This window comes from Acidobacteriota bacterium, assembly GCA_012729555.1.
Lineage (GTDB): Bacteria > Acidobacteriota > UBA6911 > UBA6911 > UBA6911 > UBA6911.
In genome coordinates this window covers 1-56,309 of the sequence record JAAYCX010000019.1, presented here as the reverse complement: position 1 = coordinate 56,309, position 56,309 = coordinate 1, and the positions used below count along the sequence as shown (strand labels likewise).

The 56,309-nt window shown below is 66.8% G+C and carries 54 protein-coding genes (1 of these 54 running past the window's edge); 34 read left to right on the top strand and 20 right to left on the bottom strand.

Annotation, left to right across the window (positions count from 1 at the left end; genetic code table 11):
- The 4 genes in view from GXY47_05485 to GXY47_05470 are tightly spaced (at most 59 nt apart) and all read left to right on the top strand, a layout consistent with a single transcriptional unit that may run on beyond the window.
- Positions 1 to 581, top strand: the 3' portion of a protein-coding gene (locus GXY47_05485) for a 2-dehydropantoate 2-reductase (GenBank protein ID NLV30591.1). It extends 394 nt beyond the left edge of the window; 581 of the gene's 975 nt are visible here — the last part of the coding sequence; its start codon lies off the left edge, out of view; its stop codon occupies positions 579 to 581.
- Between the two features lie 50 nt (positions 582 to 631).
- A complete protein-coding gene (locus tag GXY47_05480; GenBank protein ID NLV30590.1) occupies positions 632 to 1,834 on the top strand; it encodes a 2-hydroxyacyl-CoA dehydratase in 1,203 nt (400 codons plus the stop codon).
- Entirely contained in the window at positions 1,831 to 2,610 is a 780-nt protein-coding gene (locus tag GXY47_05475; GenBank protein NLV30589.1) for an ATPase, read from the top strand. Before GXY47_05480 ends, GXY47_05475 begins: the two co-directional genes overlap by 4 nt.
- Positions 2,611 to 2,669: 59 nt before the next feature.
- Entirely contained in the window at positions 2,670 to 4,724 is a 2,055-nt protein-coding gene (locus GXY47_05470) for an acetate--CoA ligase family protein (GenBank protein NLV30588.1), read from the top strand.
- Positions 4,725 to 4,824: 100 nt separating this feature from the next.
- Here the strand turns inward: GXY47_05470 and GXY47_05465 are convergent, their stop codons facing one another.
- Positions 4,825 to 5,826, bottom strand: a complete 1,002-nt coding sequence (locus tag GXY47_05465; GenBank protein NLV30587.1) for a twin-arginine translocation pathway signal — start codon at positions 5,824 to 5,826, stop codon at positions 4,825 to 4,827.
- Between the two features lie 13 nt (positions 5,827 to 5,839).
- The gene (locus tag GXY47_05460; GenBank protein ID NLV30586.1) at positions 5,840 to 7,279 is read right to left on the bottom strand and encodes an adenosylhomocysteinase; all 1,440 of its coding nucleotides are present in this window, start codon (positions 7,277 to 7,279) and stop codon (positions 5,840 to 5,842) included.
- Between the two features lie 107 nt (positions 7,280 to 7,386).
- Between GXY47_05460 and GXY47_05455 the strand changes: the two genes are divergently transcribed.
- A complete protein-coding gene (locus GXY47_05455; GenBank protein NLV30585.1) occupies positions 7,387 to 8,316 on the top strand; it encodes a metalloregulator ArsR/SmtB family transcription factor in 930 nt (309 codons plus the stop codon).
- Here GXY47_05455 and GXY47_05450 read toward each other — a convergent pair.
- Positions 8,249 to 9,334, bottom strand: coding sequence for a squalene/phytoene synthase family protein (locus tag GXY47_05450; GenBank protein ID NLV30584.1), 1,086 nt, complete (start codon positions 9,332 to 9,334; stop codon positions 8,249 to 8,251). The two genes, GXY47_05455 and GXY47_05450, sit on opposite strands and share 68 nt — an antisense overlap.
- Before the next feature lie 135 nt (positions 9,335 to 9,469).
- Between GXY47_05450 and GXY47_05445 the strand changes: the two genes are divergently transcribed.
- A complete protein-coding gene (locus tag GXY47_05445) occupies positions 9,470 to 11,737 on the top strand; it encodes an RNA-binding transcriptional accessory protein (protein NLV30583.1) in 2,268 nt (755 codons plus the stop codon).
- A gap of 6 nt (positions 11,738 to 11,743) precedes the next feature.
- Here GXY47_05445 and GXY47_05440 read toward each other — a convergent pair whose 3' ends face one another.
- The 8 genes from GXY47_05440 to GXY47_05405 all read right to left on the bottom strand — a co-directional run bounded on the left by GXY47_05440 (position 11,744) and on the right by GXY47_05405 (position 18,925).
- Positions 11,744 to 12,745, bottom strand: a complete 1,002-nt coding sequence (locus GXY47_05440; protein ID NLV30582.1) for a patatin-like phospholipase family protein — start codon at positions 12,743 to 12,745, stop codon at positions 11,744 to 11,746.
- 14 nt (positions 12,746 to 12,759) lie between these two features.
- Positions 12,760 to 13,224: a ribonuclease HI gene (gene rnhA / locus GXY47_05435; GenBank protein ID NLV30581.1), complete on the bottom strand. Its 465-nt coding sequence runs from the start codon at positions 13,222 to 13,224 to the stop codon at positions 12,760 to 12,762.
- Positions 13,225 to 13,322: 98 nt separating this feature from the next.
- Entirely contained in the window at positions 13,323 to 14,174 is an 852-nt protein-coding gene (locus tag GXY47_05430) for a succinate dehydrogenase iron-sulfur subunit (protein NLV30580.1), read from the bottom strand.
- A 2-nt stretch (positions 14,175 to 14,176) separates the two neighbouring features.
- Positions 14,177 to 14,548, bottom strand: a complete 372-nt coding sequence (locus GXY47_05425) for a hypothetical protein (protein NLV30579.1) — start codon at positions 14,546 to 14,548, stop codon at positions 14,177 to 14,179.
- Between the two features lie 9 nt (positions 14,549 to 14,557).
- Positions 14,558 to 14,992: a succinate dehydrogenase, cytochrome b556 subunit gene (gene sdhC / locus GXY47_05420; GenBank protein ID NLV30578.1), complete on the bottom strand. Its 435-nt coding sequence runs from the start codon at positions 14,990 to 14,992 to the stop codon at positions 14,558 to 14,560.
- 24 nt (positions 14,993 to 15,016) lie between these two features.
- A complete protein-coding gene (locus GXY47_05415; GenBank protein NLV30577.1) occupies positions 15,017 to 16,735 on the bottom strand; it encodes a succinate dehydrogenase/fumarate reductase flavoprotein subunit in 1,719 nt (572 codons plus the stop codon).
- 153 nt (positions 16,736 to 16,888) lie between these two features.
- Complete coding sequence (locus GXY47_05410; protein NLV30576.1) at positions 16,889 to 18,127, bottom strand: pyridoxal phosphate-dependent aminotransferase; 1,239 nt, start codon at positions 18,125 to 18,127, stop codon at positions 16,889 to 16,891.
- Between the two features lie 84 nt (positions 18,128 to 18,211).
- A complete protein-coding gene (locus GXY47_05405) occupies positions 18,212 to 18,925 on the bottom strand; it encodes a hypothetical protein (protein NLV30575.1) in 714 nt (237 codons plus the stop codon).
- A 106-nt stretch (positions 18,926 to 19,031) separates the two neighbouring features.
- Here GXY47_05405 and dusB point away from each other — a divergent pair, with 106 nt between their 5' ends.
- The gene (gene dusB, locus GXY47_05400) at positions 19,032 to 20,108 is read left to right on the top strand and encodes a tRNA dihydrouridine synthase DusB (GenBank protein NLV30574.1); all 1,077 of its coding nucleotides are present in this window, start codon (positions 19,032 to 19,034) and stop codon (positions 20,106 to 20,108) included.
- On the opposite strand, the gene tatC is transcribed toward dusB, so the two are convergent.
- Positions 20,010 to 20,801, bottom strand: coding sequence for a twin-arginine translocase subunit TatC (gene tatC / locus GXY47_05395; protein NLV30573.1), 792 nt, complete (start codon positions 20,799 to 20,801; stop codon positions 20,010 to 20,012). The genes dusB and tatC overlap by 99 nt on opposite strands.
- Positions 20,794 to 21,123, bottom strand: a complete 330-nt coding sequence (locus GXY47_05390) for a twin-arginine translocase subunit TatB (protein ID NLV30572.1) — start codon at positions 21,121 to 21,123, stop codon at positions 20,794 to 20,796. Before GXY47_05390 ends, tatC begins: the two co-directional genes overlap by 8 nt.
- Before the next feature lie 170 nt (positions 21,124 to 21,293).
- Here GXY47_05390 and GXY47_05385 point away from each other — a divergent pair, with 170 nt between their 5' ends.
- The 18 genes from GXY47_05385 to GXY47_05300 all read left to right on the top strand — a co-directional run bounded on the left by GXY47_05385 (position 21,294) and on the right by GXY47_05300 (position 39,144).
- Positions 21,294 to 22,943: a S41 family peptidase gene (locus GXY47_05385; GenBank protein NLV30571.1), complete on the top strand. Its 1,650-nt coding sequence runs from the start codon at positions 21,294 to 21,296 to the stop codon at positions 22,941 to 22,943.
- A 13-nt stretch (positions 22,944 to 22,956) separates the two neighbouring features.
- Positions 22,957 to 24,531 (top strand): LysM peptidoglycan-binding domain-containing protein, encoded by a 1,575-nt coding sequence (locus GXY47_05380; protein ID NLV30570.1) that lies wholly within the window; start codon positions 22,957 to 22,959, stop codon positions 24,529 to 24,531.
- 118 nt (positions 24,532 to 24,649) lie between these two features.
- Complete coding sequence (locus GXY47_05375) at positions 24,650 to 25,894, top strand: FtsX-like permease family protein (protein ID NLV30569.1); 1,245 nt, start codon at positions 24,650 to 24,652, stop codon at positions 25,892 to 25,894.
- Between the two features lie 18 nt (positions 25,895 to 25,912).
- A complete protein-coding gene (locus GXY47_05370; GenBank protein ID NLV30568.1) occupies positions 25,913 to 27,148 on the top strand; it encodes an FtsX-like permease family protein in 1,236 nt (411 codons plus the stop codon).
- A 135-nt stretch (positions 27,149 to 27,283) separates the two neighbouring features.
- A complete protein-coding gene (locus GXY47_05365; protein ID NLV30567.1) occupies positions 27,284 to 28,993 on the top strand; it encodes a radical SAM protein in 1,710 nt (569 codons plus the stop codon).
- Positions 28,994 to 29,082: 89 nt separating this feature from the next.
- Positions 29,083 to 29,247 carry a hypothetical protein gene (locus GXY47_05360; protein ID NLV30566.1) on the top strand — a complete coding sequence of 55 codons (165 nt, stop codon included), beginning with the start codon at positions 29,083 to 29,085 and terminating at the stop codon, positions 29,245 to 29,247.
- Positions 29,244 to 29,903 (top strand): lysophospholipid acyltransferase family protein, encoded by a 660-nt coding sequence (locus GXY47_05355; protein ID NLV30565.1) that lies wholly within the window; start codon positions 29,244 to 29,246, stop codon positions 29,901 to 29,903. The genes GXY47_05360 and GXY47_05355 overlap by 4 nt, the downstream gene beginning before the upstream one ends.
- Before the next feature lie 118 nt (positions 29,904 to 30,021).
- On the top strand, positions 30,022 to 30,162 hold the full coding sequence (gene rpmH / locus GXY47_05350) for a 50S ribosomal protein L34 (protein ID NLV30564.1): 141 nt from the start codon (positions 30,022 to 30,024) through the stop codon (positions 30,160 to 30,162).
- Complete coding sequence (gene rnpA, locus GXY47_05345) at positions 30,155 to 30,529, top strand: ribonuclease P protein component (GenBank protein ID NLV30563.1); 375 nt, start codon at positions 30,155 to 30,157, stop codon at positions 30,527 to 30,529. The genes rpmH and rnpA overlap by 8 nt, the downstream gene beginning before the upstream one ends.
- Positions 30,526 to 30,774 (top strand): membrane protein insertion efficiency factor YidD, encoded by a 249-nt coding sequence (gene yidD, locus GXY47_05340; protein NLV30562.1) that lies wholly within the window; start codon positions 30,526 to 30,528, stop codon positions 30,772 to 30,774. Before rnpA ends, yidD begins: the two co-directional genes overlap by 4 nt.
- 46 nt (positions 30,775 to 30,820) lie before the next feature.
- Positions 30,821 to 32,548: a membrane protein insertase YidC gene (yidC, locus tag GXY47_05335; protein ID NLV30561.1), complete on the top strand. Its 1,728-nt coding sequence runs from the start codon at positions 30,821 to 30,823 to the stop codon at positions 32,546 to 32,548.
- On the top strand, positions 32,508 to 32,996 hold the full coding sequence (locus GXY47_05330; GenBank protein ID NLV30560.1) for a hypothetical protein: 489 nt from the start codon (positions 32,508 to 32,510) through the stop codon (positions 32,994 to 32,996). The genes yidC and GXY47_05330 overlap by 41 nt, the downstream gene beginning before the upstream one ends.
- A gap of 66 nt (positions 32,997 to 33,062) precedes the next feature.
- Complete coding sequence (gene mnmE / locus GXY47_05325; protein NLV30559.1) at positions 33,063 to 34,442, top strand: tRNA uridine-5-carboxymethylaminomethyl(34) synthesis GTPase MnmE; 1,380 nt, start codon at positions 33,063 to 33,065, stop codon at positions 34,440 to 34,442.
- Between the two features lie 16 nt (positions 34,443 to 34,458).
- Entirely contained in the window at positions 34,459 to 36,378 is a 1,920-nt protein-coding gene (gene mnmG, locus GXY47_05320) for a tRNA uridine-5-carboxymethylaminomethyl(34) synthesis enzyme MnmG (GenBank protein NLV30558.1), read from the top strand.
- Positions 36,371 to 37,030 carry a hypothetical protein gene (locus GXY47_05315; GenBank protein NLV30557.1) on the top strand — a complete coding sequence of 220 codons (660 nt, stop codon included), beginning with the start codon at positions 36,371 to 36,373 and terminating at the stop codon, positions 37,028 to 37,030. Before mnmG ends, GXY47_05315 begins: the two co-directional genes overlap by 8 nt.
- A gap of 132 nt (positions 37,031 to 37,162) precedes the next feature.
- A complete protein-coding gene (locus GXY47_05310; GenBank protein ID NLV30556.1) occupies positions 37,163 to 37,939 on the top strand; it encodes a ParA family protein in 777 nt (258 codons plus the stop codon).
- Positions 37,917 to 38,804, top strand: a complete 888-nt coding sequence (locus GXY47_05305; protein NLV30555.1) for a ParB/RepB/Spo0J family partition protein — start codon at positions 37,917 to 37,919, stop codon at positions 38,802 to 38,804. Before GXY47_05310 ends, GXY47_05305 begins: the two co-directional genes overlap by 23 nt.
- On the top strand, positions 38,773 to 39,144 hold the full coding sequence (locus tag GXY47_05300; GenBank protein NLV30554.1) for a polymer-forming cytoskeletal protein: 372 nt from the start codon (positions 38,773 to 38,775) through the stop codon (positions 39,142 to 39,144). The genes GXY47_05305 and GXY47_05300 overlap by 32 nt, the downstream gene beginning before the upstream one ends.
- Here the strand turns inward: GXY47_05300 and GXY47_05295 are convergent.
- Positions 39,141 to 39,413, bottom strand: coding sequence for a hypothetical protein (locus GXY47_05295; GenBank protein NLV30553.1), 273 nt, complete (start codon positions 39,411 to 39,413; stop codon positions 39,141 to 39,143). The genes GXY47_05300 and GXY47_05295 overlap by 4 nt on opposite strands.
- A gap of 206 nt (positions 39,414 to 39,619) precedes the next feature.
- Between GXY47_05295 and GXY47_05290 the strand changes: the two genes are divergently transcribed.
- Both GXY47_05290 and GXY47_05285 read left to right on the top strand, forming a co-directional pair.
- Positions 39,620 to 41,038, top strand: coding sequence for an efflux RND transporter periplasmic adaptor subunit (locus tag GXY47_05290; protein ID NLV30552.1), 1,419 nt, complete (start codon positions 39,620 to 39,622; stop codon positions 41,036 to 41,038).
- A 70-nt stretch (positions 41,039 to 41,108) separates the two neighbouring features.
- Positions 41,109 to 41,789 (top strand): ABC transporter ATP-binding protein, encoded by a 681-nt coding sequence (locus GXY47_05285; GenBank protein NLV30551.1) that lies wholly within the window; start codon positions 41,109 to 41,111, stop codon positions 41,787 to 41,789.
- Positions 41,790 to 41,865: 76 nt separating this feature from the next.
- Here the strand turns inward: GXY47_05285 and eno are convergent, their stop codons facing one another.
- Positions 41,866 to 43,143: a phosphopyruvate hydratase gene (eno, locus tag GXY47_05280; protein NLV30550.1), complete on the bottom strand. Its 1,278-nt coding sequence runs from the start codon at positions 43,141 to 43,143 to the stop codon at positions 41,866 to 41,868.
- A gap of 404 nt (positions 43,144 to 43,547) precedes the next feature.
- Between eno and GXY47_05275 the strand changes: the two genes are divergently transcribed.
- The 5 genes from GXY47_05275 to GXY47_05255 all read left to right on the top strand — a co-directional run bounded on the left by GXY47_05275 (position 43,548) and on the right by GXY47_05255 (position 48,756).
- The gene (locus tag GXY47_05275) at positions 43,548 to 43,886 is read left to right on the top strand and encodes a type II toxin-antitoxin system RelE/ParE family toxin (GenBank protein ID NLV30549.1); all 339 of its coding nucleotides are present in this window, start codon (positions 43,548 to 43,550) and stop codon (positions 43,884 to 43,886) included.
- Positions 43,867 to 44,178, top strand: coding sequence for an XRE family transcriptional regulator (locus tag GXY47_05270; GenBank protein NLV30548.1), 312 nt, complete (start codon positions 43,867 to 43,869; stop codon positions 44,176 to 44,178). The genes GXY47_05275 and GXY47_05270 overlap by 20 nt, the downstream gene beginning before the upstream one ends.
- 350 nt (positions 44,179 to 44,528) lie before the next feature.
- Positions 44,529 to 46,160, top strand: a complete 1,632-nt coding sequence (locus GXY47_05265) for an ATP-binding cassette domain-containing protein (GenBank protein NLV30547.1) — start codon at positions 44,529 to 44,531, stop codon at positions 46,158 to 46,160.
- 321 nt (positions 46,161 to 46,481) lie between these two features.
- The gene (locus GXY47_05260; protein NLV30546.1) at positions 46,482 to 47,414 is read left to right on the top strand and encodes a glycosyltransferase family 2 protein; all 933 of its coding nucleotides are present in this window, start codon (positions 46,482 to 46,484) and stop codon (positions 47,412 to 47,414) included.
- A gap of 25 nt (positions 47,415 to 47,439) precedes the next feature.
- The gene (locus GXY47_05255) at positions 47,440 to 48,756 is read left to right on the top strand and encodes an NAD(P)-dependent oxidoreductase (GenBank protein NLV30545.1); all 1,317 of its coding nucleotides are present in this window, start codon (positions 47,440 to 47,442) and stop codon (positions 48,754 to 48,756) included.
- Here the strand turns inward: GXY47_05255 and GXY47_05250 are convergent.
- The gene (locus GXY47_05250; GenBank protein NLV30544.1) at positions 48,743 to 49,081 is read right to left on the bottom strand and encodes a DUF5615 family PIN-like protein; all 339 of its coding nucleotides are present in this window, start codon (positions 49,079 to 49,081) and stop codon (positions 48,743 to 48,745) included. The genes GXY47_05255 and GXY47_05250 overlap by 14 nt on opposite strands.
- Positions 49,078 to 49,302 (bottom strand): DUF433 domain-containing protein, encoded by a 225-nt coding sequence (locus GXY47_05245; protein NLV30543.1) that lies wholly within the window; start codon positions 49,300 to 49,302, stop codon positions 49,078 to 49,080. Before GXY47_05245 ends, GXY47_05250 begins: the two co-directional genes overlap by 4 nt.
- Before the next feature lie 138 nt (positions 49,303 to 49,440).
- Between GXY47_05245 and GXY47_05240 the strand changes: the two genes are divergently transcribed.
- Together GXY47_05240 and GXY47_05235 are read left to right on the top strand one after the other, a co-directional pair.
- Positions 49,441 to 49,779, top strand: a complete 339-nt coding sequence (locus GXY47_05240; GenBank protein ID NLV30542.1) for an STAS domain-containing protein — start codon at positions 49,441 to 49,443, stop codon at positions 49,777 to 49,779.
- 14 nt (positions 49,780 to 49,793) lie between these two features.
- Complete coding sequence (locus tag GXY47_05235) at positions 49,794 to 50,846, top strand: hypothetical protein (protein ID NLV30541.1); 1,053 nt, start codon at positions 49,794 to 49,796, stop codon at positions 50,844 to 50,846.
- A 22-nt stretch (positions 50,847 to 50,868) separates the two neighbouring features.
- Here GXY47_05235 and GXY47_05230 read toward each other — a convergent pair whose 3' ends face one another.
- The 3 genes from GXY47_05230 to GXY47_05220 are packed head-to-tail and all read right to left on the bottom strand — an operon-like array spanning position 50,869 to position 56,070.
- Complete coding sequence (locus tag GXY47_05230; protein ID NLV30540.1) at positions 50,869 to 51,834, bottom strand: tetratricopeptide repeat protein; 966 nt, start codon at positions 51,832 to 51,834, stop codon at positions 50,869 to 50,871.
- 52 nt (positions 51,835 to 51,886) lie between these two features.
- A complete protein-coding gene (locus GXY47_05225) occupies positions 51,887 to 53,272 on the bottom strand; it encodes a sigma-54-dependent Fis family transcriptional regulator (GenBank protein NLV30539.1) in 1,386 nt (461 codons plus the stop codon).
- Positions 53,272 to 56,070 carry a PAS domain-containing protein gene (locus tag GXY47_05220; GenBank protein NLV30538.1) on the bottom strand — a complete coding sequence of 933 codons (2,799 nt, stop codon included), beginning with the start codon at positions 56,068 to 56,070 and terminating at the stop codon, positions 53,272 to 53,274. The genes GXY47_05225 and GXY47_05220 overlap by 1 nt, the downstream gene beginning before the upstream one ends.
- Between the last annotated feature and the right edge of the window lie 239 nt (positions 56,071 to 56,309).

Below are 56,309 nucleotides of genomic sequence, written 5' to 3'. Positions count from 1 at the left end.
ATTACGCGGGGGTGCTCCCGGCGCCCGGCGAAATCAGGGAGAGCTTTTCGAACCCCCCCAACTACCTGGGGTGGCTCGACCCGGCCGCCGAGGCCGCCTGCCGGGACGCGGCGGCACTGCTGACCTCCTCCGGCCTCCAGACCGAGGCGACGGGGGAGATCCAGCGGCACGCCTGGCGCAAGACCGTCTTCAACACCTGCATCATGGCGGTGTCGGCCGTGACCGGGCTCGACATGCAGGAGATCATGCGGTTCGGCCCGACGGAGCGGCTGGCGGACGGGCTGCTCGAGGAGTCGATCGCGGTCGCCGCCGCCCGCGGCTTCGACTTCGGCCCCGGCTTCGCGGAGCAGGTGCGGGAGTTTCACCGCCACATCGGGCCTCACCGGCCGTCGATGCTGGCCGACATCGAGAAGGGCCGCAGGACCGAGAACGAGTTCCTGGTCCGGCGGATCGCCGAATACGGGGACCTCGAGGGGGTCCCCGTCCCCCTGCACCGCACCCTGGCGGCCGTGATCGAGGGGCTGGAGCTGCGGGGGCGGCGCCAACGGGAACCACATTCCACGACAGGAGTCAGCGAGTGAAAAGCGATCGACCCAAACAGAATTTCAAGAAGATACACGCCTCGGGCAGGATGAAGGAGATCATGGAAGCCCATTTCCGGGAGCTGGACGAGGCGGCCAGAACCAAAAAGCAGAAGGTCGCCTGGTGCACCAGCGTGGGCCCCGCGGAGCTGCTGAAGGGGATGGGGTTCCAGGTCTTCTACCCGGAAAACCACGGCGCCATGCTGGGCGCCACCCGCATGGCCACCGACCTCATCCCGCTGGCCAACGCGATCGGCTATTCGCCCGACATCTGTTCCTACCTGACGGCCGACATCGGGTCGTACCTCAAGGGGGAGAGCCCGATCTCCAAGGCCTACCCCGGCATCGATGGGCCGCCGCGGCCCGACGTCCTGGTCTTCAACACCAACCAGTGCCGCGACGTGCAGGACTGGTTCAACTTCTACGGGCGCGAATTCAAGGTTCCCGTCATCGGCATCCAGACGCACCGGGGGGTGGGGGAGGTCACCCGCGCCCACATCGACTCGATCGCGGACCAGCTGAAGGCCATGGTCCCCAAGCTCGAGGAGGTCAGCGGGAAGAAGCTGGACATGGAGGAGTTCAAGCGCGTCGTGGGCCTGTCGCGCCAGTGCACCGACCTCTGGAAGGAGGTCCTCGAGATCGCCGCCCACAAGCCCTCCCCCCTGACCTTCTTCGACGGCACCGTGCAGATGGGGCCCGCGGTCGTCATGCGCGGGGAGCAGCGGGCGGTCGACTACTACAAGCTCCTGCTCGCGGAGCTCAAGCAGCGGATCGAGGAGGGGGTGGCGGCGGTGGACGGCGAGAAATACCGCATCTACTGGGAGGGGATGCCGATCTGGGGGAAGCTGCGCGAGCTCTCCACCCAGTTCGCCGAGCTCCAGGCCTGCGTCCTCGCCTCCACCTACTGCAGCAGCTGGGTGTTCCCCGCGCTCGATGCGGACGAGCCGTTCGAAAGCATGGCCCGGGCCTACATCGAGCTCTTCATCGTGCGCGACGAGGATTACAAGGAGGAGTACTTCGCCCGGCAGATCCGCCATTACGGCATTGACGGCATGATCTTTCACGACGCCAAGACGTGCCCCAACAACTCCAACGACCGTTACGGGATGGTCGAACGGATCTCCAGGAGGTTCGACATGCCGACCCTCGTCATCCACGGCGACCTGAACGACCTCCGGTGCTATTCGGAGGAACAGGCCCGCACCAACATCGAGGCGTATATCGAGCAGCTGGCGGAGAAGAGGGGACAGTGACAGCGGAGGCCGTCTACGGGGGGGTCGACATCGGGGCTTCCGCCACCAAGGTGGCCCTCGTCGGCGGGGGCCGGAAGATCGTGGCCTCCGACGTCCGGAAAACGGGCGTCAGCTTCGAGGCGAGCGCCGCGGAGGCCATGGGCGCGGCCCTGGCCTCCGCCGGCCTCCGGCTCGAGGGGCTCCGGCGCGTGGTGGCGACCGGGTACGGGCGCCACAACGTCCACTTCGCCCACGCCACCCGGACCGAGATCGCGTGCCACGCCCGGGCGGCGCACTTCCACTTCCCCCGCCGCATCACGGTCGTGGACGTGGGGGGGCAGGACAACAAGATCATCCACGTCAACGCCCAGGGGCGGCGGGAGAGTTTCAAGATGAACCGGAAATGCGCCGCCGGCACCGGCGCCTTCCTGGAAGAGGTCGCCCAGCGCATGGACGTGCCGCTCGAGCGGATCGACGAGCTGGCGCGCCAGGCCTCGCACACGGTGCACATGGGGAGCTACTGCACCGTGTTCACCAAGACCGAGATCCTCGCCCACATGAGGGCGGGGGAAAAAGTGCCGGAAATCGTGGCCGGGCTGATCGAGTCGGTGGTCAAGCGCATCGTGGAAATGGACCCGCTCGCGGGGGAGGTGGTGCTCACGGGAGGGGTCGTGGCCCACAGCCCGATGCTGGCGGAAATGCTCGGGCGGATGGTCCGCCGCCCCGTGCATATCCTGCCGGACGCCCAGCTCGCGGGAGCCTTCGGGGCCGCCCTCCTGGCGGCCGAGACGGAATAAACGGTCCGGAGCCTTTGCCCGGCCGTCAGGCAATCATCATCTGACCAAGGAGTGCAGCCATGCTCGATACCCTGTTCCGCCCCCGCGCCGTCGCCGTGCTGGGAGCGTCCAACAACACCTTTTCCATCGGCAACCGGGTGGTGAAGAACCTGATCACCCACAACTTCAAGGGGCCGATCTACCCCATCCACCCGAAGGAGGCCGAGATCCTGGGCCTGAAGGCCTACCCGAGCATCCTGGACGTACCGGGGCCGGTCGATGTCGTCACCATCGCCGTCAAGAGCACCCTGGTCCCGCAGATGGTGGAGGATTGCGGGAAGAAGGGGGTGAAGTTCGTCATCATCCACACCGCCGGCTTCCGCGAGATGGGGGGGGAGGGGGCGCGCCTGGAGGACGCCCTGCTCGAGGCGGCGAAGAGATACGGGGTGCGGGTGTACGGCCCCAACTGCCAGGGGGTGATGAATTCGGACCCCGAGGTTTCGGTCTACGCCAACTTCACCTTCACGCCGATGAGGCCGGGCAACGCCTCCATCCTCGCCCAGAGCGGGGGGGTGGCGGAGCTGCTCAACCTGAACCTGCGCCGGATGGGTTCCGGCTTCCGGATGTACGCGTCGCAGGGGAACGCGTCCGACGTGAGCACCAACGAGCTGCTCGAGTATTTCGGCTCCGACCCGGGGACCCGCACCATCATGATGCACATCGAGAGCATGAAGGACACCCGGGAATTCATCGAGAGCTGCCGCCGCATCGCGAAGGGAAAATCGCTCCTGGCCATCCGGACCGGGCGCAGCAAGGCGGCGGCCAAGGCGGTGAGCTCCCACACCGGGTCGCTCATGCAGCAGGACTCGCTGACCGACACGATCTTCGAGCACGCCGGCGTCCTGCGCTTCCAGACGACCGAGGAGATGATCTCGGCCGGGTACGCCCTGGCGAACCAGCCGGTGCCCGCGGGGCCGAACGTGGCCATCGTCGCCAACGCCGGCGGCCCCGGCATCATGGCCATCGACGAGTGCGTCGGCTGCGGCCTCACCCTGGCCACCCTCACGGAGGAAACGAAGGCGACGCTGCGCGCCGGGCTGATCCCCGAGGCCTACGTGGAAAACCCGGTCGACGTCGCCGCCACGGCCAACGCCGAGCATTTCCGCCTGACGCTCACCGCCCTGGACGCCGACCCGGGGGTCGACTCGATCCTCGTCACCATGGTGACTCCCCCCTTCGTCGACTGCGAGGCGGTGGCCGACGCGATCGCCGAGTGCGCCGGCCGGGCGACCAAGCCGATCGTGTGCGTCGTGATGACGAACGAAAACTGGGCCTCCACCGTGGAGAAGATCAAGGGGGCGGGGATCCCGGTGTACGAATTCCCCGAAAGCGGCGCCCGGGTGGTGGCGGCGATGGCGCGCTACCGCGAGGTCCAGAAGCGGCTCGAGGAGCCCCCGGCTACGGTGCCGGGGGACCGGGCCGCGGCCGAGGCGATCCTGGGAGCGGCCCCGGGGGGCTACATCCCCCAGGCGGACGCCTACGGGGTGCTCGGCGCCTACGGGATCCCGGCGGCGCGGACCGCGCCGATGACGGGGGGCCGGGCGCCGGAGGGGACCCTGTACCCCGCGGTCCTCAAGGTGGACAGCCCGGACGTCGTGCACAAGAGCGACGCCGGCGGGGTCGAGCTGGGTATCGCGGATGACGGGGGGCTCCAAAAAGCCTGGGAGCGGATGTCGGGCGCCTTCCCCGGCGCCGGGTTCGTCGTCCAGGAGCAGTGCCCCCGGGGGACGGAGATCATCGTCGGCCTCAAGCGGGAAGAGGGGGTCGGACCGGTGTTGATGTTCGGCCTGGGCGGGGTCCACGTGGAGGCGCTCGGGGACGTGTCCTTCCGCCTCGCCCCGCTGTCGGAGGCCGGGGCGGCCCGGATGGTGCGCGAAATCCGCTCCCTGCCGCTGTTGACCGGCTCCCGGGGGGTGCCGGCCGCGGACCTGGGCGCGGTCCAGCGGTTGCTGCTGGCGGTGTCGCAGCTGGCGGTCGACCTCCCCGAAATCGAGGAGATGGACCTGAACCCCGTCATGGTCTACCCCGAGGGGGAGGGGGTGAAGGTGGTGGACGTGAGGATCCGGAAGAAGTAACCGGCTCGCGGCGGCCGCCGGGCCGCACGCGCCGGGGGGACGGTCCTCCGCCCGTCAGGGCGGGGCGCGCCGTCCCTTTTTTTTTGCGTCCCGGGAGGCCTCAGGGCGTCTCCGCCAGCTCAAAGCGGAGAAGAAGGGTTTTCTGGATGGGGGCGTAGTTGTCGTCCGACAGCAGGGTGAGCAGGAGCCTGCCCGAGGCGCAGCGGTGCACGTCGAGCGCTTCCAGGTTGTCGATCCGGTGGCGGCGGTCGGCGAGGAAGAGGACGGGCCCGTCCGCCGGCGGCCCGGGCCGGAGCAGCGCTTCGGGGAGGCGGCGGATGCGGGCCGCGAACCCTCCGGTCAGGGTGAAGCGCCGCTCGAGCAGGAGGAGGTCGCCGCCGGGGAGGAGCGCGGCGTCGCTCACGTCGAAGCCGTCCGAGCGCCGGACATGGAACATTCCCGGCCGCGGCCCCCCGATGATGAAGGCGGCGATATTCCCCTCCCCGTCGAGGGCGCGTTCGGAGATCCCGATCAGGGAGCCGCCCAGGGGGAGCTCCCGGGGCACGAACACCAGCGCCTCCAGCCCCTGGTTGGGGGGGAGCGCCGCGGCCCCGGGAGGGAGATCGATCAGGCGGGCGGGGGCGAGGAGGCCGGAGCGGCCGAAAGCGAAACGGGCGACGGCGTCGAGGCGTTCGATCCCCACCCAGGCGTCGCCGCCGTCGAGGGCGAGCGATTCCGTGTCCCAGCGCTCGGCGGGGCGGCCGTCGGGGGCGAGGACGGGGCCCATTTCGGCCCCGGCGATCCCGAGGGGGACGCCGTCGCGGGCGACGATGCGCCCCCGCAGCCAGTAGGCGCGGTCGGAGAGGGCGACGAAGCGCTCCCCGCCCGGCTCGAGGCGCAGGGCGGACAGGCCCCCGAAGGCGCCGTCGTCGGAGGAGAGCTCCAGGCCGCCGATGAAGGAAAGGGCGCCGAAGCGGGAGCGGGAGGGGTCGCCCTCGTCGAAACAGGAGATCGGTTCGGCCCGGACGGCCAGGGCGCCGGCCCCGACGGGCCGGGCCCTGTGCGGGCAGGCCACGGAGGCCAGCCCGAAAATCAGCAGGAGAAGCACTCGCGCGGCCGCCATGTCCGACCCGCCCCTAGTACCGGTAGTGCTCCGGCTTGTAGGGTCCCTCGACCGGAACCCCGATGTAGGCCGCCTGCTTCGGGGAGAGACGGGTGAGCTTCACCCCGATCTTTTCCAGGTGCAGGCGGGCGACCTCCTCGTCGAGCTTTTTCGGAAGCCGGTAGACGCCGGGCCTGTACTCCTCCCGGTGCTCCCAGAGGTCGAGCTGGGCCAGGACCTGGTTGGTGAAGGAATTGGACATGACGAAGCTGGGATGCCCCTCGGCGCACCCGAGGTTGACCAGCCGGCCCTCGGCCAGGAGGTAGATGCTGCTGCCGGAGGGGAGGTCGTAGCGGTCCACCTGCGGCTTGATGGGGACCTTGGCGACGCCGGGCGCCCGGTTGAGGCGCTCCACCTGGATCTCGTTGTCGAAGTGGCCGATGTTGCACACGATCGCCTGGTCCTTCATCGCGAGCATGTGGTCGACGGTGATGACGTCGCAGTTCCCGGTGCAGGTGACGTAGATGTCCCCCTCGGCGAAGGTTTCCTCGATGCGGGTGACCTCGAACCCCTCCATGGCCGCCTGCAGCGCGTTGATGGGATCGATTTCGGTGACGATGACGCGGGCGCCGAAGCCGCGCAGGGAATGCGCGCTCCCCTTCCCCACGTCGCCGTAGCCGCAGACGACGGCGGTCTTGCCGGCGATCATCACCCCGAGGGCGCGCTTGAGGCCGTCGGCCAGCGATTCACGGCAGCCGTAGAGGTTGTCGAATTTCGACTTGGTGACGCTGTCGTTCACGTTGACGGCGGGGACGAGCAGCCGGCCCGCCTCCAGCATCTGGTAGAGGCGGTGGACCCCGGTGGTGGTCTCCTCGCTCACTCCCTTCCAGCCGGCGGCCGCGCGGGTGAACCAGCCCGGGCGCTCGGCGGCGCAGCGCTTGAGCAGGGCCTTGATCGCCTCCTCCTCACGGCTCTCGCTCCTGCTGTCCACCCAGCCGCTCCCCTGCTCCATCTCGTACCCCTTGTGCAGCAGGAGCGTGGCGTCGCCGCCGTCGTCGACCACCAGGTGGGGGCCCTCCCCCCCGGGGTGGGTGAGCGCGCGCAGGGTGAAGTCCCAGTATTCCTCCAGGCTCTCCCCCTTGAAGGCGAACACCGGGACTCCCGTGGCGGCGATGGCGGCCGCCGCCTGGTCCTGGGTGCTGAAGATGTTGCAGCTGGCCCAGCGCACGCTCGCGCCGAGCGCGGCCAGGGTTTCGATCAGGACGGCGGTTTCGATGGTCATGTGCAGCGAGCCGGTGATCCGGGCGCCGGCGAGCGGCCGGCCCGGGCCGTATTTCGCCCGCACGGCCACGAGTCCCGGCATCTCCCGCTCGGCCACCCCGATCTCCCTGCGGCCCCAGTCGGCCAGGGTGAGGTCCGCGACCGCGAAGTCGCCCGTTTTCCCCGGTGCCGGGGCCTTCGTCGTACTTGACATAGCTGAGAGGTCCTTTCCAAAAATTATATATCGACAAATCAGGATAAGATGATATAAAGATCGGGCAACCGCTGTCAACAGCTATTTGCCCGGGAGGAGAACGGAACATGGTGCCGGTCCTGAAATCGTTGCGCGCGCTCGCGGATCCCACGCGCCTGAGGATGGTGGCCCTCCTCGAGGGGGAGGAACTGTCGGTGCAGGAACTGCAGGAAATCACCCGGCTGGGCCAGTCGAGGATTTCGACCCATCTCGGGCTGCTGCAGGAATCGGGCCTGGTCCGCTGCCGCCGCGAGGGGAAGCGGGCGTTCTACCGGGTGGCCGGGGAACTGGAGCCCCCCACGGCCGACATCGTGCGCGCGGCCGTGGCCGGGGCCGCGGAGCTCGAGGAGCGCGCGGCCGACCGGGTCAACCTCAGGCGGGTCCTGAGGCGGCGGCGGGAGCGGGCGGAGGTCTACTTCAACCAGGTGGCGGGGCGCTTCGACCGGGTCTACGGCCCGGGGCGCTCCTGGCAGGGGTTCGGGCACCTGCTGCTGCGCATCCTCCCCCCGCTCGAGGTGGCCGATCTCGGTTCGGGGGAGGGGCTGCTGGCCGAACTGCTCGCGCGGCGGTGCCGGAGGGTGATCGCCGTCGACAACTCCGAGAAGATCGTGAAGTTCGGCGCCGCCAAGGCAAGGAAGAACGGGATCCTGAACCTGGAGTTCCGGCTCGGCGACCTCCAGGACCCGCCGATCGCGCCGGGGAGCGTGGATCTCGTGATCCTGAGCCAGGCGCTCCATCACGCGGCGGACCCCGCCGCGGCGGTGGCCGCCGCCTACCGGCTGCTGCGCCGGCCCGGGCGGATCCTCATCCTCGACCTGCTGCGCCACGGCTTCGAACAGGCGCGCGAGTCCTACGGCGACGCCTGGCTCGGTTTCGCCGAGAGCGACCTCGAGCAGTGGCTGGAGGGGGCCGGGTTCCGCGACATCGACATCAGCGTGGTCGCGCGGGAGGAGGAGGCGCCCCATTTTCAGACCCTCCTGGCGGAGGGGCGGAAGTGAGGGCGCGGGCCTCGTCGAAAAGGCGGTCCCATTTCGCGCGGAAAGGGTAGAGGAGGAGGGAGCGGAGGAGGAGGCCCCGGACGGCGCCGCGGCCGACCTTCACCCGGGCGGCTCCGCCCGTCACCTCGGCCGAGCGGAGGAGGCCGAGGGTCCGGACTCCGATCAGGAGCGGCCAGGCCGAGGCCAGCCGGACCCGGACGCTCCGGAAGGGGAGCGCGGTGGTGTAGCGCCAGCCGGCGGCGAGGTGCTCCTCCGCCTCCCCGAGGTAGCGGGCGTAAAGGGGGCGGAAGAGGCGCCAGTAGCGCGCGTCGAGGATATCCGCGGGCCGCAGCCCGTATTTCGCCATGCGCCGGGAGGGGATGTAGCAGCGCCCCGCGGCCAGGTCCTTCGGCAGGTCGCGCAGGATGTTGACCAGCTGCAGCCCCCTGCCGAAGCGGACGGCGTCCTCGAGCAACCGCTCGCGGTCCGCGACCGCGCCGGGGAAGAGACGGCGGAGGCAGAGGCTGGTCCAGAACTCCCCCACGCAGCCGGCGACCCGGTAGGTGTACAGCTGCAGCTCCTCGTCCGAATCGAGCGCCCCGATCCGGTCCGGTCCGCAACCGCCGAAGCGCAGCAGGTCCGCGTCCTGGCCGGCCGTGATTGTTTCGAGCACCCCGGCGATCTCGGCCCGGTCCTCGGCGTCGAAATCCCGCAGCCTCCCGAGCACCTCCCCGAAATGGCGCAGCAGCCGCCGCTCCCCCTCCGTCGGGCCCGGGCGGGCGAGGAGCTCCGCGAGATCGGGGGCCGCCGCCCGGCGTCCCGCGCCGCAGTCACGGATGGCGGCGCCCATGGCGGCGAGGATCTCGCGGCGGCGGCCGGCGGGGACCCCCTCGGTGTCGGCGACCGTATCGGTCGCCCGCGCCAGCAGGTAGGCCAGCCGCAGCTGGGGTTTGATGGCGCGCGGGAGGATGGCGAGCGTCAGGTAAAAGGAGCGGGACACGTCCCGCAGCAGGCGCTCGAGGTTGGGCGATCGGATCATGACGGCGGCATTGAACCACAGAAAGGGGCCCGGGGGGAATGATTTCTTGCCCGTGTGCCTTGGCGCGGAGGCCCCCGGAGGGTAATCTTCAGGGGTCTGCCATGTCCATCCATTCAAAACGGTGAATCCACGGAAATCATGAATATCGAACAGATCGTAGCAGGGGAACTCTCGCTGGGAATCGGCCAGGTGCAAAGCGCGCTCGCGCTCTTCGCCGAGGGGGGGACCGTCCCCTTCATCGCCCGGTACCGCAAGGAACGCACCGGGGAAATGAACGAGGTGCAGCTGCGCGCGCTCCTGGAGCGGCACACCTACCTCACCGAGCTCGGGGAGCGCAGGGGAACGATCCTCAAGTCGATCGAGGAGCAGGGGAAGCTCACCGAAGGGCTGAAGGCCAAAATCGAAGCCTGCATGCAGAAAACGGAGCTCGAGGACCTCTACCTCCCCTACAAGCCCAAAAGGCGGACGCGGGCCACCATCGCCAGGGAGAAGGGGCTCGAGCCGCTGGCCGCCCGGATCCGGGAGCTCAACGCTGCGGGCGCCCCGGACGCCGACCTCGAAACGGAGGCGGCCGGCTACGTGAACGGGGAGACGGGGGTCGCCTCCGCGGCGGACGCGCTCCGGGGGGCGTCCGACATCCTGGCCGAGGAGGTCTCCGAGAAGGCCGAGCTGCGCCGGCACCTGCGCGACTTCCTCGTCTCGAAAGGGGAGTTCGTCTCGAAGATCGGCGAGGACCGCCCCGCGGGCACCACCAAGTTCGAGATGTACCGCGACTACCGGGCGCGCGTCGGGGAGATCGCCCCGCACAACATGCTCGCGCTGCGGCGCGGGGAGGCCGAGGGGGTGCTCTCCTTCACCATCGAGTTCGACGCGGCGGCCGTCGCCGCGTACCTCGAGGAGAGGGAGATCCGGACGGCGGCGCCGGGGGTGCGGGAGTTCCTGCGCGCGATGCTGGCGGACGCCTTCGAGCGGCTGATGCGCGCCACCCTCGTCGGGGAGGTGCGCTACGAGAAGAAGGTGGCCGCGGACCGGGAGTCGATCCGGACCTTCGAGACCAACCTGCGCGAACTCCTCCTGGCGAGCCCGGCGGGGATGAAGCCGACCCTCGGGATCGACCCCGGGTTCCGGACCGGGTGCAAGGTCGCGGCCGTGGACGGCACCGGCAAGCTCCTCGAACATGTCACGATCCAGCCCCACAAATCGGACCGGGAACGGGCGGAGGCGGCCCGCGTCCTCGCCGGGCTGATCCGCACCCACGCCATCGAGCTCGTCGCCATCGGCAACGGGACCGCCGGGCGCGAGACGGAGGGCTTCGTCGGGGAGGTCCTCGGGGGGCTCGAAAAAAAGCCGCTCAAGGTCATGGTGAGCGAGGCGGGCGCGAGCGTCTACTCCGCGAGCGAGGCGGCGATCGAGGAGTTTCCCGATCTCGACCTGACCGTCCGGGGGGCCGTCAGCATCGCGCGCCGGCTCCAGGACCCGCTGGCGGAGCTGGTGAAGATCGACCCCAAATCGATCGGCGTCGGGCAGTACCAACACGACGTGGACCAGCGCCTGCTCCGGGAAAAGCTCAACGACACGGTGGAGAGCTGCGTCAACTACGTCGGCGTCGACCTGAACCTGGCCTCCCGGGAACTCCTCGGCTACGTCGCCGGGATATCGGGGGCCGTGGCGCGCAACATCGTCGCCTGCCGGAACGCCCGCGGGCCCTACCGCAGCCGGCAGGAGCTGCTCGAGGTGCCGCAGTTCGGCCCCAAGACCTTCGAGCAGGCGGCCGGGTTCCTCCGGATCCGCGACGGCGCCAACCCGCTCGACGGCACCGCGGTGCACCCGGAGAGCTACGTCATCGTAGAGCGGATCGCCGCGGACCTCGGCGTCCCCCTGGAAAAGGTCACGGAAGACCCCGCCGGGCTCGCCCGCCTCGACCTCGGGAAGTACGTCACCGCGGAGATCGGGGAGCCGACGCTGCGGGACATCGTCGCGGAGCTGGAAAAACCGGGACGCGACCCGCGGGCGGAATTCCGCTACGCGCGTTTCGACGAGGGGGTCCGGGAGCTCAAGGACCTCGTCCCGGGGATGGAGCTCGAGGGGGTGGTCACCAACGTGGCCAATTTCGGGGCCTTCGTCGACATCGGGGTGCACCAGGACGGGCTGGTGCACGTGTCGCAGCTCGCCGACCGGTTCGTGGACGACCCGAAGAAGGTGGTGAAGGTGGGGCAGATCGTCAAGGTGCGGGTGCTCGAGGTGAACGAGGCGCTCAAGCGGATCGCGCTCTCGATGAAGTCGCCCGGACGGGCGGGAGGGCGGCGGGAGGGGAAGGGGGCCGGGGAGAAGCGGGCCGCGGCCGGCGGGCGCCGGAACGCCTCGGTCGGGGACCTGATGGCGCGGTTCAACCGGCCCAGGTAGGGGAGCTCACCCCTCCAGGAAGCGGAGGACCTCCGCGGACCGGAGCAGGCGCCGGGCCTGCTCGCGCCCCCGCTCGAAGGTGCGGAACGCCGTCTCGTTGTCCATGCAGAGGAAGCCCGCCTCGACCCTGTGGTCCGGGCGGATGACGAGCAGGCGGTTTTCCCGCACCGCGCGGCGCACGGCGGGCTCCCCGTCCAGCCGGCGCAGCCGGGAGCTGGTCTCCCACAGCGCCCCCCCCGGGTCGCAGCAGAAGACGAGGGTCCGGTCGGCCGCCGCCCAGCGGGCGAGGGGGGCCAGGGCCGGGTCCGATTCGAAGCGGGCGAGCGGCATCTTGAGCGTGTACCCGCCGTCGATGAAGACGGCGCCGCGGTCCCCCGGGCAGTCCCCCTGGCCGAGGTCCCCGGGCGCGAGCGGGAGGCCCATGGCCACCGGGATCAGGCAGGAGGCCTCGATGACGCGGTGGTAGTTCCCCCGCGCGAGAGGGCGGACCCCTTCCGACCGGAGCTCCGGGGGGAGGGGGTGGGCGAAGATGACGGGGTCTTCCGCGTACCCGGAGGGGAGGTACTTCCACCCCGCGGGAAGCTTGCGCATGGCGGCCTTCAGGAAGAAGCGGAGCCGGTCGGCGCGCCCGAAGGGGCGGCCGTCGAGGCGGCGGACCCTGGTGGTGAAGATCAGGAGCCGGAGCGGGGGGTCGGCGTCGAAGACTCCCTCGAGCTCCCGCTCGGCCATCACGTACCGCGTCGACGCGGCCAGGAGGGCGCGGAAGCGGCCGTACTTCGGCCCGCGCCGCGCCGGGGTGCCCCAGTGACGCCACCCCTTCATCACCGTCTCCTCGGTCCCGGTGGCCACGTCGGCCGCGGCGTAGCCGCCGACGGAGGCTCCCATGGCGGCGCGGGGGTAGCGGCCGTGGAGGCGGCACCAGCGCATGAACTCGTAGAGGACCCCCCCCTGCCAGGCGCCGCGCCCGGCCCCCCCGGAATCGAGGATCCAGCGATAGGTCGTCTCCATGGTCCGGGACCTCCCTAGGACGGGGAGCGCTCGTACCCCTCGTCCACGCCGAGGTCGGGCGCGTCGGCCGCGGCGGTCGCCAGCCGGTCGCAGCGCTCGTTCTCGGGATGGCCCGCGTGCCCGCGCACCCAGAGGAACTCGACCCGGTGGACGCGGCAGAGCTCCAGCAGGCGCTCCCAGAGGTCGGGGTTGACCGCCTTCTCCCGGCTGTTGCGCTTCCAGCCGGCGGCGCGCCAGCGGGCGGCCCACCCCTTCTCGATCGCGTTGACGAGGTACTGGCTGTCGCTGTAGAGGCGGACGCGGCACGGTTCCTTCAGGGCCTCCAGGCCCGCGATGGCGGCCAGGATTTCCATCCGGTTGTTGGTCGTCAGCCGGAAGCCGCCCGAAAGCTCCCGGCGGCGGGACTCGTAGAGGAGCACCACGCCGTAGCCCCCCGGGCCGGGATTGCGGCGGCAGGCCCCGTCGGTAAAGATCTCCACCTGTCTGGTCACCCGTCGCCTCCCAAAGAAAAACGGCCGACCGGCGGGTCGGCCGCGTGCGAAAAGGGAACGCGGGCCCCGGGGGGCCCGCGCGGCCGCTACGATTCCCGGGCCACGGTGGGCTCGGGGGGCTTGGGGATCTCCTTTTCGGAGACCCAGTTTTCGACCGGCGCCGTCACCGGCGCGCCCGGCTTGTCCTTGCACAACCCCATCGATTTCAGGAAGGCCGCCTGCTTGGCGAGCTGGATGGCCATCGCCGGGTCGACCCCCTTGGGGCAGACCTGGGAACAGGCGCCGGCGAAGTGGCAGCGGTAGACGCCGTGCTTGGAATAGACCTCCTCGGAATGCTCCTCGGTCCCCTCGTCCCGGGTGTCGGCGAGGTAGCGCCATCCCTGGGTCAGGGCCTGGGGCCCGGTGTAGTCTTCCGAGGTCGCCACCGTGGGGCAGGCGGACAGGCAGAGGCCGCACTTGATGCAGTAGGCGAACTGGATGTAGTTCACCAGCTCCTCCGAGGACTGGAAGTACTCCCGGGTCGGGCTGTTCTGCTCGATCCGGTCCCGGCGGATGAGGTAGGGCTTGACCGACCGGTGCCGGTCGAACAGGCTCTCCAGGTCGGGGACCAGGTCGCGGATGATGTCGAAATTGGGGAGCGGCTTGATGACGACCCGGTCCGAGTGCAGGTGCGTGATCTGGTTGGTGCAGGCCAGGCGCGGCAGCCCGTTGATGAACATGCCGCAGGAACCGCAGATCCCCATGCGGCACGAGGAGCGCCAGGTGAGCGTGGGGTCCTCGTGCTCCTTGATCCAGTGCAGCCCGTCCAGCACCGTCATCCCCTTGTGGAGCGGGACGGTGAATTCCTGAAGATGGGGGGTTCCCCCCTTTTCAGGGTCGTAGCGCAGCACTTCGAAGATGATGGTCTTGATTTTGCCCGATTCAGTGGATGTGCTCATGGTTAGACTCCCTTCATCTGAAACACCCGCACGGCGACATAGGTTCCGTACAGGAACAGGGCAAAACCGGCGGCGGTGCAGAGCCTCCCGATCGCTTTCTGGAGCGTCTTCGAGAGGGAAAGTTCACACAGAATGCTGCGGAAACCGTACAGACCGTGAAAGAGCGCGGTTCCCAGCAGGGCGATGTAGGTGATCATGAAGAAGAACTGCCGGCTGCGCTCGAAGACCTCGGCCGAGGCGGTGGGGTGCGTGGAGCCGAGCCCGAGAGCCTCCATGAGGGTGCCCATGTGCATGATGCCCATGTGCAGGCCGAGCAGGAACAGTATCACCACGGCAGTCAGAATGTGCCAGAACCATAGTCTGGATTCACGCATGGTTCCCTCCTATTTCGTCAAGAATAAGAAATCCGCGCCGGCGAACAGGACCAGGACCGCGGTGATCACCATGGCGACGACCAGGACGGGCCTCTGCCGGATGACCGAGTGGCTGTAAGGGTACGACGGGAGCCCCGGCTTTCCGACCAGCAGGCCGAGTTCGACCAGCACCAGCCGGATGCCGTTGACCGCGTGGTAGAGAAAGGCCAGGAAGACCAGGAACTCGCCGAGCCTGAAGAGCGGGTTCTCGAAGAAGCGCATGGCGCTTTCCCAGGCCTCGGGGCCGTCGACGCGGGTGCCGGTGACGAAGATGTGCATCAGGAAATAGGCCAGGATGCCCAGGCCGGTCAGGCGGTGAAGCGCGTAGGCGTAACGGTCGGCGCCGTAACGGCCTCCGCCGAGCCAGCCCCATAATCCAAGGTTGTTCTTGTATCGGTGTTGCATAGGTGCTCCTCTGTCCTTGAAATATTAATATTTCCGTTCGACGGGCTTCCAGGTGTTGATCGTCACCGGCTTGTAATCGAGCCTCGGGCCCTGGTCGGTATGAAACGCCAGCGTGTGCTTGAGCCAGTTGGCGTCGTCGCGCTGCGGGAAGTCGCGGCGGGCGTGGGCGCCGCGCGATTCCGTGCGCGTGAGGGCCCCCAGCAGCGTCACCTCGGCCAGATCGAGCAGGTTGGCGAGCTCCAGCGCGTGGTACAGGTTGGTGTTGTAGACGGAGTTCTTGTCCTGGATGCTGATGTTCCGGTACCGGCCGCGCAGCGACCGGATCTTTTCCAGCCCCTTGCTCATCAGGGCCTCGGTGCGGAAGACCCCGGCGTGGGCGTCCATGCAGGTGCGCAGCTCCCGGCGGATTTCGTACAGGTTCTCCTTGCCGCTTTGCGACATCAGTTCCTCGTAGATGCGCTTGTATTCGGCCTGCACCCTGGCTTCGGGAACGGGGGCCGCCGCGCTCACTTCCGCGCAGTAGCGGCCGGTTTCCGCGCCAGCGATCCTGCCCCAGACCAGGCATTCGGCCGTGGAGTTGGAGCCCAGGCGGTTGGCGCCGTGCAGGCTGACGCAGGCGGCTTCGCCCGCGGCCCAGATCCCCTTGACCCGGGTGGCTCCCTTGATGTCGGTCTCGATCCCCCCCATGGAATAGTGGGCGACCGGGCGGCAGGGGATCGGTTCCTCGATCGGGTCGAGGTCGTTGAACTCGATGCAGACCTCGCGGATGAGGGGGAGCTGTTCGTTGATCCGCTTCGCCCCCAGGTGCCGCAGGTCGAGGTGGATGTAGTCGAGCCCGTCCGGCCCCTCGAACCCGTGCCCCTCCTCGATCTCGATCATCTCGGAGCGGGAGATCAGGTCGCGCGGTCCCAGCTCCACCTTGGCGGGCGCGTACTTGTGCATGAAGCGCTCCCCCTTGTTGTTGACCAGGTAGCCCCCTTCCCCGCGGCAGGCCTCGGTGATGAGGATGCCCGAGGGGACCAGGCCGGTGGGGTGGAACTGGAGGAACTCCATGTCTTCGAGGGGTATGCCGGCGCGGTAGGCCAGCGCCATGCCGTCGCCCGTGACCGTCTGCGAGTAGGTGGTGAAACCGAAAAGGGTGCCGCCGCCGCCGCTGGCCACGATGAGGGCCTTGCCGCGCATGACCTTGAACTTCCCCGTGGTCATGTCGATGGCCGTGAGTCCCGCGAAAGCGTTGTCCTCGATCAGGATCGAGGTGATGAAGTGTTCGTTGTAGTGCTTCACGCGCGGAAACCGGTTGACCGTGTCGTACAGCGTCTGCATTTCGAAGAAGCCGGTCTTGTCCTGCGCGAGCACGGCGCGGGGGTAGCTGTGCCCCCCGAAGGGGCGCTGGGCGATGCGGCCGTCCGAACGGCGGGTCCAGGGGATTCCCCAATGGTCCAGCTGGAGGATCTCGCCCGGTATGGAGCGCACGAACAGGTCCACGACGTCCTGGTCGGCCAGGAAATCGCTTCCCAGGACCGTATCCCAGGCGTGCAGCTGGAGGCTGTCGCCGTCCTCGGGACGGAGGACCGCGGCGGTGCCCCCTTCCGCGGCCACGGAATGCGCCCGCATCAGCTGGTTTTTGGAAATGAGCGCGATATCGATATTGCCCTGTGTCACGCGCGACGCCTCGATGGCTGCGCGCAGGCCGGCTAATCCCGCCCCGAGAATGATGAGGTCATGAGTCTGAACATCGGCCATACGACGGCCCCTCCTATCCATTCGATAAATGTTAAGGTCTAACGCTTCCTGGGATTGCGTACTTCGTGCCGCAATCGGGTTCCGGAAAGACCGCGCCCGGGATTCTGCTGCAAAATCGTGCGGCAAGGAAGCGGGGAGCGCCGGGTTTCCGGTTTAAGGGTACTGCTGCTGATACCGCGCGAGCCCGGCGGCCAGCGCGGCGACCGCCTCCTCGATCTCGGCGCTCCGGAGAACGTAGGCGATGCGGGCCTTGTCCCTCCCGCGGTCGTTCTGCATGTAAAACCCGGCCGCCGGCGCGATGAAGGTGGTGGCCCCGCGGTGGGAAAAGCCGTCCAGCAGAAAGGCGGCGAAATGGTCGGCGTCGCGCACCGGAAGCTGGACCAGGGTGTAAAAGGCCCCCCGGGGCTTGTGGATCGCCACGCCCGGTATCCGCTTCACCTCCCGGTAAAGGGTGTCGCGGCGGGAAAGGAACTCGAGCCGCATGTTTTCCAGGTAGTCGTCCCCGATCCGCTCCAACATGTAGGCCGCGGCGAACTGCTCTATGGTGGGAGCCGCCAGCCGCGCCTGGAGGATCTTCAGGACCGCCGCCAGGATCGATTCGTTGGCCGTGATCAGGCAGCCCACGCGCGCCCCGCAGAGGCTGAAGCGCTTCGACAGGCTGTCGACGACGATGACGCGGTCGCTTCGCGGCGCCAGGTGGAGCATGCTCAGGGGCTGGAGATCGTCGTAGACGAACTCGCGGTACGTTTCGTCGACCACGAAAAAGAGATTGTGCTCCTCGCACAGGCCGAACAGGAATTCGAGATTCTGCCGGTCGTAGACGGTCCCGGTGGGGTTGTTCGGGTTGCAGAGGAGGATCGCGCGCGTCCGCGGCGTGATCGAGCGTTCGATCCGGTCCCGGTCGGGGAGCGCGAAATCGTGCTCCATGTCGCTCAGAACGGGGACCAGGGTGACGCCCGCGATCGAGGCGAAACCGAGGTAGTTGGCGTAGGTGGGGTCGAAGATGAGGATCTCGTCCCCGGGGTCGCAGCAGGTCATGAACAGAAAGACCAGCGCTTCGCTCGCGCCCACGGTGATCAGGAACTGCTCGGGGGCGGTCCGGAGGTCCAGGGTCCGGTTGGCGTAGGCGGACCAGGCGGCCCGCAGCGCCTCGTTCCCCTGCGACTGCTCGTAGGAGACGACCTTCTGGTCGTACGCCCTGAGCCCCTCCAGGAATTCCCCGGGGGATTCGATGTCCGGCTGCCCGATGTTCAGGTGGTACACCCGGGTCCCCGCCGCCTTGGCCCGGTTGGCCAGGTGGGCCAGTTTCCGGATCGGAGACGGCGGCGTCAGCCGGGCCCGGTTGGATATCGGGATCGATGTAGTTGGAGCCTCGGTCACTGCTTTTTCCATACCCCCACGCCCTGAAATGCAAGTAAAACCCTAAAGACTAATCCTTTCCGCGGCGAGGTTCAAGCCGTAAAGAAAGGAGGGGGTTCAGAGCAGGGCGCCGACCTGCACCGTCAGGATGTGGCAGAGCTCGAAAAAGCGGCAGAAGCCGTTGCGCTCCTTCAGCGCCGGGTCCGCGGCCCGGTCCTCCTCCCGGAAGCGGGTGGCGACCTGGTCGATCCGGTCCCTGAGCCCCGGGTCGGTGGCCAGGGCGAGGAGCTGGGTCATCTCCACCATGCGGTAGAGGGCGCCGAGCAGCCGTTCCCGGTCCGAACGGGCCGCCCGCATCCCCTCGGCGAAGCGCCGCTCCACTTGCCGGATCGGGTCCGTCAGCTCCCCGGCGCCGTCGGCGGCGATGGTGACGAGCCCGAGCAGGGGGAAACAGGCGCCGAGCGCGGCGGCCACGCGCCCGTCGGGCCCCGCCGATTCCACTTCCGCCCGCACCCGGGCGTCCACCGCGGCGATCAGCCCCCTGGCTTCGGGGTCCTCCCCCGTCAGCTGGTGGCCCAGGGTGTTGAGGGCGTTGTAGAGGGAAAAGGCCGCGTTCAGCATGCGGTCGGGGTGCGTGCGGGCCTCGAGGCGCCCCTGCGCGAAAATGGCCGCACGCCGGTCGATCAGCGCGCGGTAGCGCTCCCGGGGGTCGAGGATGCGGGCCAGGGCGGTGAGGATCTCGAACGCGTGGTGGGCGGCGACGAGGGCCTGTGCCGCGGCGTCCCCCTCGTGGTCCGCGTACTGCTCGAGGTAACGGCGCCAGATTTCCATCAGCGGGAGACTCGGGTCGTGTTGTGCGGGAGGGTGGGTCATATTCCGGTCCGGGCCGCAGTTCGCGGGCAAGGGTCGATTGTAGCACTGATATAATGATTCTCCCATGTTCAAGATCAAGGATGTCATCGTCGACCCCCCCTTCGTCCTGGCGCCCGTGGCCGGCCACACCGATTCCGTCTTCCGGCGGGCGGTCAAGGGCCTGGGGGGGTGCGGGCTGGTGGTTTCGGAACTGGCCAGCACCGAGGGGATGACGCGCGGGCAGGGGCGGACGGACCACATCACCCGTTTCGGCGAGGAGGAACGCCCGGTCGCCATCCAGATCTTCGGCGCGGACCCCGCGCGGATGGCCGAGTCGGCCGCCATGGTCGAGGCGATGGGGGCCGACATCGTCGATATCAACTGCGGGTGCCCGGTCAAAAAGGTGGTGCGCCAGGGGGGGGGGAGCCGGCTGCTCCGGGACCTCCCGCTCCTGGAGAGGATCTTCCGGGCGGTGAGGGACGACATCCGGATCCCGCTGACGGTGAAGATCCGCTCGGGGTGGGACCACGACTCCATCAACGCGCTGGAGGTGCTGCGGCTCGCGGAGGATTGCGGGGTGGACGCCCTGGCCATCCACGGGCGCACCCGCTCCGATTTCTTTTCGGGGAGGGCCGACTGGGGGGTGATCGCCGAGGTCAAGGCCCGGGCCCGCATCCCCGTCATGGGGAACGGGGACGTGTTCACTCCCGGGGACGCCGCGCGCATGCTGCGGGAGACCGGGGTCGACGGCGTCATGATAGGGCGCGGGGTCCTGTCGAACCCCTGGCTGATCCGGCAGTGCCGGGACCACATGACCTCGGGTGAGGCGAAAACGGTGAGTCTCAGGGAGCGGATGGAGTTCATGTCCGCCTTCCTGGGGCGCGTGTGCGCGGAGGTCCCCCCCCCCGTGGCCCTGGGCAGGATCAAGAAAGCGGGGGGGTACCTTTCCAAGGGGTTGCCCGGGGGCTCCCGGCTCAGGGGGGAGATGCACGCGGCGCGCACCACGGCGGAGTTCTTCGCGGCCCTGGAGGGCCATTTTGCCGCACTGGAGGCCGCGGGGGGCCTAGACCAGCCCTTTACGCCTCCGGCGCCAGCCGAACAGGGCGGCCACCCCGATGCTGATGAGGTAGAGGACGACCATCGGGGCCGACCACCAGAATAGGTTCAGCGCGTCCCCGGTGGGGGAGATGACGGCCGCCAGCGCCACGATCGCCACCATGGCGTAGTTGAATTTCTTCCAGAGGAACCGGGCCGAGACGAGGCCGAACATCGACAGGAAGGCGGCCAGCACCGGCATCTCGAAGATGAGGCCGAACCCCAGGAGCATCATGTTGGTGAAATCGAGGTACTCGTTGATCCGGATCATCGGGGTGAAGGAGGCCCCCAGGTTCACCAGGAAATCGAACGCGGTGGGGAGGACCACGAGATAGCAGAAGGTGGCGCCCGAAAGAAAGAGGAGGATCGAGAAGAAGAGGAAGGGGAGGACGTAGCTTTTCTCCTTCCGGTAGAGTCCGGGCGCGATGAACTTCCATACCTCGTAGAGCGTCAGCGGCAGGGTCAGGAAGATGCCGGCCAGGAGGGCCACCTTCATGTACAGGGTGAAGGGGTCCGTGGGGTTGGTGTAGGCCAGCTTGGTCCCCTCGGGAAGCGACTGGGTGATGGGGACCGCGAGGAAATCGTAGATCCGCCTGGCGAAAAACCAGCTGACGATGAAGCCGACGCCGAGATAGATGGCGATATGGACCAGCCGCTTGCGCAGCTCGTCGAGGTGGTCCAGGAAAGACATCTTCCCCGACTCCTGCTCCGATTCGGGGTCTTCGGCTTCGGGCTTCCGCTCCGCGGTGGGGTCACTCATCGGTTTTCTTGGGTTCGGTGTCTTGGGAGCCGGTGTCTTGGGAGCCGGTGTTTTGGGGATCGGGTTCGAGGGATTTGTTGAGGTCTTCGATGACCTCGCCCGGGTTGATGGTGCTTTCCCGGATCACCTTGGCCATCTCTTCCTTTTCCTTGTCGAGATTGACCTCGTCCTCCCACGTCTGCCTGAGCTCGTTGGAGGCGCGCTTGAACTCCGCCAGGCCCTTCCCGATCGTCTTGCCCAGCTCGGGAAGCTTTCTGGGGCCGAACACGATGAGTGCAAGAATGAAAATGATGACTATTTCCTGCATTCCGAGAGAACCCATAAGTCACCCTCTTTCCCCGCACATTGATGTAGGGAGTCTAGATTAGGGCTTGTTCGAAGTCAAGATGGGGCGGCCGGGCCGCCGCCGGAGCCGGAGCTCTAGCGCTTGTGCCGGCCGGCGGGCGCGTGCTATACTCGTCAGCGAATGTTCCGCATGGGAGCCAACCCTTTATGAAACATGGATTTGCCATCCTCCTGATATCGGTAGTGGCGGTGTTTTCGCTCATGGGCGGCCTGCTGGGAGACCCTATGTTCAGCCGATCGGCGGCCGACGCCTCCACCCCCCCTAACGAATTTCTCGCGAATTTCACCGAGGCGCTGGAGGTCATCGAGCAGAACTACGTGGACCCGGTCGGTTCCGACAAGCTGGTCTACAGTTCCATCAAGGGGATGCTCCGGAGGCTCGACCCCCACTCCAGTTTCCTCGATCCCAAGGAGTTCGCGCGGTTGCGCGAGGACCAGCACAGCCGCTACTACGGCCTCGGGATCCGGGTCCGGCCCCTGCTTCGGGACCAGGGGCGGCACGTCATCGTGGAGCCGCCCGCCATCGGCACCCCAGCGGAGAAGAAGGGGCTCAGGGCCGGGGACGTCATCACCCGCATCGGGGGGGAGCCGATCGACGACTGGACCTCGGACGAGGTCGTCGGCCACCTGAAGGGGCCCCGCGGCACCACCGTGGACATCACGATCGAGCGCCCGGGGGTCCGGGAACCGATCGAAGTGACGATCGAGCGGGACGAGATCCCGATGGTGACGGTCCCGTACGCCTTCGAGCTGAAACCGGGGATCGGCTACATCAAGATCGACCGCTTTTCGGAGTCCACCGCCGAGGAGCTGGGGGAAAAACTGGAGCTGTTCGGGGACCTGTCGGGCCTCGTCCTGGACCTGCGCGACAACCCGGGCGGGCTGCTCAACCAGGCGATCGCCGTGTCGGACTACTTCCTCCCCCGCGGGGAGCTGATCGTCTCCACCAGGGGGCGTGCGGGCGGCTCCACCAAGTCCTACGCCGCCCCCGGCGAGGAGAAGGTCCGGGTGCCCCTGGTGGTGCTGATCAACCGCCACAGCGCCAGCGCCTCCGAAATCGTGTCGGGCGCCCTGCAGGACCACGACCGCGCCCTCATCGTCGGGGAGACCAGCTTCGGCAAGGGGCTGGTCCAGTCGGTGTTCACCCTCGACAACGACACCGGGATGGCGCTGACCACGGCGAAGTACTACACCCCGAGCGGCAGGCTGATCCAGCGCGATTATTCCGGGTCCAGCCTCGAATACTACTATATCGAGGGGGAACTGGAACCCCCCGCGCCCGACCGGGAGAGCGAGGTCTACTCCACCGACGGCAAACGCAAGGTCTACGGCGGGGGGGGGATCACCCCCGATATCACGGAGGCGGCGCGCGAGCTCAACCGGTTCGAGATGCTGCTGGCGAGCAAGGACGTCTTCTTCCAGTACGCCCGGCGCCTGACCTCGGGCGAGGTCCCCTTCGCCGGCGAGTTCCAGCGCCTGGCGCGCAACGGGAGTCCGGCGGCTTCGCAGGGGAAGGGGCTGCCCGATTTCCAGGTCACGGGGGACGTCCTCGCCGATTTCCGGCAGTTCCTGCAGGACCGGAGCGTCGAATTTTCGGATGAAGATATCACCGGAAATGTCGATTTCATAAAGAGGCGCATCCGGCAGGAAGTCTTCACCTCCGCTCTCGGGATCCAGGAGGGCTACAAGATCGGGGTCCAGGGGGACAACCAGGTGCTGAAGGCGCTCGACGTGATGCCGGAAGCGAAATCGCTCATGACTTCGGGGCGGATCGATCCGCCCGTGCTCCCTCGCTGACAGTATTGGGATCATGAAAAGGTTCTCGCCCGGATTCGGCATAGTCACCCTCTGTTGCCTCCTCCTCCCCGCCTGGGGGGCGGCCGGACCCCCGTCCGCGGCCGACACGGGGGCAGGCGCGCTGATCCAGGCCTCCAGGGAGCTTCTGCTCGAAGGGGAAACCCTCATCCGCGCCGGCGACCCCGAGGGTGCCCGGGAGCATTTCGACCGGGCGGTCGACATGCTGCTCGATTCGGAGTGGGACCTCACGGCCCACCCGGAGATTGCCGCCTACTTCCAGGACCTCATCGGGGAGATCAAGGAGGCGGAATCGCGCTACCTCTACGTTTCCGTGGAATTCGACGAAGAGGCGGAAAGCGTCGAGGAGTACGGCGACCTGGACCTGGGGGCGATGACGGACGACCCGGTTCTGCGGGAGGCCCTGACGGCCAGCATCGCCGAGCACAGGTACGACATCCCGATCGCGGTCAACGAGCTGGTGATCCACTCGATCCAGCACTGGCTCCAGCGGGGGCGGAAGCCGTTCGAGGAGGGGCTGGTCCGGAGCGGGCAGTACCGGGAGATGATCGAAACGATCTTCGGCGAGGAGGGGATCCCCCTCGATCTGATCAACCTGGCGCAGGTCGAGAGCCATTTCAAGGCGCATGCCCTCTCCAGGACGCGGGCCAGGGGGATCTGGCAGTTCATGGAGGGGACGGCCGTCCGGTACGGCCTGAAGGTCAACCGCTACGTCGACGAACGCTCCGACCCGGAAAAGGCGACCCGGGCGGCGGCCCGGTACCTGAAGGACCTCTACGCCATGTTCGGGGACTGGAACCTCGCGCTGGCCGGCTACAACTGGGGGGAGGGGAAGGTCAAGCGCCTGATCGAGAGCACCGGGATCCGGGACTTCTGGGAGCTCGCGAAGCTCGACCGAAAACTCCCGAAGGAGACCCGCAACCACATCCCCCTGATCCACGCCAGCGTCATCCTGGCGCGCAACGCCGAAAAATACGGGCTCCCGGTCGAGCTCTCCCCCCCGCTGCGCTATCAGAAGGTGGGCGTTTCCAAGCCGATCGACCTGCGGGCGGCGGCGAGGGCGCTCGAGGTCACCTTCGACGAGCTCCGGCGGCTGAACCCCTCCCTGAAGGGGGTGACCACCCCTCCCGACTATCCCGGCTTCGAGCTCCGGGTGCCGGAGGAGACGGTCGCGGACGCGGGGACGAGGATCGCCGCCCTCCCCAGGGCCAGGGTCGACCAGGGGCACCGGGTGCGCCGGGGGGAGACCCTGTCGGCCATCGCCCGGCGGTACAAGACGACGGTCCATGAGTTGATGCAGGCCAACAACCTCCGCTCCGCCAACCGGATCAGGGAGGGGCAGATGCTCCGGGTCCCGTCGGACGGGTCCGGGGGAGGGGAGGAGGCGTCGGCCGCTTCCGGCGGGGAACGCCGCCACCGGGTGCGCCGGGGCGAGACCCTCTCGGGGATCGCGGTGCGCTACGGCACCACGGTCCAGGCCCTGATGCAGGCCAACAACCTCTCCTCCCGGAGCATGATCCGGGCCGGGGCCTGGCTCCGGGTGCCCCCCGCCCGGCGCTCCCGCGGATAATCCCCCCTATTAAGGATATCGGAGAACATTTCCTCGCCCGCCGGCGTATTAAGGAGAGTGCCCCGCCGCGTCCCGGGCGGGGAGGGAAACGGAGGTTATCGATTTGCCGGACGGAGGGATGAAAAGGCGCGTGTCCGCCATGACCTGGGAGGCGTTCCGCATCGCGCTCGACTCGATCTGGAACCACAAGCTCCGGTCGGTGCTGACGCTGCTCGGGATCATCATCGGCGTCGCCAGCGTGGTGACCGTGGGGGGCGCCATCGGCGGGCTGGGGGCGTACATTTCCGAACGCCTCTCCGCCTCCTTCGCCAGCAACACCTTCATCGTTTCGCGCTTCGCCCGGGTGAACGTCTCCGCGGAGGAGTTCGAGAAGCTCATCAAGCGGAACAAGAACATCTACCCCGAAGACATGCGGGCGGTCGAGGAGCGGTGCGAGGAGTGCGAGGCGATCTCCCCCGTGATCCGCGGGAGCGACGACGCCAGGAGGGGGGCCAGGATCTTTTACGAGGCGAGCGTTTCGGGCGTCAACGCCGACATGCCCCGGATCCAGACCCTGGACCTCGAGGAGGGGCGCTTCATCTCCAGTTTCGACGTGGCCCACGCCCGTCCCTATGCCGTGATCGGGTCGGCGGTCCGGGAGGAGCTCTTCGGCGCCGCCGAGGCGGTGGGGAAGGAGTTCAAGCTGGGGGGGGACAATTTCACCGTCATCGGGGTGGAAGTCGAAAACGGCAACATGATGGGGCAGTCGCTCGACAACAACGTCTACGTCCCCTACACCGCCTTCCTGAAAAAATACGGCCTGCACCGCTCCATCCAGTTCCGCGTCCGGGCCCCGTCGGAAGCCGCCATGGAATCGACGCAGGACGGGGTCCGCCAGATCCTGAGGGCCCGGCACAAGCTCCGGCCCAGCCGCGAGGACGACTTCGACATCCTCGCCAGCGGCGCCGTTCAGGACATGGTCGGGCAGCTGACGGGCGCCATCGCCATGGTGGTGACGCCCATAACCCTGATCTCGCTCGTGGTGGGGGGGATCGTGGTCATGAACATCATGCTGGTCACCGTCACCGAGCGGACGGTCGAGATCGGGACGCGCAAGGCCGTGGGCGCCCGGCAGAGCGATATCCTGCTGCAGTTCCTGGTCGAGTCCGCCCTGCTCGCCTCCATCGGGGGCGTCATCGGCATCCTCCTCTCCTACGGGCTAGGCGTCATCGTGGAGGCGGCCAGCCCGATCCCCATGCACATCACCTTGGGATACATCCTCATCGCCATCTTCACCTCGGGCGGGGTGGGAGTGATTTCGGGCCTGTATCCCGCCTACAAGGCCTCCAAGCTCGACCCGATCGTGGCGCTTACGAAAAGTTAGGACTGCGGGCATACGGCAATGATCGAATATCGCGAAAACCTGGCCATGGCCTTCGACACGCTGCTGGCCCACAAATTCCGCTCTTTCCTCACGGTGCTCGGGATCGTCGTGGGGGTGCTCACCGTCATCGTCATCGCCTCCATCCTCACGGGGATGCGCCAGAGCGTGGTCTCGCAGATCGAGGACCTGGGGACCAACAACATCTTCGCCTTTCACATGAATACGGGGGTCCAGGTGGGGCGCCGCTCCCGGGAGGAGATGCTGCGCAAGCCCCTCAGCCTGGCCGACGCGGCGGCGGTCCGGGAGCAGTGCCCGTCGGTCCACGATGTGAGCTGGCGCCTGGTCCCCTTCGGGACCCGCATCCAGGCCCAGTACCAGGGGAGCACGCTGCGCAACGCCGAATTCCTCGGGGTTTCGGCCAACTACGGCGCGGTGGCCAACGTCAAGGTGGAAAACGGCCGCTTCTTCTCCGATTCCGAGGAGCGGCACCGCGTGCCCGTGGCCGTCCTGGGGCCCGACGCGGCCGAGGCGATGTTCAGCTACTCCGACCCGGTCGGGAAGCAGATCCTGGTGATGGGGCACCCGCACACGGTCATCGGGGTCACCGAGAAGAGCAAGTCGAGCTTTCTGAGCGAAGGCTCCGACAACATCGTCATCCTCCCCTACGGGTCGATGCGGAAGATGATGCCGTGGGAGGACAAGCACATCCTCTTCATCCAGGCCGAGTCGGGGCGGCGGTCGGAAGCCCTGGACGAGGTGGAAAGCCTCCTGAGGCGCCGGCGGGGGGTCGGGCCGCGGGAGGAGAACGATTTCGACCTCACCACCGCGGACCGGGTCATCACCCAGCTCGATTCGATCACCGGGGTGATCGGGCTGGTCGCCATCGCCATTTCCAGCGTCGGCCTCCTCGTCGGCGGCATCGGCGTGATGAACATCATGCTGGTCTCGGTGACCGAGCGCACGCGCGAGATCGGGGTGCGCAAGGCGATCGGGGCGACCCGGCGCGACATCGTCCTCCAGTTCCTGTTCGAAGCGATGACACTGACCGGGATCGGGGGGGTCTTCGGCATCCTCCTGGCCGTGGCCGTCAGCTACCTCATCGTCCTCCTCGTCCCGGCGCTCCCGGCCGTCATCCCCCTCTGGGCCGTCGTTGCGGGCCTGGTGGTCTCCATCGGGATCGGGCTGGTCTTCGGCGTCTGGCCCGCGCGCAAGGCGGCGCAACTCGATCCCATCGAGGCGCTCCGCTACGAATAGGCGTTTACATCGGGGGCGGATTCCAGTACGCTTTCAGGTCGACTGGATTCGCAGTCAGGGAATAGTCTACTCTTTCCGCGGTTTTCCTCGCCTGTTTGAAAAAGTCACCCAAACGAGTACGGAAGGGAATATTTGATGACGCGACTTTTGTTATGTGGAGTTTACAAGCCTTACGGGGTGCAGGATGACACCGGCGAGGCCCTCTGCACCATGGAACTGCTCAACAACCAGGTGACGCGGGAACAGGGGATCCATTCCCCCCGCTCCTCCAATCCCAGCTTCGGCCTCTACCTGCTGGCCGAAAACCTGAACCTTCCGGTGACGGTGCTCGACTTCCCCTCCTGGGAAGAGTTCACGCGCGAAATCGACACGGGCGGCTACACCCACGTGGGGATCTCCTTCATCGTCCCGAACGTGCTGAAGGCGCGGCGCATGGCCGAATATATCCGCACTGCCGCCCCGCGGGCGAAGATCCTCATCGGCGGGCACGGCACGGCCGTGCCTCACATCGAGGAACTGATCGACTGCGACGAGATCTGCCACGGGGAAGGGGTGGTCTGGCTGCGGCAATATTTCGGGGAGGAGACCGACCGCCCCATCGTGCACCCCGTGGTCCAGTCGGCCGTCAACAGCTACGTCTACGGCGCCCCGCTCCACGGGAAGGCCGGGATCCTCATTCCGGGAGTGGGGTGCGAGAATTCCTGCCGCTTCTGCTCCACCTCGCACAAATTCGACCGCAAATACACCCCCTTCCTCGCCACGGGCGAGGAGGTGTTCGAGGCCTGCCGGAAAGCGGAACAGGAGCTGGGGGTGGACGACTTCGGCGTGATGGACGAGAATTTCTGCAAGGACCCGGTGCGCGCGCGCGAGCTTCTGGCGGAAATGGAGAGGAACGGGAAAGCGTACAGTTTCAGCATTTTTTCCTCCGCCGAGACCCTTGCGGCTCTCGGGATCGACTTTCTGGTCCGGCTCGGGGTCAATTTCATCTGGATCGGGGTCGAGAGCAAGGCCAACCTGTTCGAAAAGACGCGGGGGATCGACCTGCACCGGCTGATCGCCGAGCTGCAGGACCACGGGATCAGCGTGCTGGCTTCCTCGATCCTCTTTCTCGAGCATCATGACAAGAAGACGATCCACGAGGACATCGACTGGGCCCTCAGCCTCCGGTCGGACTTCTCGCAGTTCATGGAACTCGGCCCCACCCCGGGGACGCAGCTGTACCGCGACTACGAGGAGGCGGGGAAGCTGCTGGCGGATATCCCCTGGCCCAAGAAGCACGGCCAGGACGAGATCTGGTTCCGCCACCCGGAATTCACCCTTCCCGAATCGGCCCGCTACCTCAAGGACGCCTTCGTCCGCAAATACGAGGAGCAGGGGCCGGGAGTGCTCGCCATGGCGCACACGGCGGTGAAAGGATACCTCAGCCTGCGGGCCGAGATCGAGGAGCGGGAGAAGAAGGGACTCGTCTGGGACCCCGGCACCCTGCGCTACGTCGAGGGGCAGGCGCCGGCGCGCGACCCCTTCATGCGCCTCCGGCTGGAGTGCGTGAAGAAGACGGCGCTCCTTTTCCGCCCCGCGCTGGGTACCATGATGCGGTACTCCCCCAACGAGCAGGCAGAGACCAAGTGCCGCAGGGTGATGGGCCTGTACCGGGAGGCGTTCGGTCCCATGTCGCTCACCGACCGGCTCAAGGCGGTGGCGGTGCGGGTGTGCGCCCTGCGTGAAAGCCGCCGGATCCGCAAGGAGGGCGGGGTCATGCGCCAGCCGCCGACCCGCCGCGTGGTCTACCCCGAGCGGGAGGCCGCGGCGCTGCGGCCGGAGCGGCGCGAGGCCAGGATCGCCTGATTCCGTCCGAAAAAGGGTTAAATTCCCCGCTGGATTGGCTTAAGCTGGTAGCCAACGAGCGGCCCTTCGGGGCCGGAAAGGGAAAACCCATGCAGGAAGCTCTCTCCCGCCCTCTCCCCCGCAGGGACTTTCTCAAGCTCCTGGGGCCCGGGCTGTACATCCTCGCCTCCGCCGCCGCCCTGTCCGACGCCGCCGGGGTCCGGATCCGCCGGCTCCCGCTCACGCCCGAAAGGGTGCGCGCGGCGCTCGCATGACGGACTGGATCAGGGTGGGCGCCGTCGCCTGGCTCGGGCGGTGCGTCATCGGCCTCATCGGCCGCACGCTGCGGTGGGACGTCGCCGGCTGGGAAAAGCTCGAGGCGGTGCACGGCGCCGGGAAGAGGTGGATCCTCGCCTTCTGGCACGGGCGGTTGTTCCTGGCTTCCTGGTATTTCCGGGGCCGCGGCATCGCGGTGATGACGAGCCGCAACCGGGACGGGGAATATATCGCGCACGTGATCCGCCGGCTCGGCTACAGGCCGGCGCGCGGGTCGAGTTCCGCGGGGGGGCACGGGGCCGCCCGGGAGATGCTGCGCATTCTGCGGCAGGGGGGGGACGTGGGGTTCGCCATCGACGGCCCGCGCGGTCCCCGCCACGTGGCCAAGGCGGGGGCCGCCTACCTGGCGTGGAAGAGCGGGAACCCCGTCATCCCTTTCGGGATTTCGGTCGAGAGGAAGTGGACGCTCCGGAGCTGGGACCGGTTCGAGATCCCGAAGCCCTTTTCGCGCGCGGTGCTCCTCGTCGGGGACCCGATCCCGGTCGAGCGGGGGGCTGCCGGGGAACTCGACGCCTGCCGGGCCAGGATCCAGGAGGCGCTCGACGAACTGCGCCTCCGGGGGGACGGCTGGTGGGCGGGCATCGGGAAAAAGTGAGAAAAGCGGGCGCGGGAGGGGGCGGGGAGCATGGTTGCCCTTGCTTTTTTCCTCCGCAGTTTCTATGATTTAAGCTTTTGATTCGAGGCTAAGGCCGTAATCTGGAGAAAGTGGCACCATGAAAAGGACGTACCAACCCAATAACAGCAAGCGCAAGAAGACCCACGGTTTCAGGGAACGCATGTCGACCAAGGGGGGAAGGCTGGTGCTGAAGCGCAGGCGCGCCAAGGGGCGTAAAAGGCTTACAGTGAGTGGATAAGGCGACGCGTGAGGCATTCCCGCATCATGTCCGAATCGTTCGGACCTCGGACTACCGGGCGATCTACAGGACGGGCAGGAAGCTGCATAGCGGAAGGTTTGTGCTTTTCTGCCGCGAAAACACCCTCGGGCACCCGCGACTCGGAATCACCGCGTCGGGGAAGGTCGGAGGCGCCGTTGTCCGGAATCGCATAAAGCGCTTGTTCAGAGAGATCTTTCGAAGATCTTTCCACCAAATCCCAAGCCAGTTAGATATTGTCGTCAATGCCAAATCGGGGTGTGTCGGGGTGGATTACGACACCCTGCGCACGGAGTTTCTGGCCGCGGTGAGGAAAGTCTGCCGCCAGGGCGGGCAGGAGACGCCATGACGGGATCGGGCCTCGGGCGAAGGATCGGGGACGGCATCGGGGGGGGAGTGATTTTTGCGCTGGGGGTGTACAAGCGCTTCGTTTCCCCCTGGCTGCCGCATGCCTGTCGCTTCGAACCGACCTGTTCCGTATACATGATGCAGGCTATCGGGAAACGGGGGCTCCTGAGGGGGGGCTGGCTCGGGATCCGGAGACTGCTGCGTTGCCATCCGTTCTGCGCGGGAGGGGTGGACCCCGTTCCGTAGGCCAGACCAGAAAGGGGGACCGGGGTACGCCCCCGTCCGGTAAATTATGGAAAAAAGAGCCATCGTAGCCATTGGATTATCGATCGTGGTCTTCGTCCTCTTCTCCCACTTTCAGCGGGAGAGGATGGCGGAGCGCGGTGGGGCGGCCGGGATCGAAAGCGCGGGGACGCGGACGGAAACGCCCGCTCCGGCGGGGACCCCGTCCCCGGCGGGCGGGGCGGGCGGGATCCCCGAAGCCGCCGCCGCGGAGACGGAGGCGCCGGCCGCGCTTGCGGCCGGGGCGGAAGACACCCGGGCCGAGGCGCGGAAGATCACGGTGATGGGCAACCTCTACACCGCCGTCATCGACAACCGGGGCGGGGTGCTCTCGAGCTGGGAGCTGAACAAATACCGCTCCGAGCAGCAGAAGGTGTTCGAGATGATCGCTCCCGCGCGCGGGGGGGAGACGGGCCCGCGGCCCGGGGCTCTCCTGTTCGGGGACGCGGAGCTGACGGCGGCCGCGAACGAGGGGCTGTACGAAGTCAGCGTCGAGGGGGGGGAGCTCGGGGCCGGGGTGCTCGCGCCCCCCGCCACCGTGCGGCTTCTCCTGCGGCGGGGGGACCTCGTCATCGCAAAGACCTATACCTTCGACCGGGAAAACTTCCTGGTCGATCTTGCGATCGAGAGCACGAAGGGGGGGGCGCCGCTGCCGGGCCGGTATTTCCTCGGAAAGGATATCGGGCCGGAGCAGGAGCACATCAGCAGCCGCATGGCCAAGCTCGAGGCCATCTACTATTCCGACGGCAAGGCCCGGCGCGAGGGGCCGCCCAAGAGCGAGAGCGAGGTCGCGAAGATCGAGGGGGATATCCGCTGGGTCGGGCTCGACATGCAGTATTTCAGCATGATCGCCATCCCCGACGGGCCGCTCGGTCATTTCAACCTCCGCAAGCAAGCGGTCAAGACGAAGGCCCTCGACGGGGATACGGTCGACCGGGACCTGCTCGAAGTCACCCTCCCTACGACGGGGAGCGAGCGCTACCAGCTCTTTATCGGTCCCAAGGACCAGGAGCACCTCAAGGCGGTCCGTTCGGGCGACATCACCGGCGTTATCAACTACGGGATGTTCTCCTTCCTCGTCTACCCGCTGCTGGCCGCGCTCCAGTGGATCCACCAGTTCGTGCACAACTACGGGTGGGCCATCGTCATCCTGACCCTGCTGCTGTCGCTGCTGCTCTTCCCCTTCCGCCTCAAGCAGATGGTGTCGATGAAGAGGATGCAGGCGGTCCAGCCCAAGGTGAAGGCGATCCAGGAGAAATACCGCCGGTACAAGAAGACCGACCCGAAGCGGGCGGAGATGAACCAGGAGATCATGGCGCTCTACAAGGAGCATAACGTCAACCCGCTGGGGGGATGCCTCCCGCTCCTGCTGCAGTTCCCGCTCCTGTTCGCCTTCTACGCGCTGCTGGCCTACTCGATCGAGCTGCGCCAGGCGCCCTTCATCTGGTGGATCCACGACCTGTCGCTCAAGGACCCCTACTACGTGCTCCCCATCGTCATGGGGATCACCTCGTTCATTTCGCAGAAGCTGACGCCGATGACGCCCGGGGCCGACCCGATGCAGGCGAAGATGATGATGATCATGCCCGTCATCTTTACGGTCATGTTCCTGAATTTTTCGAGCGGCTTGAACCTGTATTTCCTCTGCAGTAATATCTTCCAGGTTTTATTTCAGAAAATAGCCGAGAGGTGGATGGGTGACGGAACGACAGCGAAGCCCGCAAAGGCCAGGGCGTAAGGGCGCGTCCCTTGCGGAAATCGAATCCTTCTTCCTGACGCTGGTGGAGCATTCCGGGCTCGACCTGGACGCCGGCGTCCGGGAAGAGGACGGGGTCATCCACATCAACCTGACGGGGCCCGACCGGACCTACCTCCTGGCCGGCGGCGCGGCGCTCCTGAACTCGACCGAATACCTCCTCAACCGGATCTTTCCGGGTGCGGGGGCGGAGGCGCCCGGGATCATCCTCGATTCGGACGATTACCGCAAGCACCGGGAGATCGAACTCCGGCTCCTGGCGCGGATGGCTTCCGAGAAGGTGGTCGCCTCCCGCAAGCCCCTCACCCTGCAGCCGATGACGCCCCGGGAAAGAAGGATCGTGCACCTGGCCCTCGCCGAAACCCCGGGGGTGCGGAGCGAGAGCCAGGGGGACGGGGACAACCGCTCGGTCACCCTGTACCCTGCCTGAAGAATTCGGGGACCGGGACCCCGGCGCTGCACTATAATGCCTCGGGGAACCGCCGGTCTCTCGAACATGGAAAATCTCAGGGATACCATCTGCGCCTTGTCCACCCCGCCGGGACACTCCGGGATCGCGGTGGTGCGCCTTTCGGGGGAGCGGAGTTTCGAGCTCGCCGGAAAGGTCTTCGTCCCGTACGGCCACGAGGGCCCGGCGCCACCCCGCACGGCCCGGCTCGGGAGGATCCTCGACTCCCTGGGCGCGGAAATCGACGAGGCCCTCGTCCTGCGCTTCCCCGCCCCGAACTCCTATACCGGGGAGGAGATGGTCGAATTTTCCACCCACGGGAGCCCCGTCATCGCCGCGGCCCTCCTCGACGCCCTGTGCAGCCGGGGAGCGCGCCTGGCCGGGCCGGGGGAATTCACCCTGCGCGCCTTCGTGAACGGGAAGATGAACCTGGCCGAGGCGGAAGCGGTGGCCGACCTGATCGGGGCCCAGACCCTGCTGCAGGCGGAGACGGCGCTGCGGCAGCGCTCGGGGGAGCTCGGGCGGGAGATCGGCCCGGTCAGGGACGCCGTCGTCGACATCATCGTCGAGCTCGAGACCGCGGTGGAATTCGTCGAGGAGGACGTGCCGGCCGTTTCGCGCCGCGGGATGGCCCGGCGGCTCGAAGAGGCCCGGCGCAGGCTGGGCCGGGCGGTCGACTCCTACCGCAGGGGGAGGATCGTGCGGGAGGGTTTCACGCTTGCCGTCGTGGGCCGGCCGAACGTGGGGAAAAGCAGTCTTTTCAACGCCCTGCTCGGGCGCGACCGCTCGATCGTGGCCCGGCTCCCGGGGACGACGCGCGACCTGGTCTCCGAGTCGAGCAGCATCGGGGGGATCCCGGTCCACCTCCAGGACACGGCCGGGATCCGGCATTCGGAGGACCCCGTGGAGAAGCTCGGCATCGACCGGAGCGTCGAGGCGATCGGGGACGCGGACGCGGTAGTGCTGGTGGCCGACCGGGCGCGGGCCCCCTCGGAGGAGGACAGGCGGATGCGCGAGCGGCTCCTGGGGGTGCGCGGGGCGGTGGCGCTTAACAAGTCCGATCTGCCGGGCGCCTGGAAAACGGAGGATACCGTGGAGTTTGCGCGCGGGTGGCCGGTTTTTGAAGTCTCGGCCCTGCGGGGCGCCGGGATAGGGGAGCTGCGCGCCTGGATCGTGGATGAGATGACGGGGGGTGTGCCTCTCGGGAGGGAGGGGGTGCTCGTCACCCGGTTGCGGCAGCGGCGGCAGCTCGAGGAGGCCGCGGAGCGGCTCGGGGCGGCGGCGGAGTCGCTCGCCGGGGGGATGTCGGAGGAGTTCGCGCTCTACGACCTGCGCCGGGGGCTCGAGAGCCTGGGGGTGCTGACGGGGGAGGTCCATACCGAGGACCTCCTGGGCGAGATCTTTTCCCGGTTCTGCATCGGAAAATAGGGGGCGCGGGGGAAACATGGCGAGACGATTGCGCGGAAGCTGCGACGTGGTCGTGGTGGGAGGGGGACACGCCGGGTGCGAAGCCGCGATCGCGAGCGCCCGGATGGGGGCGGGGACCCTCCTGTGCACCCTCGACCCCGGCCGCCTCGCGCAGATGTCGTGCAACCCCTCCATCGGGGGGATCGCCAAGGGGCACATGGTCCGGGAGATCGACGCCCTCGGCGGCGTCATGGGGGAGGCGGCCGACGCCACCGGGATCCAGTTCCGGCTCCTGAACTCGAGCCGGGGACCGGCCGTGCAGGCCCCGCGCTGCCAGTCTGATAAAGCCAGATATATCAACTATATGAGGGATCTATGCACGGCCCTGCCCCGGCTCGAGGTCCTCGGGGCCGAGGTGGTCGACCTGATCCTGGGGGAGGAAGGGGTGCGCGGGGTTCGGCTCGCGGACGGACGGTCGCTCCCCTGCCGGGCCGTCATCCTGACCGCCGGGACCTTCCTCAACGGGACGCTGCGGATCAGCGACGGGAGCTGGAGCGGCGGCCGGATAGGGGAGCGGGCCTCGGTGGAATTGGCGCAAAGCCTTAAAAACAAAGGCGTTATTATAAACCGGCTCAAGACCGGGACCCCCCCGCGCCTCCACCGGGACAGCATCGACTATGCGCGGTTCGAGGAGCAGAAGGGGGACGAGGCCCCCACCTTCTTCTCCTTCCGGACCCGGAAGACGGCGCTCCCGCAACTGAGCTGTCACCTGGGGTACACCAACGAGCGGGTGCACGCCATTATCCGTGCAAACTTAAATAAATCAGCATTATACGGAGGCCATATCACGGGCATCGGCCCCCGCTACTGCCCCAGCGTCGAGGACAAGATCGTGAAATTCCCCGACCGGGAGCGGCACCAGGTCTTCCTCGAGCCGGAAGGGCTCGACAGTGAGGAGGTCTACCTCAACGGCGTCTCCACCAGCCTCCCGATCGAAATCCAGAAGGAGGTGGTGCGCGCCATCCCGGGGCTCGAGCGGGCCGAGATGGTCCGGCCGGCCTACGCGATCGAATACGATTACGCCGATCCCCGGCAGCTCGGGGGCACGCTCGAGACCCAGGCCGTGAAGGGGCTCTATTTCGCGGGGCAGGTCAACGGGACGACGGGATACGAGGAGGCCGCCGCGCAGGGGCTGGTGGCGGGGATCAACGCCGCGCTCGCGGTCCAGGGGGGGGAGCCGGTTCTCTTTCCGCGCGAGGAGAGCTATATCGGGATCCTGATCGACGATCTCATCACCCGGGGGGTCGACGAGCCCTACCGCATGTTCACCTCCCGCTCCGAATTCCGGCTCCTGCTGCGAATCGACAACGCCGACCGCCGGCTGCGGCCGCTGGGGCGCCGGCTGGGGCTGGTATCGGCCTCCGATTACGCCGCGTTCGAGCGCAAATACCTGGAAGTAGACTCTTTACGCGACTTCCTGCGCAGGGAGCGCTGGAACCCCGAGCGCGTCCCCTGCCCGGGCCTCGGGCGGAAGCTCGACAGCGCGGGGGTCAAGGGGGCCACCCTCGAAGAGCTGCTCCGGCGCCCGGAGGTGGAACTCCTCGACCTGGAGCCGCTCCTGCGGGCGCGGGAGCGCTGGCCGGAGGATGGGGAGGTGCGGCGGGTGGTCGAGATCGAAGTCCGCTACGAGGGGTATATCGGGCAGCAGAAGAGGGACGCGGAGAAGCTGGGGCGGATGGGCGCCCGGCGCCTCCCCCCCGATTTCGATTACGAGGGGGTGGCGGGGCTGAACCGCGAGATCAGGGAAAAGCTGGCGCGCGTGCGCCCGCGCGACCTCGCGATGGCGGGCAGGATCCCGGGGGTGACCCCGGCGGCGGTCGCGATCCTCAACGTGCAGCTCGAGCTGCGCCAGGCGGGGCGGCGCCGCCGCGAGGCGGGGGAGGAGGGGGATGAGTGAGGGTGCGGGACTGGAGCGGCTGCTGGAGCGGTCGGGTGTCCCGGCCGGGGGCCCCGAGGCGGATCTCCTCCGCCGGTATCTCGGGCTGCTGCGGAAATGGAACGCCCGCATCAACCTGACGGCGCGGGGGGAGTGGGACTCCCTCGAGCCGCTGGTGCGGGAGGGGGTCTGGAGCGCGGGGCTCTACCCCCCCGGGGAGCGCTCCCACCTCGATATCGGGAGCGGCGCCGGCTTCCCCGCCCTCATCCTTCGGATCTTCAACCCCGGCATGAGGCTGGAAATGGTCGAAAGCCGGGGGAGAAAGGCCGCCTTCCTCGAAACGGCGGCCTGGGAGCTCGGTTTCGGCGAGGTCCGGGTGCACGCCGAGCGGCTGGAACCCTTTTTGCTTCGCTCGGCGACGGACAAGCGCTGGGACCTGGTCAGCTGGAAGGCGATCCGTCTTTCGGGCACCGAACTGGCGGCCCTGAGGCTCCACGCGGGGGAGGACGCCCGCTTCTGGATGTTCCACGGCGCCTCCCCCGCGGGGGACCCGGAGGCGCTCCGGGACCATTTCCGGCTCGAGCAGCGCCGCGCGGTCCCCGGAACGAAGGGAGCATGGCTCTCTATCTATGGGGACAGTCACCACCGTCCCCAAAACGAAAACGGACAGTGATGACCGTCCCCCCCCGACGCCGTTTCACGTGAAACCGGGGACAGTGGTGACTGTCCCCCTGTTTCACGTGAAACACCCCCTAAAAGATCGACTTTTCCCCGGCGCTGTGCTACTCTCGCTTCCGCGTATCCCATGGCAAAAATAATCGCGGTAACCAATCAAAAAGGGGGGGTGGGGAAGACCACCACCACCATCAACCTGGCCGCCGGCCTGGCGATGGCCGACATGCGGGTCCTGGTGATCGATACCGACGCCCAGGCCAACTGCAGCAGCGGCCTGGGGGTGGTCAAGGGCTCCGTGGAGCTGAGTCTCTACGATTCCCTGATCCGGTCGGTCCCCCTGGCCGAGATTCTGCGCGATACGGAACTCGACAACCTGAAACTCGCCCCCGCCGACCGGAATCTGTCCGGGGCGGTGATCGAAATGCTGGAGTTGCCCGAACGCGAGTCCCTCCTCAAGCGGCTGCTCGAGCCGGTGGTGGGGAACTTCGACTTCATCCTGATCGACAGCCCCCCGTCCCTCAGTATCCTGACGCTGAACGGGCTGGTCGCGGCCGATTCGGTCCTGATCCCGATCCAGTGCGAATATTTCGCCCTGGAAGGGCTGACCGATCTTTTCGACACCCTGGCCCGGGTCCGGCGGGCGTTCAATCCCCTCCTCTCCATCCAGGGGATCCTCCTGACCATGTACGACGAGCGGACCAACCTGAGCGCCCAGGTGCGCGAAGACCTGAAAAGCCACTTTGCCGACAAGGTGCTCGAAACCGTCATCCCCCGCAACGTCCGCCTGGCGGAGGCTCCCAGTTTTGGTAAACCCGTTCTTATCTATGACATACGCTCCAAGGGGGCGGAAAGCTATCTGCGTCTGGCCAAGGAAGTTCTGAGCTATGAAAAAAAAGGCATTGGGTAGGGGGCTCGGGGCGTTGATCCCCGAGGTCGAGCGCGCGGAGCCCACCCCGAACGAGATCGATATCGACCGGATCTCTCCGAATCCAAATCAGCCCCGGATCCTTTTTGACGAGGAGCGGATCGAGGAACTGGCGGCCTCCATCCGCGAAAACGGGGTCCTGCAGCCGGTGCTCGTCCGCCCCTTCGGCCGGGATTACCAGCTGATCGCCGGGGAGCGCCGTCTTTCGGCCGCCCAGCGGGCGGGGCTGTTGAGAATTCCGGCGGTGGTCCGGGAGGTGCCCGACGATCAGCTGCTCGAACTGGCGCTGGTGGAAAACATTCAGCGCGAACAGCTCAACCCGATCGAGGAAGCGCAGGCGTACGCCCACCTCATGGAAGAGACCGCGCAGACCCAGGAACAGCTGGCCCAGAGGCTGGGGAAGGACCGGAGCACCATCGCCAACGCCGTCCGGCTGCTGAAACTCCCCCCCGCGGTCTCGCTCCTGGTTTCGGAAGGGAAATTGTCCGCGGGTCATGCGCGCGCCCTCCTTTCCGCCGCTCTCCCCCCGCTCGAGATGGAGCGGACGGCGGTCATCCTCATCGAAAAGGGGTGGTCGGTACGGGAGACGGAGCGCTGGGCGAAGAAGAAGAACAAGGCCCCATCCCTCCCCCGCATCCAGGACCCCAACGTGACGGCGGCGGAGGACCAACTGCGCCTCGCCCTGGGAGCCCGGGTGGAGATTGTATCCAAGTCCAAGGATTCAGGGGAGATACGGATACATTACTACGGCCAGGAGGAACTCATGCGCCTCTTTGCCCTCCTCAAGGAACAGCAGAATTCAACGGAGCACAAACATGGGATTCAGAACGGGAAAATCCGCAAGTGAGATTGTCAGCCAACTGGGGGAAGGGGCTGAGCTGAACGGGGAGTTCCTGTTTGCCACCGGGGCGCGCATCGACGGCGTGCTCAAGGGGAAGTTGAAGGCGGAAGCGGCCCTGGAAATCGGGCCGGGCGGCAGGATCGACGCGGAGGCCCACGTCCGGCGGATTTCGATCCGGGGGGAATTCCGCGGCACCATCCACGCCTCCGACCGGGTGGAAATTCACAAGGAAGGGAAGGTTTACGGGGAAATCTACTCCCCGTGCCTCATCATCGAAGCCGGGGCGGTGTTCGAGGGGCGCTGTAACATGAACACCCCCCCCGCGGAGGCGCCCGCGCCGGGCTAGACGGGGTCGTCTACCGATATCTTCAATGCTTTCAAGAATTTAGCGTCGTCTTCTGTGATCGTGAGCCGCACCGGTTCCCTTCCGGCAACCGTCCGCTCCCCCTCGGCCGGGGAGCGGGCGCCGATTCTGGCTTCGATGGAGAGATACACCTCGTACCCGGCCGCGCGGATGACACGGATGCTCTCGTTGATCCCGGGTGACTCGGAGAGCGTTTCGTTGATGGACGCACCCAGCTGCCTGACGAGCTTCCTGATTTCGGATTCCGGCATCGGAGTTCTCCCGAACGGGGTTGCCCCCCTCCCTTCATGGTACGCCGGCGATGTCGGGTATTCAATCGGGGGCCGGAATCGCGTATGATTTCAACGAAATATGAAACCTTTCGTCCCGGCCGCTCGTAGTATTCGACATTGCCCCGAATGGAGGTGAAAAGCAGATGACCAAGGGGAAAAAAGTCTGGGTTATCGGTGGTGCCATCTTGGCCCTGCTGATCATAGTGGTAGCCAGCGTCAAGATCAGCCGCAAAAATACCGTCCTCGTTCAGACGTCGGTTGTGAAGCGCAAGGATACCCTGAGCTCCAAGGTCACGGCCAGCGGCGAGATTCGCGCCAAGGAATTCGTCGATCTGCAGTCCGAAATCGCGGGCATCATCACCGAGCTGCCGCTCCGGGAGGGAGCCGCGGTCAGGAAAGGGGACGTGCTGCTGCGCATCGACCCGATCCAGACGGAGGCGGATCAGGCCTCGAGCCGGGCGCAGTACGACGCCGCGCTGGCGGAGACGCGGGCGCAGGAGTTCCTGATCATGAACGCCGAGGCGAACCTCAAGAGGGACGAGGCCTCGCTCCGGTCGGCGCGCGCGGAACTCGCGCAGGCGGAGCACAACTTCACCCGGGCGGAGAGCAGTTTCAAGCGCAAGCAGCTCCTGCACGAAGACGGCCTGATTTCGCGCGACGAGTACGAGGCGGCGCAGAACGATTTCAAGGCCGCGCAGTCGCGGCTCGAGGTGGCCCGGGCGCAGGCCTCCCAGACGGAGAGCCAGGTCAAGGTCTCCCGCAACAACATCGAGCAGAGCAAGGCATCGGCCGAGGCGCGGCTGGCCAACGCGCGGGCCGCGATGGCCAGCCTCACGCGGGCCAAGGACCAGCTGAAGAAGACCACCCTCTACTCCCCGCTCGACGGGGTGATCACCCAGCTCAACGTGGAAAAGGGGGAGCGCGCCCAGCCGGGGATCATGAGCAACCCCGAGGCGACCCTGATGACGATCGCCAACCTGAGCGTCATCCAGGCCGAGCTGAAGGTGGACGAGACCGACGTGGTGAACCTTTCCCTGGGCGACATCACCGAGGTCAAGGTGGACGCCCTCCCCGACGTGGTTTTCGAGGGGGAAGTCACCGAAATCGGCAACAGCCCCATCCAGTCGTCGGCCGCGTCCCAGGAGGCCAAGGACTTCAAGGTGATCGTGACGCTGCTCGACCCCTCGCCCAAGCTGCGGCCGGGCATGTCGTGCACGGGCGACATCACCACCGATGTCCGCAACGACATACTGGTCATCCCCATGCAGGCGCTGACGGTGCGCGACGTCGAGGTGGACAAGGACGGGAAGTATCACCCCCCCGACGTGAACGCGCAATCGGGGAGGGTGGCGAAGGCTTCCGGGCGCGGCGATGACGAGCCCGAGAAAAAAGAGCTCGAAGGGGTGTTCGTGGTCGGGGAGAACGGCATGGCCCGCTTCCGGGACGTGAAGACCGGGATCACCGGGGAGTCCGAAATCGAGGTCCTGGAGAACCTCCAGGAAGGGGAGACCATCGTCTCGGGCAGCTTCCAGACCCTGCGCACCATCAAGGACGGCACCTTCGTCAAAGTCGACAAGTCGTCCAAAACCGATGCAAAACGATAGCCTGAACGAAGCATAGAGGAGCATGATGAGCGGAACCAACGATAGCAGCGCCGGCGGGGACAACAACATCCTGATTCACATCGAGGATCTCTGGAAAACCTACCAGATGGGAACGGAGCAGATCCATGCCCTGAGGGGCGTCACCTTCTCCATCGTCCGGGGATCGTACGTCGCCATCATGGGGCCCTCGGGGTCGGGGAAATCGACCCTGATGAACCTGATCGGCTGCCTGGACACCCCCTCGAAGGGGACGTACATGCTCAACGAGCGGCTGGTCTCGCAGATGGACGACGACGAACTGGCCCATATCCGCAACAAGGAGATCGGGTTCGTGTTCCAGACCTTCAACCTGTTGCCGCGCGCTTCGGCGCTGCACAACGTGGAACTCCCGCTGATCTACAACGGGACCGCGTCGCATGACAGGAAGGAGCGGGCGATCAAGGCGCTCCAGAACGTGGATCTTGGGGAGCGGGTCTACCACCGGCCCAACGAGCTTTCCGGGGGGCAGCGCCAGAGGGTGGCCATCGCCCGGGCGCTGGTCAACAACCCCTCGCTCATCCTCGCCGACGAGCCGACGGGCAACCTCGACAGCGCGACGAGCAGGGAAATCATGGAAATCTTCGACACGCTGCACAAGCGGGGGAACACGATCCTGCTGGTCACCCACGAAAACGACATCGCCGAACACGCCTACCGCATCATCCGCCTGCTCGACGGGCAGATCCACAGCGACGAGAAGGTGCCGAAGTAGTCCCCTGACGAAACGCACAAAAAACGGGCGGCCCGGAGGCCGCCCGTTTTCGTTTCCGCCGCCGGTCCGGGGGCGGTCAGAAAAGCCGGGTCCCGAGAAAGCGCGAGTGCCCGCCCAGTTCCTGTTCGATCCGCAGCAGCTGGTTGTACTTGCAGATGCGGTCGGTGCGGCTGGCCGACCCGGTCTTGATCTGCCCGGCGTTGGTGGCCACGGCCAGGTCGGCGATGAAGGAGTCCTCGGTCTCCCCCGAGCGGTGGGAGATGACGGTGGTGTAACCGTCGACCTTGGCCAGCTCGATCGTGTCCATGGTTTCGCTCAGCGTCCCCACCTGGTTCGGCTTGATCAGGATGCTGTTGGCCATCCCGTCGGCGATCCCGCTCTGAAGCCTCGAGGCGCTCGTGACGAAGACGTCGTCGCCGACCAGCTGGATCTTCTCCCCCAGGGCGGTGGTCAGGGCCGCCCACCCCTCGCAGTCGTCCTCCGCCATCCCGTCCTCGATCGAGACGACGGGGTATTTTTCGATCCACCGCCCGTAGAGCGCGATGACCTCCTCGACACCGAGCTTCGCCCCGGTCGACTTCTTGAAATAATACTTCCCTTCCTCGTAAAACTCGCTGGCGGCCGCGTCGAGCGCCAGGAAGATCTGCTCCCCGGGCTTGTACCCCGCCTTCGCGACCGCTTCCAGGATCAGCTCGATCGCCTCCTCGTTCGACTTGAGGTTCGGGGCGAACCCCCCCTCGTCGCCGACGCCGGTGGCGTACCCCTTCTTCTTCAACACCCCCTTGAGGGCGTGGAACGTTTCCACCCCCATGCGCAGGCTCTGGGAGAACGACTCGGCCCCGGCGGGGACGATCATGAACTCCTGGATGTCGAGGTTGTTGTCGGCGTGCGCCCCGCCGTTGACGATGTTCATCATCGGCGTGGGGAGCACGCAGGCGTTGGTCCCCCCCAGGTAGCGGAAGAGCGGGAGGCCGAGGGAGGCGGCCGCCGCCCGCGCCGCCGCGAGCGACACGGAGAGGATGGCGTTGGCGCCCAGCGACCCCTTGTTGGGGGTCCCGTCGAGGTTGACGAGGATGCGGTCGAGCCCGCGCTGGTCGTAGACGTCCTCCCCGACCAGGGCCGGGGCGATGATGGTGTTGACGTTCTCGACCGCGCGCAGCACCCCCTTGCCGGAGAAGCGGCCGGCGTCCCCGTCGCGCAGCTCCACCGCCTCGTGGCTTCCGGTGGAGGCGCCCGACGGAACCGCCGCCCGGCCCCGGACTCCGCCCTCGAGCGTGACGTCCGCCTCGATGGTGGGATTTCCCCTGGAGTCGAAAATCTCTCTTGCTCTGATCGAACGAATATTGCCCGTCATAGGAAAGCTCCTCAAAGATTGGATAGGTTCAGGGAAAGAAAGCGCAAGGATTCTTATAGCATAGGGGCCAAAGGGGATCAAGGAACCCCCATGGAGGGGACAGTCACCACTGTCCCCAATCTCAGAGCCGACCTGGAGAAAAGCCTGGCCGTACCCAAGCGGCCGATGATTCGGAAAGCGACCTGGGCTTGTCTCCTTTGATAGGGGTTCACTCCGCAACGCGATAGATGGCCAAGCCGCGGCCGCGGCCCCGTGGAGGCATGGATAAATGGGTGACGGGTGGGACGTCCCTGTTTTCAAAGGGGACCCTATTCCCCGGAACACGTTGGATCTCTTTTGTGAGGACCAGGAGACAGACGAACAATCTCCTTGTTGATGTCTCGGATCGGGGACATAATGATACCGTGAAAGCGATCGATTTTCATGTGAGAGCGCTGGAGTTCATCAGAGAACAGGCAACGTCGATCCGTCGTCACCTCGGAGAAGCGCTCCGAGACCTTCAAAAAGGTGTCAACCTTGGGATGCCTCTCAGCCGCCCGATGCCAGGTATTGCACCTGGAGTTCACGAATTGCGGATAAGGGGAGAAGGAGCGACGGTGAGGGTTTTTTATTATGTACACAAGGAAGACGCGATTATTGTTTTTCACGCGTTTCAGAAAAAGTCGCAGAAGACACCTTCTCGTGAGATCAACCTTGCGCGTCAGAGATTGCAGGAGGTTTTAAATGAAGCAAGCAAATCCTGAAAAGCCCATCCGCACCAGGACTGCCGAAGACTTGGGAAGAGCTATGGGTTTATCTGCGGCGGAAACGGGAGAAATGGAGTTTCGTTCCGATCTCACCTGCGCTTTGACAAAAATCATCCAGAATGGACGATATACACACGCAGAGATCGCCAAAAAGGCAGGAACTTCTCGCACACGCGTGACGGCTATCGCTAATGGGAACACACATGGGATGTCGACGGATCTTTTGATTCGGGTACTTTCTGCCACAGGATACAAAGTTGAATTGCGGGTACGGAAAGCCGCTGCATAAGGAGTAGGAGGGGACAGTCACCATTGTCCCCAATCACAGAGCCGATCTGGCGAAAAGCCTGCCCGTACCCAAACGACTGAAGACCCGCAAAGAGAACCGGGTTTATCGTTTTAGATTTTGGTTTTGTCGGCAGCATGACAGATGACAGAGCCGGGGCTGCGGGTGGGCTTTGATAAATGGGTAACGGGTGGGACGTCCCGGTTTTTCATTTATTTGGCGATAGCTGCCTTTCCGGGTATACTTCGGGTTTTTTCTGCGACTGGGCCCAGCGGTTTTCTGCGGTCAGGTCGCCGTGTCCCCTCACTCCCGGAGCCTTTTTTCCCATGCAGCTGTCTCTCAACAACATTTCCATGCGGTTTGGCGCTCTCGTCCTGTTTGAAAACGTCTCCACAACCTTTATTGCCGGACGACGCTATGCGATCACGGGGCCGAACGGCGCCGGAAAGTCGACGCTCATGAAGATCCTGACCGGGGAAATGGAGCCCGAAGGGGGTTCGGTGACACGGCCCGGAAAGATGGGCGTCCTGCGGCAGGATCAGTTTGCCTTTGAATCGTACCGCGTGCTCGATGCGGTGATCCTCGGGAATACCGCTTTGTGGAACGCCATGCAGGAGCGCGAGGCGCTGTATGCCAAGGATCCCGATACCCTCACGGATCGTGATGGCATGCGTCTGGGAGAGCTCGAAGGGATCATGGGCGACGAAGGCGGCTATACGGCGGAAACGGATGCCGCCATCCTGCTCGAGGGCCTGGATATCCCGGAATCCCTGCACGAACGCAAGATGGGTGAGCTGCAGGGGGGGCAGAAGGTGAGGGTTCTGCTGGCCCAGGCCCTGTTCGGCAACCCGGAGGTGCTGTTGCTCGACGAGCCCACCAACAACCTCGATCTCGATTCGGTCCACTGGCTCCAGGAATATCTCTGCGCGTATTCGGGCTGCCTCATCGTCATTTCGCATGACCGTCATTTTCTCAACGAGGTCTGTACCCATACGGCGGACATCGACTACCAGACGGTCCTCACCTACACCGGCGGTTACGACGATATGGTGCTGGCCAAGACGCAGGTCCGGTCGCGCATCGAAGCCGGCAATGCCCAGAGAGAGAAGAAGATCGCGCAGTTGAACGAATTCATCGCCCGCTTCGCGGCGGGCACGCGCTCTTCCCAGGTGACCTCCAGGAAGAAGGAGGTCGAAAGGCTTCAGACCTCGGAGCTGGCAAAATCGAATATCCAGCGCCCGTTTATCCGGTTCGACGTTGCGCGTCCCTCGGGGAAACATCCGCTCGAGGTGGATCGGCTCGCCAAGTCGTACGCGGGCGCAGACGGGCAGGTCCCGGTCATCCGCGACTTCAGCGCCAAGGTCAGCCGCGGGGAAAAGATCGCCCTGATCGGGCGCAACGGCGCGGGAAAGACCACGCTGCTGAAAGCGCTGATTTGCTGCGCCTCCGGCAATATCGATGCCGCAGACCGGGAGTTCCCCGTCGACGGCGGGACGGTGACCTGGGGTCATGAAGCGGCCGTCGGATACTTTGCGCAGGACCACGGGGACTCCATCCCGCCCGGCATGAGCGTGATCGAATGGCTGCGCGAATGCGATCCCGCCGCCTCCCAGCAGGAGTTGCGCGGGCTGCTCGGACAGATGCTGTTCAGCGGCGACGATGCCCTGAAACGCACCGACACCCTTTCCGGGGGCGAAGCCGCCCGCATCATCCTGTGCCGTCTCATGCTGCAAAAACCCAATATCCTCGTGCTGGATGAGCCCACCAATCACCTCGACCTGGAATCGATCAATGCTCTGAACATCGCCCTGCAGCGATATGCAGGCACGCTGCTCCTGGTGACGCATGACCACGAGGTCATCGACGAGGTGGCGACGCGCATATGGCACTTCGGGAACGGGCGGATCGAAGATTTCAGGGGACCCTATTCCCAATACCTGTCCCAGTCGGAACCCTCGGGCCAGGTGCGATCCATGATCGCATAGATCGGCTGCGGATCCGGAAAAGGATCTTACCCGAATGCTCCCTCAACGCCTGGAGGCCCTTGAGCATTTTTGGGGGTCCCATTCTGCGAGGCCTTTGAGCTCGATTGCCGTCCGGCGTTCCAGAGGGTGGTGACGGCTGTGGGGTCTGCCGTCAATGATCATGATAAACAGCGGAGGAGATGTCGAATATCATCATTGCCGGGGTATGCGGGCGCCATAATGGCCATCGACTTTTGGCGGGGGTCGGGATAGAATCTCGCGGCTTTTGGATAGCCGTGAACATGTGGCGCGCGAGGTTTCGACTCGAGGTTTTGTTCCGCTATGGCCGACTCCAAGACCACCGCCCTGATCGTGACCTGGAACGGGCGGGAGCTCGTTGGGAACTGCCTGCGGGACCTGCTGGCGGGGAGGCCGCATCTTCCTGTCATGATTGTAGATAACTCGTCCACCGACGGCACGGCCGAGTACGTGCGCCGCGAATTCCCCCAGGTCGAAGTGCTCGGGAGCGGTGCGAACCTGGGGTACGGCCAGGGGTGCAACTACGGGCTGAGGCGGCTGATGGCGCGGCCGGGGGAATACTTTCTCCTGGTCAATCAGGACGCGCGATTGCGGCCCGACGCGCTAGACCGGCTCGAGGCGGCGGCCGACGCCCACCCCGAAATGGGGATCCTGATCCCGACCAACCTGACTTTCGAGGGGGACCGGATCGACCCCGGGTTCGAGGCCGCGCTCGGCGACCCGCGCCTCGGCCCCTACCGGGCCGACCGGGCGGCCGGCCGGCTGCGGGACGCCTACCCCGCGGGCATTCTCCCCGGGGCGGTCAAGCTGGTGCGGAAAGCGACGGTCGAACGGGTGGGGGGCTACGACCCGCTCTTTTTCCTCTACGGGGTGGAGTACGACTACCACCTGCGGGCCGAACGGCACGGCTGGCAGTCGGGACTGGTGCCCGAAGCGGTGGTGCTCCATTCCTACATCGACCACCGGATGGAGGGGCGGGTGCTCACCCCGGCCCAGCGGCTCGACCGGATGACGTGGCTGAGCCTCTTCCGGCTCAAGCGGATGGACCACCCCCTGGCGCGCAACGTCGCGGTGACGTTTATCCGGCTGGCCCAGGAAACGGCGCGGGCGCTTGTCGCGGGGGACGCGGCCGGGGTGAGCATCGGGCTTCTGGCCGGGGCGCGCTCGCTCGCTTTGTTGCCCCGCGTGGTGCGCCACCGCCGGCGGTCGCGCCGCGGCCAGGGGGCCTTTTTCTGAACTTCTATCTGTTGCGGGCTTGGATATGTACGGCCTGATCGAAAAAGCGTTGCGGGAGCGGGGGAGCGACCTGCGGGTCGCGGTGGTGGGCACGGGCTGGTTCGGGAGCCGCCTCGTCGGCGAACTGGAGCGAGCGGCCGGGGTGCGGCCGGTCGCCGCGGTCGACCTCCTGCCGGAGCGGGCGGTCCGGTCGTTTCTCGCCGCCGGCTGCGCGGCCGGGGAGATCGAGCGGGCCGCGACGGGGAGCGCGCTGGCCGCGGCCGAAGCGCGCGGGCGGAGAATCTGCCTGGAAGAGATCGGCATGCTGGGGGAGCTGCGCACGCTCGACGCGATCTATGAATGTACCGGCGACCTCGAGGGGGGGGCCGAGGCGGCCGTGCTCGCGGCCGATCTGGGGCTGCCCTTTGTCACCGTCAATTCGGAGCTCGATTCGACCCTCGGCCGGGTCCTGGCGGAGCGGGCGGCGGAGCGGGGGACGGTTTACACCAATTCGGACGGGGACCAGCCCGGCTGCCTGGCTCGCATGATGAGGGAAGCGGTGGCCTTCGGCTTCGAGCCGCGGGTGGCCGGCAACTGCAAGGGGTTCATCGACCCGCACCAGGACCCGGTCGGGGTACGGCCCTTTGTCCTCCCCGGCCACGATCTCAACAAGGTGTGCGCCTTCGCCGACGGCACCAAGCAGGCGATGGAGCTCGCCGTGGTCGGCAACGCCTTCGGCCTGCGGCCGGCGGTGCGCGGCATGCACGGCCCGCGCACGAGCAAGCCGGAGCTGGTCGCGACCTTCGACCGCCTGGTCGGGCTCGACACCCTCTCGGGCGGGATCGTGGATTACGTGCTCGGCATCGACGGCGTGGACCAGGGGGCGGGGGTGTTCGTCATCGCCCGGCGCGACTCCCCCGGCTTCAGCCAGGACATGCAGTACCTGAAGAAGGGGGCGGGCCCGAATTACCTCTTCTTCCGCGATCATCATCTCTGCCACATGGAGGCGCTCTCGAGCCTGGTCGAGGCCGCCTGCTTCGGGGTGGCGACCCTCAGGCCGGCCGGCTGGGAGTGCGAGGTGTGCGCCGTGGCCAAGCGCGGCCTGCGGGCGGGGCGGCGGCTGGACGGGCTGGGGGGGTTCGACGTCTACGGGGTGCTCGACTCGGCCGAGGCCGCCCGGGACGCTCGCCTGCTCCCCGCGGGCCTGGCCGGATTCGCCACCCTGACGGCGGATGCGGCGGCGGACCAGCCGCTGACTTCCGATATGGTGGAACTCGAGGACAACCTGGTGACGCGCCTGCGGCGCGAGCAGGACGCGCTTCCGTGGCAGGGGTCAGGTGGCAAAAGGGCTACGGGCCTGTAATCTCAACCACCCCCTCTCCTTTTCGGAGCCAATCGGCGGTGCGAGCAAAAGACCGCTTGAGCAGCCGCTTGAGTTGAGCGTTTGAGGTGTTGCCGCAGGTAAGCAGGATGATTTGCGGGGGGATTCCCGATTTTTGGACCAGGTGGACGAAATCCACATCCTTGGTCATGATGATGGCGTTGGCCTTTCTGGCCGCGAGGAAGATTTCCTGGTCTTTGGCAGCGCGCAAGCCAAGGTCCCGTACGGCCATTGCCGAAACTGAAAATTCGAGGCTCATCCAGGACGCTATCGCGGGGGATACATGCGCGTCGAGCCAGATGATCATGCGACCATTACCGGGTGGTCCAGGCGGCGGGCGGCATATTTCAGGGCGGCCCTGATATCTTCCATCTCGAGATCGGGAAGCTCTTCCAGGACCTGCTTTGCGTTAAGACCGGCGGCGAGGAGATCGAGAATATCAACGACACGGATCCGCATGCCACGAATGCAGGGTCGGCCGCCGCATTGTTCGGGGTCAATGGTGATTCTGTCGATCAGACGGGGCATACTGTTCTCCTGGCGTGAAATTGATATCCATTATATCAAAGGATGGGCCGGTTTGAATGCGGGATCGGCAAAGCCCGCGTCAAATTGACAGGCTTCGGCCCGCTGTGCTAGTTTCTCCTATTGAGATCGGGAGGCCGCATGAAGTTTACGACCAGGGTGGAAGGGGACGTGGTGGTGATCGACGCCGAGGGGAAGATCATCCTCGGCGAGGGGGACGTGGAGATCAAGCAGGCGGTGGACGAACTGGTCAAGCAGGGGCGGAAGAAGATCCTCCTGAACCTCGCGAAGGTCCCCTACATGGACAGCGCCGGGCTGGGGGAGATCATCCGCTGCTTCACCGCGCTGCGCAAGAGCGGGGGGTACTTCAAACTGCTGTCGCCCAACGCGCGCGTCCTCGACCTGCTGAACATCACCAAGCTCCTGACGGTGTTCGACAGTTACGACGACGAGGAGACCGCGCTCGCGAGCTTCTCGTAACCCCGATGGGTATTATGGTCCGATCCCGACGAAGCCTGTTCATAGCCGCCCTGTGCCTGGCCGCGGGCATCCTGGGGGAGGGTCTGCCGCGGGCCCAGCAGCTGGGGCGCGTCAGCTCCGACCATGTGATCGTCCAGATGCCGGCTGAAAGGGAGCTGCTGGGCCGGCAGCTCATCGGCGACCTCGAGCGCTGCTACGCCTACATGAACCGCTCCATCGGCGGCGCGCTCCCGCGCCGGGTGGCCGTCACCCTCGACTGGGCCCGGGCGGAAACGGTCTGCAACCGCCGGGCGGGCCACATCACCATCGGGATGGGCCGGCCGGAAGCTTCCGGCGACAGGGAATTTCTCTTCCACGCCATCGCCCGGGAGATGGCGCGCCTGGGGCTTCTCAACCTCTCCGAGGGGGCCGCGCGGGAGGACACGGAGTTCCTCTTCGAGGGGATGATCGAGATCCTGGTCCACGAGTTCGACCACTCCTCCCGGAGCCTGGAGTCCGCCTGGGCGATCTCGAAGCTCCTGCTCGAGACGGACCGGCTCGGGCTGGCCCGGCAGCGCGCCTGGTCCGAATTCTCCGGCGGGGTCCGCAGTCACCGGAGCGCCGCGCCGGGGGTCACCTTTTTGAAGACCTTCCGCGACCTGCAGGGGCGCGAGCGCCCGGTCAAATTTTTCGAGGCGCTCAAAAAGCGCAGCCTGCTGAAAGCGCTGGAGATGACCTTCAAGGCCCCCGGGGACGAGCTGGAGCGGGTGTGGCTCGAGCGGGTGCGGGAGTACCGGATCCCGGAGGCGATCCTGGTCGACGAGGCGCGGGCCCCCCGCCTGGTCCGGATCGAGCCGGCGGAGGGGAGAGTGCGCATGGTTATCGAGGATGCCGACGGCGACCTTTCCGCCGTCTTCGTCCGGGACGAGGGGAGCGGCGCGGTGTCCCAGGCGCGCGCGGAAACCGAAAACGGCGTCCCGTTCTTTACGGTGAGCCTCCCGGCGGGCGCCGCCGCGGGAGCGGTCACGATCGTGGCCGTGGACGAGGCGGGGAACCTGCGGAGCTGGAACGAAGCTCCGTCCCGCTAGCCTGCAATCTCCTTTTTCCAGGCTACTTTTTATTTTCGGTGACCCGCGCGATCGCCTCCTTGAGTTCCTCGGACGCGGCGAGCGAGTCCGCCTTCCGGTAGGCCTTGAGGGCCGGATCCCACTTCTTCTGCTTCTCGTAGACGAGTCCCAGCCGGGCGTGGACCCCCGCGTTGTCGGGAAGGAGCGCGGCGGCCTCCCCGAGCGCCCGCTCCGCTTCGGCGTAGCGGTTCTGGAACAGGTAGGCCTCGGCCAGGTTGTAGTGGAGGTAGCCGTTGCGGGGGTCGTACTCCCGGGCCTTGCCGAGCGCCTGCGCCGCGGCGGCGTACTCCTTGCGCCGGAGCGAGGCGACCCCTTTCTGGAAATGGGCCTTTCCCAGCGCTTCCCGGACGGTCGGCTCCCCCGGCTTCAGCGCGAGCGCCCGCTCGAGCTCCGCGATCGCCTCGTCGGCCCGGTTCGTGTTGAGGTAGGACACGCCGAGCATGGATCGGTCGGCCCAGTCGCCGCTCCCGGCGCGGAGCGCCCGCTCGAGGTCCGCGGCGGCGGCGTCGAACCGCTTCAGGCGGTAGTGGGCGGCCCCCCGGAGCCTGTAGACCTTGGTTTTCTCCCCCTCCGGGTTCTTCTCCCGCGCCGCCAGGGTTTCCGCCCGGCCCAGCGCGGTGACGCTGTCGCCGTATTTCCGCATGTTGAAGTAGGCCTGCCCCAGTCCGTAGTAGGTCGCGAAGGAGGTCGACTGGAGCTCCGCCGCGCGGGAAAAGGAGGAGACCGCCAGGGCGTTGTTACCGAGGCCGAGGTAGCAGAGCCCCAGCAACCGGTGGCCGAATTCCCATTCGGGCGACCGGTCGAGGTCGGGCTTCAGCTCCTGGATCGCCTTGGTGAACTGCCCCTGGTTGTAAAAGGCGACCGCCTGCTTGTAGTCGGCCCGTGCGGCCGGGACCGCGGCCAGCAGGCATGAGAGCGTCAGAACGCGGAAAAATGGAGTGGTCTTCATCGGGCCCCCGTCGAAACGTCTTCTATTAGGGTAGCCGCCCCCGGGAGGGGTGTCAACTTTGGGTCCTGTCCCGCCGGATCCTGAAACGCTTGAGCTTCTCGCTCAGGGTGGTGGTGTTGACCGAGAGGAGCTCGGCCGCCTTCTTCTGGTTCCAGTCGGTCCGCTCCAGGGCGGCGAGGATGAGGGACCTTTCGTAGCCGCTCACCCGTTCCTTCAGGGAGACGCCGTCGGGCACGAAGCCGGGGGGGGGCGCGAGGGGGGGCGCCGTCAGGGAGGCGGGGAAGAGGCCGGGGCCGACGCGGTCCCCCGGCGCCAGTACCACGGCCCGTTCCATGACGTTTTCCAGCTCCCGGACATTTCCGGGCCAGGGGTAGTCCAGGAGCACCCGCAGGGCGTCCGGCTCCAGCGTCAGGGGGTCGCGGCCGTTCTCCTCCGCGTACTTGCGGAGGAAAAACTCCGCCAGCAGCTGCACGTCCCCGGTCCGCTCGCGCAGCGGGGGGACCTTGATGGCGATGACGTTGAGGCGGTAGTAGAGGTCGTCCCGGAAGGTCCCCGCCCGGACGCCGGTCTCCAGGTCGGTGTTCGTGGCCGCGACGATGCGCACGTCCACCCGGACGTTCTCCAGGCTTCCCAGCCGGCGGAACTCCCGCTCCTGGATGACGCGCAGGAGCTTGGCCTGCATCTCGAGCGAGATGGTGGCCACCTCGTCCAGGAAAAGGGTGCCGCCCGAGGCCGCTTCGAACAGCCCCTTGCGGGAGACGCTGGCGCCGGTGAAGGCGCCGCGGACATGCCCGAACAGCTCGCTCTCCAGCAGCTCCGACGGGATGTTGCCGCAGTTGATGGCGACGAACGGGGCCTCCGCCCTGCCGCTCGAGGCGTGGATCGCCTTCGCCACCAGCTCCTTCCCCGTGCCGCTCTCCCCCTGGACCAGGACGGTGCTCCGGCGCGGCGCGACCCGCCGGACCAGGTCGAACACCTGCTGCATGGCCGGGCTCTTGCCGATCAGGTTCCCGAACCCGTACCGCTCGAAGAGGGTGCGCCTCAGGCGCGAATTCTCCTCGACGAGGTGCCGGTGTTCCGCCGCGTTCTTGACCGCCAGGAGGAGCTCGTCGTTCTTGAACGGCTTGGTCAGGAAGTCGAAGGCCCCCAGCTTCGTCGCCTGCACCGCCTTGTCGATCGAGCCGTAGGCGGTGAGGATGATGGCCGCGGGGGCGTTCTCGAGCTTCTTCATCTCCCCGAGCAGCTCGAGCCCGTCGATGCCCGGCATCATCAGGTCGACGAGCGCGACCGCGTAGTCGGTCTCGCGGAGGCGCTCGAGCGCCCGGGCGCCGTCCTCGGCCAGGTCGACTTCATAGGACGCCGTCGCCAGCAGGTCCGACAGGACGTCGCGCAGGATCTCTTCGTCGTCGACCACCAATACGCGCCGGTTGAAAAGCATCATTGGAGCCTGGCCGGAAATTTCAGCATGAAACGGGTCCCCTTGCCGGGGGTGTCCACCAGGATCCGTCCCCCGTGCTCCTGGACGATGCCGTAGCTCACCGCCAGGCCCAGGCCGGTTCCTTTCCCCATCGCCTTGGTCGTGAAGAAGGGGTCGAAGATCCGGTTCAGGTTTTCCCTCGGGATGCCCTCGCCGGTGTCGGAGATTTCGACGACGACCATCGATTCGCGCATGCCGGTGCGGATGGCCAGCTCCCCCCCCGACGGCATGGCGTCACGCGCGTTCAGGAAGAGATTGACCAGCACCTGCTGCAGTTTGCCCGTGTTCCCGTAGACGGGGGGGAGGGAATCCTCGAGGTCCGATTCCACCCGGATCCCGGAGCGTTCGAACTGGTGCTGGAGGAGCGCGAGGCTGTCGGCGATCAGGCGGTTGAGGTCGACGGGGTTGAACGTGCTCCCGCTCAGGCGGGAGAAATTGAGGAGGCTGTTCACGATCTCGGAAGCCCGGAAGGACTGTTTCTCGATCTTTTCAAGGATGGGCCGCTGCCGGTCCGATTCCCCCGCCTGCTCGAGCAGCATCTGGGCGTAGCTGGAGATGCCCGTGATCGGGGTGTTGATCTCGTGGGCGATGCCGGCGGCGAGCAGCCCGATGGAGGAGAGCTTCTCGGCCTGCAGCAGCTGGTCCTCCAGCGCGATCTTTTCCGTGATGTCGTCCAGGACGAGGAGGACCCCCCTCTCGGAGGGGTCGCACAGGGGGATCAGGCCGAGGTTCACTATCCGCCGCTCCCCCTCCAGGTTGTCCAGGCGGAGCTTGAAGAGGTTCACGGGGGAGTCGATCCTCCACCCCTCCCCGCTGTCTCCCCCGCGCAGCGAGGCGATGAAATCGGGGGAGAAGAGGTTGTCCACCGGGGTGCCCGCGATATCCCGCCGGGAGACGGCGTAGAGGGTTTCGAAGGCGCGGTTGCAGAAACGGATCCTCCCGTCCTCCTCCAGCGCGAGCACCGCCACATCGATGCTTTCGAGGATGTTCTCCGTGGCGCGCTTCATCCGCTCCAGTTCGCCCGCCCGGCTCTCGGCCGACTCGAGCAGCCGGGCGTTGTCGACGGCGATGGCGCCGAATTTCGCCAGGGCGGTAAGCAGGTCCAGGTCTTCGGTCGAGAAGTGGCTCCCGCCCGGGAGGGGGCCCAGGGCGATCGCCCCCACGCGCCGCCCCCGGTGTTCGAGCTCCTGCACGTAGGCGAACCCTTCCGCCTCCAGCTCCGCCCCGGCCGGGTAGAGGCGCCCGGGACCGCCCGGCAGGCCGGGAAGGGCCTCGGCCGCGCCCAGCGCCTCCGCGCGGAAAAGAGGCCGCAGGGCGGCCGGGGGCCGGCCGATCGCGTCGGCGGGGCGCAGGCGGCCGGGGTGCGCCGGGTCGTCGACCAGGAGGGCGGCCGTCTCGATGCGGAAGGCGCCCGAGATCCGCTCGAGGATCCGGCGCGAGAGGGGGCGAAGGCCGATGTCGGAGCCGAGGGTGCGGGCGAAATCGAGGAGGGTGGCCCGGTCCTCGAAGCGGTCCCGGTAGAAGCGGCGCTCGAGCCCCCGCTCGATCACCCGGCCCAGCGGCCGGAAGAGGAGCGCCAGCGCCAGCGCCGCCAGGCCCATGGACGGCAGCAGGGAGTGGGGCGCGACCCTTTCGAGCCCCTTCCCCGGCACCAGGACGAGGAAGAGATAAAGGGCTACGAGCAGCCCCGCGGCCGCGAGACGGGCCGCGGCGCCGCGCGCGATCTTCTCCACGTCCATCAGGCGGAAATCGGTGAGGGCGTACCCGACCGCCAGCGGGATCAGGGCGAGCGAAAGGATCGACGCCTCCATGGCGAGGTTGGGGCGTGCCCCGAGCAAAACGGGAAGCCCGTAGGCCAGGCCGAAGGGGACGATGCCGGCCATCGTGCCGTAGCCGATCCATTTCAACTGCTGGCCCGCGACGAGGTCCCGGTTGCCGCGCCTCAGCCGGAGGAGCCGGAGGCCCCCGGCCAGGAAGGCGGCGCAGAAAAAGAGCAGCTCCACCCGGTCGACGACCAGGCTTCCGCCGGCCGTCAGCGCGAGACCGAGCGGGGCCAGGTGCCCCGTTATCCAGAGGAAATGAAACGCGACGAGGGCGAGGGCCGGGGCGTAAACGAGGAGCGCGGGCCTCGGGCCGGAGGCGACGGGAAAGCGATGGCAGAAGTGGAGGAAGAGCGCGGGGAGGAGGAGGAAGGCAACGGCCGACAGGGTGTAGACGGTCCAGTCGAGGAGGCCCAGGCGCGGGGTGTAGCTGTAGAGCCAGAGGACGAAGGCGGCCAGGCAGACCAGGAAGAAGTGCCTGCCCGCGCCGGAGGCGCGCGTGCGCCACAGCACGTAGAACCCGATGCCGAGGTGGAGAAAGGCCAGGAGGGTCTTCAGTCCGTCCCGGGCCGAAAAGAGGGGGCGCGCCCCGAGCCGGAGGCGCACGCTGCGCACCCCCGCCTCCCCCGCCACCTCGTAGGTGTGCCACGAACCGGGGGCGAAGCGGTAGAGCAGCTCCGCGTACCGTCCCAGGTCGGGGACCTCCGCGCCGTCGATCGACAGGAGCCGGTCGCCCGGGTGGATCGCGGGCGGATTCGGCCCGGCTCCGGGCTTCAGCCCGGCGGACCGGAGAGCGCCTTCCGATTCCACCCAGAGGACCCCGTCGGAGGGGTCGGCCCAGTTGAGGCGGTCCCGGAGATTCAGGACTCCGACGGCCATCAGGGCGCAGGAGAGGAGCACGGCGGCGGCGATCCTCGATGGCACGGGAAAAGGGTTCATGAACGCGCTCTCATATGTATACCCAGGCATGGGGAGGGGATGCAATTTATATGCCACGGCAAAGGGGAGAGCGTGAGCCATCGGTCCCGTTAATTATGGAAATATAAACAGACACTACTGTCCCAACGTTAGTTGAATAGATTCAATTGTATGCAGCTTTCATCTATTTGTTCTATGTCTTCTTCCCTCGATAATGCCTGTAAAATTGGGGTTTTCTCGAAAAGGGCAACGCTCAGGAT

Coding starts and splice junctions, on each gene's coding strand:
- GXY47_05480 (NLV30590.1), top strand. CDS start 632: ATGAAGGAGATCATGGAAGCCCATTTCCGGGAGCTGGACGAGGCGGCC.
- GXY47_05470 (NLV30588.1), top strand. CDS start 2,670: ATGCTCGATACCCTGTTCCGCCCCCGCGCCGTCGCCGTGCTGGGAGCG.
- GXY47_05465 (NLV30587.1), bottom strand. CDS start 5,826: ATGGCGGCCGCGCGAGTGCTTCTCCTGCTGATTTTCGGGCTGGCCTCC.
- GXY47_05460 (NLV30586.1), bottom strand. CDS start 7,279: ATGTCAAGTACGACGAAGGCCCCGGCACCGGGGAAAACGGGCGACTTC.
- GXY47_05455 (NLV30585.1), top strand. CDS start 7,387: ATGGTGCCGGTCCTGAAATCGTTGCGCGCGCTCGCGGATCCCACGCGC.
- GXY47_05450 (NLV30584.1), bottom strand. CDS start 9,334: ATGATCCGATCGCCCAACCTCGAGCGCCTGCTGCGGGACGTGTCCCGC.
- GXY47_05440 (NLV30582.1), bottom strand. CDS start 12,745: ATGGAGACGACCTATCGCTGGATCCTCGATTCCGGGGGGGCCGGGCGC.
- GXY47_05430 (NLV30580.1), bottom strand. CDS start 14,174: ATGAGCACATCCACTGAATCGGGCAAAATCAAGACCATCATCTTCGAA.
- GXY47_05425 (NLV30579.1), bottom strand. CDS start 14,548: ATGCGTGAATCCAGACTATGGTTCTGGCACATTCTGACTGCCGTGGTG.
- sdhC (NLV30578.1), bottom strand. CDS start 14,992: ATGCAACACCGATACAAGAACAACCTTGGATTATGGGGCTGGCTCGGC.
- GXY47_05415 (NLV30577.1), bottom strand. CDS start 16,735: ATGGCCGATGTTCAGACTCATGACCTCATCATTCTCGGGGCGGGATTA.
- GXY47_05410 (NLV30576.1), bottom strand. CDS start 18,127: ATGGAAAAAGCAGTGACCGAGGCTCCAACTACATCGATCCCGATATCC.
- GXY47_05405 (NLV30575.1), bottom strand. CDS start 18,925: ATGGAAATCTGGCGCCGTTACCTCGAGCAGTACGCGGACCACGAGGGG.
- dusB (NLV30574.1), top strand. CDS start 19,032: ATGTTCAAGATCAAGGATGTCATCGTCGACCCCCCCTTCGTCCTGGCG.
- tatC (NLV30573.1), bottom strand. CDS start 20,801: ATGAGTGACCCCACCGCGGAGCGGAAGCCCGAAGCCGAAGACCCCGAA.
- GXY47_05390 (NLV30572.1), bottom strand. CDS start 21,123: ATGGGTTCTCTCGGAATGCAGGAAATAGTCATCATTTTCATTCTTGCA.
- GXY47_05385 (NLV30571.1), top strand. CDS start 21,294: ATGAAACATGGATTTGCCATCCTCCTGATATCGGTAGTGGCGGTGTTT.
- GXY47_05380 (NLV30570.1), top strand. CDS start 22,957: ATGAAAAGGTTCTCGCCCGGATTCGGCATAGTCACCCTCTGTTGCCTC.
- GXY47_05375 (NLV30569.1), top strand. CDS start 24,650: ATGAAAAGGCGCGTGTCCGCCATGACCTGGGAGGCGTTCCGCATCGCG.
- GXY47_05370 (NLV30568.1), top strand. CDS start 25,913: ATGATCGAATATCGCGAAAACCTGGCCATGGCCTTCGACACGCTGCTG.
- GXY47_05365 (NLV30567.1), top strand. CDS start 27,284: ATGACGCGACTTTTGTTATGTGGAGTTTACAAGCCTTACGGGGTGCAG.
- GXY47_05360 (NLV30566.1), top strand. CDS start 29,083: ATGCAGGAAGCTCTCTCCCGCCCTCTCCCCCGCAGGGACTTTCTCAAG.
- GXY47_05355 (NLV30565.1), top strand. CDS start 29,244: ATGACGGACTGGATCAGGGTGGGCGCCGTCGCCTGGCTCGGGCGGTGC.
- rpmH (NLV30564.1), top strand. CDS start 30,022: ATGAAAAGGACGTACCAACCCAATAACAGCAAGCGCAAGAAGACCCAC.
- yidD (NLV30562.1), top strand. CDS start 30,526: ATGACGGGATCGGGCCTCGGGCGAAGGATCGGGGACGGCATCGGGGGG.
- yidC (NLV30561.1), top strand. CDS start 30,821: ATGGAAAAAAGAGCCATCGTAGCCATTGGATTATCGATCGTGGTCTTC.
- mnmE (NLV30559.1), top strand. CDS start 33,063: ATGGAAAATCTCAGGGATACCATCTGCGCCTTGTCCACCCCGCCGGGA.
- mnmG (NLV30558.1), top strand. CDS start 34,459: ATGGCGAGACGATTGCGCGGAAGCTGCGACGTGGTCGTGGTGGGAGGG.
- GXY47_05315 (NLV30557.1), top strand. CDS start 36,371: ATGAGTGAGGGTGCGGGACTGGAGCGGCTGCTGGAGCGGTCGGGTGTC.
- GXY47_05310 (NLV30556.1), top strand. CDS start 37,163: ATGGCAAAAATAATCGCGGTAACCAATCAAAAAGGGGGGGTGGGGAAG.
- GXY47_05305 (NLV30555.1), top strand. CDS start 37,917: ATGAAAAAAAAGGCATTGGGTAGGGGGCTCGGGGCGTTGATCCCCGAG.
- GXY47_05300 (NLV30554.1), top strand. CDS start 38,773: ATGGGATTCAGAACGGGAAAATCCGCAAGTGAGATTGTCAGCCAACTG.
- GXY47_05295 (NLV30553.1), bottom strand. CDS start 39,413: ATGCCGGAATCCGAAATCAGGAAGCTCGTCAGGCAGCTGGGTGCGTCC.
- eno (NLV30550.1), bottom strand. CDS start 43,143: ATGACGGGCAATATTCGTTCGATCAGAGCAAGAGAGATTTTCGACTCC.
- GXY47_05270 (NLV30548.1), top strand. CDS start 43,867: ATGAAGCAAGCAAATCCTGAAAAGCCCATCCGCACCAGGACTGCCGAA.
- GXY47_05265 (NLV30547.1), top strand. CDS start 44,529: ATGCGGTTTGGCGCTCTCGTCCTGTTTGAAAACGTCTCCACAACCTTT.
- GXY47_05260 (NLV30546.1), top strand. CDS start 46,482: ATGGCCGACTCCAAGACCACCGCCCTGATCGTGACCTGGAACGGGCGG.
- GXY47_05255 (NLV30545.1), top strand. CDS start 47,440: ATGTACGGCCTGATCGAAAAAGCGTTGCGGGAGCGGGGGAGCGACCTG.
- GXY47_05250 (NLV30544.1), bottom strand. CDS start 49,081: ATGATCATCTGGCTCGACGCGCATGTATCCCCCGCGATAGCGTCCTGG.
- GXY47_05245 (NLV30543.1), bottom strand. CDS start 49,302: ATGCCCCGTCTGATCGACAGAATCACCATTGACCCCGAACAATGCGGC.
- GXY47_05240 (NLV30542.1), top strand. CDS start 49,441: ATGAAGTTTACGACCAGGGTGGAAGGGGACGTGGTGGTGATCGACGCC.
- GXY47_05235 (NLV30541.1), top strand. CDS start 49,794: ATGGTCCGATCCCGACGAAGCCTGTTCATAGCCGCCCTGTGCCTGGCC.
- GXY47_05230 (NLV30540.1), bottom strand. CDS start 51,834: ATGAAGACCACTCCATTTTTCCGCGTTCTGACGCTCTCATGCCTGCTG.
- GXY47_05225 (NLV30539.1), bottom strand. CDS start 53,272: ATGCTTTTCAACCGGCGCGTATTGGTGGTCGACGACGAAGAGATCCTG.
- GXY47_05220 (NLV30538.1), bottom strand. CDS start 56,070: ATGAACCCTTTTCCCGTGCCATCGAGGATCGCCGCCGCCGTGCTCCTC.